The following is a 57,671-nucleotide window of genomic DNA, read 5'->3' as shown; positions in this document are numbered from 1 at the left end:
GATATGCCGTCGCCGGCCCGGTCCGGCGCCCCCTCCCCTTGCACGCTGCTGTGCCTCACGCGTCCCCCATCACGATCACTCTGTGTCGGTAGTGTGCCGGTCCGCCGCGTTCCGGCACGTCATTTCGTGACCGCGGAGAGCCGGTCGGCCCTCCTGTCGGTCACTTGGCGCAGACGGACTTGTCCGCCTCTACCCGCTGGACGCCCTCGGGCGCCTGCTGTGGTGCCGTCATGGAGACCCCCGCCCCCTTGAAGTCCGCACCGAGCGTCAGCTTCATCGGTGTCTTGGGGGCGGCGTCGGCCGTGCCCATCTTCAACGCCGTCGCCGGCAGGCCCATCATGTCCGCCAACGCCCTTGCCTGATCGGCCTGGTTGGGCGCGTACTCCAGCTGCGTGGCATCCACCTTGGCGGGCGCGTTGCCCAGGTTGCTGGACTTGAGCACCCCCTCGGTGTTCTGCAGCCAGGTCAGCGTGCCGGACGCGGACCCGGCGGGCCCGCCGCCGTTGAGGATGTCCACCCGGACGTCCTTGGCCGCCGCTCGGGGGCCCTGCACGAGGGCGTCCAGCTTGGCCTTCGCGTCGGCGTTCGCCGCGTCCTTGGCGGCCTGTTCCTTCTTCTCGACCTCGGTCAGCGAGACGTCGCCCCGGATCATCTGGAGCAGGGGCTCCGCCTCCGCCTGCTTGACCACCACGGTGGCCTTCGCGTGCGGCGGCTCCGCCGGATTGTCGATGACCGGGAGGGTGGTGAAGGTGATGTTCTTGAGGTCGATGCTCTTCAACTCACCCGCGAGGTCGGTGAGTTTGCCGATCGACCCTATGCCCGAGTCCACGCTCAGCGATTTGGTGGCCGCCTCGGCGAGGGAGAGGAACTTCTTCGGACTGGTCAGGGTCTCCTTCGACTTCATCTCCCGCATCATCGAACCCAGGAACTGCTGCTGGGTCTTGATGCGGTCGAGGTCGCTGCGCTGGCCGAAGGCGTGCCGGGTCCGCACGAAGGCCAGTGCCTGCTCGCCCTGCAGCCGGTGCTCGCCCGCCGTCAGCTTGAGCTTGGAGTCCTTGTCGTTGACGTCCTTGGCCACGCAGACCGGCACCCCGCCGACCGCCGTGCTCAGGTTCTTCACCGCGTTGAAGTCGGCCATCATGAAGTGGTCGACCTGGATCCCGGTGAGCTCCTTGACCGTGCGCATCGTGCAGCCCGGGTCGCGGCCCGCCTGCCCGAGGCTGGTGTTGAAGCGGGCCCCGCGCTCGCCCGGGATGTCCTTCGTCGAGCCGTCGGGCTGCTTCGTGGGGCAGACCGGCAGGTTGGTGATCAGGTCGCGGGGGATGGACAGCGCCGTGGCGTTGGAGCGGTCCTTCGAGACGTGGAAGAGGATCGTCGTATCGGCGTGGCCGACACTGCCGGCGTCTCCGTACCCCTCGTTGCCCGCGCCGCTGCGCTTGTCCGTGCCGATGACGAGGATGTTGATCGGCTGGTCCTTCTTGAAACCGCCGCTCGTGCCCGCGTCACCGATGTCGGTGACCCTGATGTTGCCGTTCAGGTGCTCGTAATAGAGGTACCCCGCCACCGAGCCGCCGACCAGCAGCACCGCCAGGGTCCCGCCGGTGATGGTCAGGGCCCGTTTGCGGCCCCCGCCGCCGACTTTGCGCGAACGCCCGCCGCGCCGGCCGCCGCCGGGCGGGGGACCGCCACCGCGGCGCGGTCCGGGGACCGCGGGGGACGGGGCCGCGGGGGAGCGGGGGGGAACGGGGGCCCTACGGGGCGCCGCGCGGGGGACGGAACGCTGCGAGGGTGCTTGCGCACCGGCATCTTCCAGTCGCAGCTCGTAGTTGCCGGTGCGGGGGTTGAGTACCCACTGGTCTGCGGGGTCGATCTCGTCGGCCCGTCCACGGCTTTGCGCATCCACGGTTTGCTCGAATCCTCCGTCGGTGCTTCGCGACGCGCCTCCCCCAGGCGCACGGTCAACGATCCGGCTGCTGGCACACGGCCTCTGTACTGGTCGGGCGCCGGATCGCTCACCTTATCCGGACAGGTTCGCCGCAAACCATGCTGGTGATGAATTCCACGCACTTACAACGGGGCAATCGCCTCAACAAGCTCGGTCCGGACTCCGGCTTTTGGGATTGCTTTACCGGCAGTCGGCCACGCCGGCCGTGGTACCGGTGAAAGTGGGGACGGGAGCGGAGGGCTCCGCGGTTCCCGGGTCGTCCGTTCCGGGGCGCCCCCCGTCCTCGGCCGCCGCCTCGTCCCGTTCCCCGTCCGGCCGGGAGACCGGAGCGGGCGTGGCCGTGGTCTTGGGCGCGGGCGGGGCGATGGTGAGCGGCTGGTCCGCCCGCAGCCGCCGGAAGAGCTGGGTCGCGTCCGGCTGGCGCAGTTCGTCCCGGTTCGCGTCGGCGGCGTACGGCCGGCGCGGCACCGTGAGGAACTTGATCTGGTCGGTCGGGATGTCGCGTACGCCCCGGACCAGTTCGTACAGCCCCCGCAGCGAGGCCAGCCCCGGGTCGGTGGTCACCGAGGAGGTCGCCGCGTCCAGCAGCGGGTACAGCCGCGCCGGATTGAGCAGCACGCCATTGCTCTGCACCTTCTTGACGAGCGACCCGAGGAACGCCTGCTGGCGCTCCATCCGCTCGGTGTCACTGCCGTTGCCCAGGCTGTGGCGGGCCCGTACGAAGCCCAGCGCCTGCTCGCCCTGCAGGGTCTGCCGGCCCGCCGGCAGCTTCAGCTTGGCCTCGGTGTCGTCCACCGGCCGCTTCAGGCAGACCTCCACCCCGCCGATGGCGTCCACCATCTTCTTGAAGCCGTTGAAGTCCAGCACCATGTGGTGATCGACCCGGATCCCGGTCATCGCCTCGACCGTACGGATCGTGCAGGCGGTCCCGCCCCACTCGAAAGCCCAGTTGAACTGGGCGAACTGCTCCCTGGTGCGGTTGCCGTCCGGCTCCAGGCAGGCGGGTATCTCCGTCATCAGGTCCCGCGGTATCGACACCGCCGTCGCACTCTTCCGGTCCGCCGGCAGGTGCAGCAGGATCGTGGTGTCCGAGCGCTGGGTGCCCTGGTCCTGTCCGTACGGGGCATTGCCCGCACCGGTGCGCGAGTCGGAGCCGATCAGCAGGATGTTCTGCGCGCCGCCCGCCAGGTGGGCCGGGCGCTCCTTGTCGTAGCGCCGCAGCTCGGCGGCGGCGGAGGTGTCCTCGGCGATGTTCCCGTCGAGCTTGGAGTAGATCCACCAGCCGGTGCCCGCCCCCACGACGGCCAGCACACCGGTTCCGAGCCCGATCCAGCGCAGCAGCCGGCGCCGCCTGCGGCCGTTCGGAGGCTTCCCGCCTCCGGCCGCATCGGTGCCGCCCGGTATGCCCGCGCTGTCCGTCACTCGCGTTCCGTCCCCTCACCCGAACCGGTACGGGCCGTACGGGTGAGTACGGCCTGTGCCGATCCTGCCCCCGGGTGATCGATGCGGCCCGGGGGCGCGGCCCTGTATAGGGCCATGTGGGTGACAAATCGCCCAGATCCGGCATTGGGCGCTGTGGGTGACGGCGGGGTCGGGCCGGATCAGGCCGTGTGGGTGACCCGTTCGCTCTCGATCCGCTGGGCCAGCGCCCCGTCCGCCAGCCCCTCCGCATTGCGGCACAGCACCACGGAGCCGCCCGTGGCCAGGGCCGCGTAGAGCCCGGCCGAAAGCCCCTCCCAGCTGTCGTAGCCCTGCCGGGACAGCACCCGCGCCCCCTCGCCGAAGCCGAGCTTCGCCGCGTCCTCGCGGGCCCGCTCGCAGACCGCCGCGCAGGAGAGCTCCTCGCCGCCGACCACCAGCCCCGGGGCGTCCGCGTCCACGGGCTGGAAGGGCGCGAAGCGGTCGCCCTGCCCCGGCACCTCCACGGCGTAGTCCGCGAACCCGGCCGGCGGCTGCGGGAAGCGCCCGCCCAGCGGCCGCAGCGCGAGCGCCACCCGCTCTCCGGAGCACGCGGAGGCCTCCTCCAGCGTGTCCGGCCCGCTCACGACGAGGTCGGCGTCGCCGGGATCCCCGCCCACCTCCACCACGACCCCGACGGAGGCGCAGGCGAGCAGCCACACGGCGCTCTGCCAGTGCGCGGGGAGCAGCAGGGCGAGCCGGTCGCCGGGCTCGGCGCCCAGGTCGCCCTGGAGCAGATTGGCGGTCTTGGCCACCCAATTGGCGAAGGTGGCGACGGACAATTCGACGCGCTCGCCCGTGGCGTCGTCGTAGAAGGTGACGAGCGGGCGGCCGGGATCGGCGGCGAGCGCGGATCGCAGCAGGTCGGCAGGGGTGCGGTCAGTGGCGTTCACGGACCAGAGCCTACGCGGGGCGGGCCGCGCCCCTGCTCCGTACGGCCGCAGCACGATCCCCCGTACGGAGGAGGGGTATCGGGGTGGTGCCGGACGGTACGTCAGTTCTCGGATGGCGCCCGCCTCCGGGAGTACTCAGCATCCTTTCCATGCGTGCATTCCTTGCTTCCTCCATCGGCGTCGCGACGGCTGCCGCACTGGCCCTGCCGCTCGCGCTCTCCTCTCCGGCCCTCGCCCGCCCGGCCGCGGCGCAGCCATCGGTCGGGGCGGGCCCGGCAGCCCCCGGGGCCCCCGCCGGATCCACCCAGTCCCTGCCGCTCGTCCCCGTGGGGCCCGCCGCGGACCGCACCCCCGGGGTCCCCGGCATGAGCACCTCACCCCGGCTGCCCGAGACACGGGGCCTGTCGGCGCGCGAGGTCAAGACCTTCTCGCTGGTCGGCGTCGTCTGGGACGACGCGAGCACCCAGTTCGACGGCCGCGTCCAGGTCCGCACCCGCTCCGTGGCCACCTCCGCCTGGTCCGAGTGGCAGGACGTCGACACCCACAACAGCGAACACGCCGCCGACCCCGACACGGTCGAACGCGGCTCCGGCCGGGTCCGCGGCAGCACCGCCCCCCTGTGGGTCGGGCAGTCCGACGGCATCGAGGTCCGCGTCCAGGCGGAACCGGGCGGCCGCGTGGTGAGCAGCGGCCTCCCGACGGGCATGCGCATCGAACTGGTGGACCCGGGAGACACGACCGGCCCCCAGTCGGACGCCAAGAACGCCAACACGTCCGACCCGGCCACGCCGGATCACCCCGTTTCCCCGGTCGACGACGACAAGGGGGAGCTGGCCCTCCTCCCCGGCATGACGATGGAGATGGCGGAGTCCTCCTCCGCCAACGTCCCCATGGCGCCCTTGGGCGCCCAGGAGATCCCCGCCCTCAACAAGGCCGACTCCACCGCCGACGCCGTCCTCGCCGACGAGGCGCTCGCGGCCGCCCCGTACATCGGCCCGCGCCCGAAGATCGTCACCCGGCTGGGATGGGGCGCGGACGAGAGCCTGCGCGAGAAGGGCTTCGTCTACACGAACACGGTCAAGGCCGCCTTCGTCCACCACACCGCCTCGGGCAACAACTACGCCTGCAAGGACGCCCCGGCCGTCCTGCGCAGCCTGTACCGCTACCACGTGGTCAGCAGCGGCTGGCGCGACATCGGCTACAACTTCGCCGTCGACAAGTGCGGCACCGTCTACGAGGGCCGGGCGGGCGGAGTCGCCAAGGCGGTGCTCGGCGCGCACACCATGGGCTTCAACACGGACAGCATGGGCGTGGCGGTCATCGGCACCTTCGCCTCCACGGCTCCCCCCAAGGCGGCGGTCGACGCGGTGGCCCGCCTCACGGCCTGGAAGCTGGGCCTCTTCGGAGCGGACCCCCGCGCGAAGACCACCCTCCGCTCGGGCGGCGGCAACCTCTACGCGAAGGGCAGCAACGTCCGCCTGAACGTCATCTCGGGCCACCGCGACGGCTTCGCCACGGAATGCCCCGGCCGCCACCTCTACACCCAACTCCCCCCCACCCGAACCGCCTCAGCCAAACTCCAGGGCCGCCCCTAGCCGCGTTCCTTCTTCGACGCGCCGCACACCTTTTCGACGCGCCGCTCGCGCGGTGCGGCCCTGGCGGGCCTTACCGGCTTCGCGCCGCTGCGCCGGACGCACCTTTTCGACGCGCCGCTCGCGCGGTGCGGCCCTGGCGGGCCTTACCGGCTTCGCGCCGCTGCGCCGGACTCCGTCCGGCGGTGGTGGGTCGGTGGTGCCGCCACTGCCGTCCCGGGGCGGGGTCCGGTGGGCGGGTGCGGGTGGTCCGGCCTGCGGGGCGGGGTCCCCTACCCGCCCTTCGCCCGTTCCCCGGGCTTCGCCCGGACCCGTCTCCGGGGGGCGCCGGCCCCCGGACCCCGAAGCCTCAAACGCCGGCGATGCCGGGGGATCGCGGCGGGGACAACGAACCGTGTTGCAGCGCGCCGCGCAGGCCGTGCCGCGCAAGCCGTGCTGCGCACGCGTGCAATCCGGCGTCGCCCAAAATCCAGCCCCGCCGGCGTTTGAGGCGCGGGGTCTGGGGCGGAGCCCCAGGGGGTCCGGGCGGAGCCCGGGGAACGGTGGAAGGGCGGGTAGGGGACGGCCCCGCAGGGCTACGCTCAAAGACATGGCCGGCCGCTACGACCCACTCACCCGCACCGCGATCCGCGGCGGCCGCACCCAGGTGCCCCCACCGCCCCCGGCCCCCGCCCGAACGGGCCAGGCACCTGCCCCGGCCCCCGGCCAAGACACAGGCGAGGCCGCCGACCAGCCTCCCGGCCAGGTTTCAGGCGAGGGCGCAGGGCAAGGCGCAAGCAGGCCCCTAGGCCAAGACACAGCCGAGGGCGCAGGCCGGCCCCCCGGCCACGGCACACCCACACCCACGGCCCCGGCCCGGGACACCCGCCAGGGCGCAGCCCAAGCCCACCCCACCCACCAGAAGACCCGCACCTGGACCCCATCCGCCCCCGTGGACCTGGGCCTCACCCTCGGCCCCCTCCGGCGGGGCCCCGCGGACCCCACCTTCCGCATCACCCCGGGAGCGGTCTGGCGGGCGACCCGGACCCCCGCCGGGCCGGCCACGCTCCGCGTCACGCGGGACGGGGCCGAGGTGGTCGCCACCGCCTGGGGACCCGGCGCCGACTGGATCCTCGACGGCCTGCCCGAACTGCTCGGCTCCGCCGACGACCCGGCCGCCTTCGTCCCCCGCCACAGGCTCCTGCACGCCAGCCACCGCCGCCGCCCAGGCCTGCGCCTGACCCGCACCGGCCTGGTCCTGGAGTCCCTGATCCCCACGGTCCTGGAGCAGAAGGTCACCGCCGACGAGGCGTACCGCGCCTGGCGCCGCCTCGTACGCCAGTACGGCGAACCGGCTCCGGGCCCGGGCCCGGGTCCGCTCCCGGACGCAGGCGGCAGCGGCCACGGCCACGGCCACGGCCTCTACGTCATGCCCGACCCCCGCACCTGGACCCTCATCCCCTCCTGGGACTGGCACAAGGCCGGGGTCGACTCCAAGCGTTCCGCGACCATCGTCCGCGCGGCCCGCCGCGCCGCCCGCCTCGAAGAGGCCGCCCTCATGGACCTGCCGGAGGCCACCGCCCGGCTGGAGGCGATCCCCGGCGTCGGCCCGTGGACCTCAGCCGAAACGCTCCAGCGCAGCAACGGCGCCGCGGACGCCGTCACCACCGGTGACCTCCACCTGCCCGGCATCATCGGCTACGCCCTGGCCGGAGACCGGGACGCCGACGACGCCGCCATGCTGGAGCTCCTCGCCCCCTACGCCGGCCAGCGCCACCGCGCGGCACGGCTGGTCCTCCTGGCCGGCGCCGCCCCGCCCCGCCGGGCCCCCCGGATGCCCCGGGGCGACATCGGCAAGCTCTGAGGCCTGTCACCCGGCCGACCCCGGAGGGTCACCGCACCTCGATGAACTCCTCCGCCGACCGCCCGGCCCGCTCCGCCGGAGCGACCGCGGCGTGGCCCACGGCCACCGCCCCCATCGGATCCCAGTCCTCCGGAAGCCCGAGCACCTTGCGCACCACGTCCCGGCAGAACATCGTCGAGGACACCCACGCCGAGCCCAGCCGCTCCCCGGCCAGCGCGACCAGGAAGTTCTGTACGCCCGCGCCCATCGCGACGACGAACATCTCCCGCTCCGCCGCGTCCCGCCGGGCGTGCCCGTAGTCGTGCGCGCCGTCCATGACCAGGCAGGGCACCACCAGGTAGGGCGCGGCCCGCAGGACCTCGCCCCGCCGGACCCGCTTCGCGATGGACTCCTCGGACTTCCCGTCCCGCCGCAGGTCCTCGATCCAGGCGTCCCGCATCGCGTCCAGCAGCTCCAGCCGCGCGCCCGCCGACTCCAGCAGGACGAACCGCCACGGCGTCGTGTGGTGCGGGGCCGGGGCCGTCACGGCCGCCGCCACTGCGCGCCGGACCGCGCCCGGGTCCACGGGCTCGGCCGTGAAGGCCCGTACGGTACGCCGCTGCGTCACGGCTTCCCGTACCGCCTCCGAGGTGCCCAGCCGGAACATGTCGTCGGCCGGCGAGCGCACCAGGTCCGCGGCCGAGGAGCCCTCGCCCAGGACGTGCGCCAGACCGCGCACCACCGCCACCGGCAGGCCCTCCGCCTTGCCCTTGACCAGGTCGCCCGCGGCGGCCAATTCGTCGGCGGTCGCGACGATCGTCGCGCTCAGCGGGTTCCCGTGGGCATCGGTGCCCCCGCGCAGGTCGTCCAGGACCCGTACGCCCGCGGCGCCGATCGCCACGTCGGTGAGCCCGGTGCGCCACGGCCGCCCGAAGGTGTCCGTCACGATCACGCCCACGTCCACGGAGAGCAGTTCCCGCAGCCCGGCCCGGATCGCGGCGGCCGAGGCGTCGGGGTCCTCGGGCAGCAGCAGGACGGTGCCGGCCTCGGTGTTCGAGGCGTCGACCCCGGCCGCCGCCATGACCAGCCCCTGCCGGTTCTCCACGATCCGCAGGGTCCCCCGGCGCGCGACGACCCGTACGGTCTCGGCGTCTATCGCCGCCTCGCGTGAATCGGCGCGGACGATCCGGCCCTCCGCTTTGGAGACGACCTTCGAGGTGACGAGCAGGACGTCGCCGTCCCGCAGCTCCGGCCCGGCGGCAGCGATCAGCGCCGCCAGGTCGTCGCCGGACCGCACCTCGGGGATCCCGCCGAGGGCCCGGACCTCGTACGAGGGCCCGTGCGGGGCGGTCACCGGGAGGCCTCCGCCAGTTCCAGCGCGGCCCGCGCCATCTCCGCCGTGGCGGCCAGGTCGGTCATCATCAGCGGTACCGCGCGGCAGGTGATGCCGGCGGCCTCCACCTCGGCGACGGCGTCCGCGTCGGCGGTGTCGACGAGCCAGCCGTCGAGCAGCCCGGTGCCGTAGTGCAGGGCGACGGCGGCGGCGGTGGACTCGACGCCGACGGCGGCCAGCACCTTGTCGGCCATCCCGCGCACGGGAGCGCCCCCGACGATGGGGGAGAGGCCCACCACGGGGGCCGTGGCGGCGGCCACGGCCTCGCGGATGCCGGGTACGGCGAGGATGGTCCCCACCGACACCACCGGGTTCGACGGCGGGAAGAGGATCACGTCGGCGGCCGCGATGGCCTCCAGGACGCCGGGCGCGGGCTTGGCCTGTTCGGCACCCACGGGGACGACGGCCTCGGCGTCCACCGCGGCACGCATCCGGACCCAGTACTCCTGGAAGTGGATGACCCGGCGCTCGCCGGTCTGGGAGTCGGTGATCGCCACGTGGGTCTCGACGCGGTCGTCGGACATGGGGAGCAGCCGGACCCCGGGCTGCCAGCGGTCGCAGAGGGCCTCGGTGACGGCGCTGAGCGGGTAGCCCGCACCGAGCATCTGCGTACGGACGATGTGGGTGGCGAAATCGCGGTCACCGAGGCCGAACCAGGTCGGTCCGACCCCGTACGCGGCGAGTTCCTCCTTGACGGTGAAGGACTCGTCGGTGCGGCCCCAGCCCTGGTCCTCGTTGATGCCACCGCCGAGGGTGTACATCACGGTGTCCAGATCGGGGCAGACCTTGAGCCCGAACAGGTGAATGTCGTCACCGGTGTTGCCGATGACCGTGATGTCCGCGTCGGGAACCGCGGACTGGAGACCTCGGAGGAAACGGGCGCCGCCGATGCCGCCGGCCAGAACAACAATGCGCATGCGGGACAGTCTGTCAGCCGCGGGCCGGCCGCCGAGGGGCGGTGGTCGGGTGACGGGTGGGACGGGCCGGGCGTCGTGAGGCAGACGGGAGTTTGACGACAGGCGCTAGACGGAGAGGGCCTCGGGCCGGGCCGGAGAGCAGCTGTGCATCGGCATCCGGGTCAGGCCGGGGAAGTACACGTGCAGGCTGACAGCCCCGTCGAGGCTGTCGTTCTGCACCTCGTGGGCGTAGCCGGGGGCGAAGACGCGCTGGGAGCCGGCGCCGAGGGTGAGCCGGCCACGGGCGGTGTGCTCGGTCAGCTCGCCGTCCAGGACGGTCAGCACGCCGGAGGAGGCGCCGTGGTCGTGCAGGCCGCTGCCCTGGCCGGGGACCCAGCTGAGCAGCCAGACCTCGTAGCCGGGGCCGGTGCGCAGCCGGTGGTACCAGCGGGTCGTGGCGTCGTACCGGACCAGGTGCTCCCACTCGGAGCGGTCGGCGGCGATGGAACGCGCGAGGCCCACGAACTCGGCGACGGTGGCCGGGTGCTCGCGGGCGGGCTGCAGGAGGTGCTGGACGGAGAGGATGTCGCCGGCGATCTGGAGGTCGCTCTCGACACGCGCCGGGGCGATGGCTGCGGCGGTGGTGGCGTTCAGGGTGCTGGTGCTGTTCATCGGGGGGTTCCTCGACGGATGTCAGTCGTGCGGCGGCTGCTGTGGGGGCGAGCTGGAGCTCAGGGGAGCCGGAGCTCCCGAGGCATCAACAGCTGCAACAGCAACAGCGAACCTGGGCAGCGCACAGGAACCCACGAATGGGGGTCCAGGTGGCGGCTGAGGGCGCTGACATGGCTACAAGAAGACCGGGTGAGGGGCCGGACTGTCAACCCAATGTCCGATTTGGTGGAAAAGTTTCACCTCATCCGGTTACCGTGCCCGGAGAAAGGTTTGTGCAGTCCGTGTCAGGGGATGTGGCGCTTCGAGTCGTGCCGCATCCCGCTGTTGCGGCTCTCAAACCCGCAAAACCGTGCGATGTCTCTCTGTGGCTGAAATGTGATCTGCGCCGCTTCTTCGGCTGGATCGGAACCCCACCACAGAGTGACGCGTCGGCTACGGGGGAGGGGGCCCCGCGGATGAGGCCTGTGGCATGTGTCACGATTTTTGGCGATATGAACACTTTCTGCATAGGCTTGGTTCCGCAGAGTGAATAAGGGGCCCAATAGCAGATCTCGGCTTGACTGCGCTGGAGCCCCGCACTTGTAATTTCACTCGTGTCGTTACGTAGCGATGAGTGACGGCATGACCACGGGGACGCACAGACAGAGCGAGGGGCGCACATGACCGAGCTGGTTCAGGAACTGCTGGTCGAGGAGGCGGACGAAGAGCTCGGATGGCAGGAGCGAGCTCTCTGCGCCCAGACCGACCCCGAGTCCTTCTTTCCCGAGAAGGGCGGCTCGACCCGCGAGGCCAAGAAGGTCTGCCTCGCCTGCGAGGTCCGCTCCGAATGCCTTGAGTACGCCCTCGCCAACGACGAGCGATTCGGCATCTGGGGCGGCCTGTCCGAGCGCGAGCGACGACGCCTGAAGAAGGCCGCCGTCTGAAGCGCCCACGGCGCGCACCGAACGGCGCCCACGGCAGGGCCCGCGGTACGGCCCGCGGTACGGCCCACGACATATCCGGCGACATATCCGGCGTCCTGTCCGGCGGTACACCCGACGGCATAGCCGCCTGTACACCCGGCCTCACGCACGGCAGCGGCCACAGTGCACGCATCGGCACAAAACGCAGTACAGCGAACGGCACGAACAGCACGGCATCGAGCAGAGCAAACGGTCCGCCTCCCGCACCTTCCCCGCAGGAGGCGGACCGCTGTGTTCCCAGCCGTTAGGGTGGGGCGCTGTCCAGCAGCCTCCGAGGGCACACCACCCCCGGACCCCCGGCCGGAGGGCCCGTACCGCGATGTCCCTGCACAGCCAGTCGAGCGCCTCCTATCAGGCTGCCGCCGCACCAGAGTTCCCCCGGCACGTCGTCACCGCGGTCCTCGTCGCCCACGACGGCGCCCGCTGGCTGCCCCGGACCCTCGCCGGACTCCTCGGCCAGGAACGCCCCGCCCAGAGCCACATCGCCGCCGACACCGGCAGCGCCGACGACTCCGCGCGCCTGCTCGGCGAGGCCTTCGGCGAGGACCGCGTCCTGCACCTCGCCCGCCGCACCGGCTTCGGCGCGGCCGTCGACGAAGCGGCCCGCACCGCCGGCACCCTGACCCCCGAGGAACTCCCGTACCTCAAGCGCCCCTCCGGCTGGGATCCCGTCAGCCGCACCTGGCGCGACGACACGTACGACCTCCCCGACCTGCCCCACGGCGAACCCGTCCAGTGGCTCTGGCTGCTCCACGACGACTGCGCACCCGAGCCCGACGCCCTCGCCGAACTGCTGCGCGTCGCCGACGAGAACCCCGAAGCCGCCGTCATCGGCCCCAAACTGCGCGGCTGGTACGACAAGAAGCAGCTCCTCGAAGTCGGCGTCACCATCGCCCGCAGCGGCCGCCGCTGGACCGGCCTCGACCGGCGCGAACAGGACCAGGGCCAGCACGACCAGATCCAGCCCGTCCTGTCCGTGTCCAGCGCCGGCATGCTGATCCGCCGCGACGTCTACGACGCCCTCGGCGGCTTCGACCGCCGCCTGCCCCTGATGCGCGACGACGTCGACCTGTGCTGGCGCGTCCAGAGCGCCGGCCACACCGTCCTCATCGCCCCCGACGCCGTCCTGCGGCACGCCGAGGCCTCAGCCCGCGAACGCCGCACCGTCGACTGCGTCGGCCGCTCCGCCGCCAGCCCGCACCGCGTCGACAAAGCCGGCGCCGTCTACACGATGCTGGCCAACAGCCCCGGCCGCGCCCTCCCGTACGTCCTGCTGCGGATCCTCTTCGGCACCGTCCTGCGCACCCTCGCCTACCTCGTCGGCAAGGCCCCCGGACAGGCCGTCGACGAGATCACCGGCCTCCTCGCCACCCTGCTCCGCCCCGGCCGGATCCTCGGAGCCCGCCGGCGCAGAGGCCGCGCCGCCGTCTCCGCCAAGGAACTGCGCCCCCTCTTCCCGCCGCCCGGCGCCAGCCTGCGCGCCAACGCCGAACAGATCGCCGGCTACTTCGGCGCCGACGGCGACACCGAGAGCAGCGCCGCCGGCCGGCACGGCGGAGCCGTCGAATCGGGACCCGGCGGAGACGACGCCGACTACCTGGAGATCGAACAGTTCGCGCGCCTCAAGCGGATCGCCCGCAAGCCCGCGCCCGTCCTCTTCGCCCTCCTCCTGCTCGTCTCCGTCATCGCCTGCCGCTCCCTCCTCGGCAGCGGATCCCTCATGGGCGGAGCCCTGCTCCCCGCCCCCGACGGCGGACTCGACCTCTGGCGCGTCCACGCCGACGACTGGCAGCCCGTCGGCATCGGCACCACCGCAGGAGCACCGCCCTACCTCGCCGTCCTCGGCGCCCTCTCCACCCTGCTCCTCGGCTCCACCAACGCCGCCCTGACCCTGCTGCTCGTCTGCTCGGTCCCGCTCGCCGGCCTCACCGCCTACTTCGCCTCCCGGCCGCTGGTGGAATCCCGGCTGCTGCGCGCCTGGGCCGCCGTCGCCTACGCCTTCCTCCCCGCCATCACCGGAGCCCTCGCCGGCGGCCGCATCGGCACCGCCGTCCTCGCGATCCTGCTCCCGCTCATCGCCCGCTCCGCCGTCACCGCCTTCGGCTTCGGCGAGGGAGAGGGCAGCTGGCGCTCCGCCTGGACCCACACCCTCCTGCTGACCCTGGCCACCGCCTTCACCCCCGTCGTCTGGCCGCTCGCCGCCGTCCTCGGAGTCGCCGCGCTGGTCCTGCGCCGCGCGCACTGGAAGACGTACGGCCCCCGCCTCCTCGCGACGCTCGGCGTCCCCCTCCTCGTCCTCGCCCCCTGGTCGCTGAGCCTGCTCACCCACCCCGCGGGCTTCCTGCGCGAGGCCGGACTGCCCTACGGAGCCGGCTCGGCCACCGCCCTGGACCTGCTCGGCATCAGCCCCGGCGGCCCCCGCACCGCCGGCGGCCTGATCCTCCTCGGCGTCGTCCTCGCCGCCCTGGCCGCCCTGCTGCGCGCCGACCGGCAGTTCGCCGTACGCGCCGCCTGGGTCACCGCGCTCGCCGCGCTCGTGCTGGCCGTCCTCGTCAACCGCACCACCTGGGCCGGCCCCGCCACCCTCGTCTACGGACTCGCCCTGCTGGCCGCCGCCGTCATCGGCGCCGACGGGGCCAAGGAGCGGGTCGCCGCCCGCAGCTTCGGCTGGCGCCAGCCCCTCGCCGCCCTGATCGCGCTCGCCGCCGCCGTCGGCCCGCTCGTCGGCGCGGCCGGCTGGATGCTCAGCGGAGCCGCCGGACCGCTGGAGCGCCGCGACCCCGTCCAGGTCCCCGCCTTCGTCGCCGAAGAGAGCGGCACCCGCGACCAGGCCCGCACCCTCGTCATCGGCGCGGACTCCCCGGCCGCCCTCTCCTACAGCCTGGTCCGCGGCTCGGGCGGCCGCCTCGGCGACGCCGAACTCGCCGACCGGGCGGGCAGCGACGCCCGCCTCGACAAGGTCGTCTCCAGCCTCGTCGCCGGCTCCGGCGCCGACCAGACCGACCAGCTCGGCGGCTTCGCCATCCGCTACGTCCTGGTCCGCGACGGCGCCCCGCAGGAGATCGGCCGCGTCCTCGACGCCACCCCCGGCCTCAGCCGCCTCAGCAAGCTCGAAGGCAGCGCCCTGTGGCGCGTCGACCGGCAGGTCGCCCGCGCCGTCATCGTCTCCGGCAAGCCCGGCGAGGCACCCATCCCCGTCGCCTCCGGCCCCGTCGAGGCCCGCACCAAGATCCCGGCGGGCGAGGCCGGACGCGTCCTGCGCCTCGCCGACCGGGCCGACGCCGGCTGGCGGGCCACCCTCGACGGCAAGCCGCTCCAGGCCAAGACGCTCGACGGCTGGGCGCAGGGCTTCGAACTCCCCGCCGCCGCGGGCGAGCTCGACCTCGTCCACGAAGACGCCCTCACCCGGACCGCCTGGCACTGGGCCCAGGGCCTGCTCGCCCTGGTGCTCCTGGTGATGGCCCTGCCGGGCCGCCGCGCCCGCCTGGACGACGACCTGCCCGAGGAGGAGGCCCCCGCCGCCGAGGAGCCCGGCGAAGGCCGCCGGGCCCGCCGCCTGCGCGAGCAGTCCGAGCCGGAACCCCAGCCCGAGTCGGCCGCCGAGGCGGCCGTCGCGGCCGACCCGTACGCGCAGATCCCCGCGCAGCCGGTGTACGGCGAGGACGCGTACGCCTACCAGCAGCAGGCGTACACAGACCAGGGCGGCTACGCCTACGGGGGCCAGGAGCAGCAGCCGCAGCAGCAGCAGCAGTACGACCAGTACCCGTACGAGCAGCCGCAGCAGCAGTACACCGGCCACCCGGGCACGCAGTACGAGCAGCCGTACCCGCCCCAGCAGCCGTACGAGCAGCCGTACCCGCCCTACGAGCAGCAGCCCGGGCCCTACAACGGCTCCGACAGCCACGACAGCACCGACGGCTACGACCCCTACGGCCAGCACGACGGACAGCACGCCCCGCGTCCGGACGGGAGCCCCCAGCAGTGAAGCAGCGCGTACCCCTCACGCTCGCCGCCGTCACGGCCGCCCTGGCCGCCGTCACCGGCCTCGCCACCCTCACCGCGCCGGCCGCCGACGGGGCCCCCACGGCCGCGGCGGGCAAGCCGGCGGCCCGGATGCCGGTCGAGCGGTCCCTGCTGGTGTGCCCCGCGCCCAGCACCTCCGACATCGCCGAGACCCTCTACACGGCGATCACCCCGGGCGCGGCCGCCGCGGGAGGCAAGGGCACGGCCCGGCTGCTGGGAGCGACCAAGGAAGCCAAGCCCGTCCTGGAGCTGAAGGAGCCCGGCAAGCCCGTGGGCGCCAAGGCCTCCGGAGCCGAGGCCCCCGCGCTCAGCGGCGTGGCCGACGGGTTCCTCGCCCCCGGCTGGAGCGCGCAGCAGACCACCGTGGTCTCGGTCGGCCGTACGCGCGGCCTGCTCGGCGTCGGCTGCACCCGGCCCGGCACCGACTTCTGGTTCCCCGGCGTGAGCACCGCCAAGGGCCGCGAGGACTACGTCCACCTCACCAACCCCGACGACACCGCGGCCGTGGTGGACATCAAGCTGTTCGGCCCGGACGGCACGGTCAAGGCCGAAGCGGGCACCAGCGAGAACATCCGCATCGACCCGAAGTCCAGCAAGGCCATCTCCCTGGCCTCCCTCGCCCCCGGCGCACAGCTCGCGGACGTCACCGCCCACGTGACCACCCGCGCGGGCCGGGTCGGAGCCACCGCCCAGGCCGGCGAGGAAGGCATCGGCGCCGACTGGCTGCCCGCCTCCGTGGACCCGGCGGGGACCCTGGTCCTGCCCGGCATCCCGGCGGACGCCACCTCCGTACGGCTGGTCGCCTTCGCCCCCGGCGAGGAGGACGCGGACCTCAACGTGAAGCTGGCCGGGCCGGGCGGCTCGATCAGCCCGGCGGGCAGCGAGCAGCTCCACCTCAAGGCCGGCATGACCGCGAGCCTCGACCTCAAGGACGTCACCCGCGGCGAACCGGGCTCCCTCCTCCTGTCCCCGGCGGACGCCAAGAAGCCCGTCCCGGTGGTCGCGGCGCTGCGGGTGGTCCGCGGCAGCGGTGCCAAACAGGAGACCGGCTTCATCCAGGCCTCCGCCCCCGTCGGCCCGCGGGCGACCGTCGCCGACAACCGCCCCGAGGCGAACGCCACCCTGCTGTCGCTGACGGCCCTGCCCGGAGCCGACGCGACGGTCAAGGTGACGGCCTCGCCGGGCACGGACGGCGGCGAACCCGCCTCCAAGGAGGTCACGGTCAAGGGGGGCACCACGCAGACCCTGGCCCTCGCCCCGGCGGGTGGCAAGGGCGCGTACGCCCTCACGGTGGAAACCGTCTCCGGCGGCCCCGTCCACGCGTCCCGCACCCTGACGATCCCGCGCGACGGCATCCCGATGTTCACGGTCCAGACCCTCTCGGACGACCGCTCCACGGTCTCGGTCCCCAAGGCGACCCAGGACCTCAGCGTCCTGACCCGGTAGCCGTTTCAGCCGTCCGGCGTTTGAGGACCGGGGTCTGGGGCGGAGCCCCAGGGTCCCTTCAGCCCGTCCGGCGTTTGAGGACCGGGTCCGGGCAGAGCCCGGGGAACGGTGGAAGGGCGGGTAGGGGACAGCCCCGCAGGGCCACCTCCCACACCGCCGACGCGGCCCGGAACCCGGCCCGGCCCGGCCGGAACCTGACCCGGCCGGGGCCCTAGTCGGACCCGTACCGCGGATCCACCGTCTCGGGCGACAGCCCCAACAGCTCCGCGACCTGCTCCACCACGATCTCGTGCACCAGCATCGCCCGCTCGTCCCGCGACTTCGCCCGAATCTCCACCGGCCGCCGGAACACCACGATCCGCGCCGGCCGCCCGCCCCCGGCCTCCGCGAGCGCACCCAGCGGCACCGCCTCGTCGTTCCAGCCGGCCTCCGCGCCGCCCGGCGGCCCCGGCACGTCGCCGATCATGAACTCCACGTCCGCCAGCTGCGGCCACCGCCGCTCCAGCCGCTCCACGGAGTCCCGTACGAGGTCCCCGAAGAGCTCCCCGCGGCTCGCCGACAGCGGCACCTGCGGAGGGGCCACCGGCCCCCGCATCCCGCGCCCGTGCCGGTCGCGCCGCCGTACCCGCGGCTCACCGGCGGGGGAGCCGCCGGGCAGGGAGGCGGCCGGGGGCACGGGAGGGGGAGGCAGAGTGCTGTCCGTCACCCCCGCAGGGTAGCCCGCAGATCCACAGCGGGGCGGGGGAGATCGGACGACACGGGGGAGCGGCCGGGGGAGAGTCGTCGCGGCCCGGTCAAGAGTGCGGTACCGTCCAACGTCGTGAGCCTTGTACGTCGCTGTTCGCGCACCGCGTGCGGCCGCCCTGCCGTCGCGACTCTGACGTACGTCTACGCCGATTCGACCGCAGTTCTCGGCCCGCTCGCCACCTACGCCGAACCCCACTGCTACGACCTCTGCGCCGAGCACTCGGAGCGCCTGACCGCCCCGCGCGGCTGGGACGTCGTACGCCTCACCGATGGTTCGGCGCCCTCGCGTCCCACCGGTGACGACCTGGAAGCCCTCGCCAACGCCGTTCGCGAGGCGGCCCGTCCGCCGGAGCGTGCGGCCGGGGCCGGCGGCAGCGGTCAGGGCGGTCCCTCCACCGGGGAGACCCGTCGCGGACACCTGCGCGTCCTGCGTTCGCCGGATTCCTGACATTCCGTTGATCTGAAAAGCCGCACTGTGTCCACGGTAGGTTTGCTTCACCGCACATCACCTTCAGGAGGGCACGCAGTGGCCACCGATCTTTCGAACATCGTCAAGGCGTACGACGTACGAGGCGTTGTGCCGGACGAGTGGGACGAGCACCTGGCGGAACTGTTCGGTGCCGCCTTCGTCGAGGTGACCGGCGCCCGGGCCATCGTCATCGGCCACGACATGCGGCCCTCCTCCCCGGCCCTGTCGGGTGCCTTCGCCCGCGGCGCGGCTGCCCGCGGCGTCGACGTCACCCTCATCGGGCTGTGCTCCACCGACCAGCTCTACTACGCCTCCGGCAAGCTGAACCTGCCCGGCGCGATGTTCACGGCCTCGCACAACCCGGCGCAGTACAACGGCATCAAGCTCTGCCGGGCCGGCGCCGCCCCGGTCGGCCAGGACACCGGCCTCTCCACCGTCCGCGAGCTCGCCGAGAAGTGGAGCGACGAGGGCGCCCCGGCGATCCCCGCGGGCACCGTCCCCGGCACCGTCACCGAGCAGGACACCCTCACCGGCTACGCCGACCACCTGAAGGGCCTGGTCGACCTCACCGCCATCCGCCCGCTCAAGGTCGTCGTCGACGCGGGCAACGGCATGGGCGGGCACACCGTCCCCACCGTCTTCACGGGCCTCCCGCTGGACGTGGTCCCCATGTACTTCGAACTGGACGGGACCTTCCCGAACCACGAGGCCAACCCCCTCGACCCGAAGAACATCGTCGACCTCCAGGCCCGCGTACTGGCCGAGGGCGCCGACCTCGGCATCGCCTTCGACGGCGACGCCGACCGCTGCTTCATCGTCGACGAGCGCGGCGAGGGCGTCTCCCCGTCCGCCATCACCGCCCTGGTCGCCGCCCGCGAACTGGCCCGCAACGGCGGCACCGGCACCGTGATCCACAACCTGATCACCTCCTGGTCCGTACCCGAGGTAGTCCGCGAGAACGGCGGCACCCCCGTCCGCACCCGCGTCGGCCACTCCTTCATCAAGGAGGAGATGGCCAAGTCCGGCGCCATCTTCGGCGGCGAGCACTCGGCGCACTACTACTTCAAGGACTTCTGGAACGCGGACACCGGCATGCTCGCCGCGCTCCACGTCCTGGCGGCCCTCGGCGGCCAGGACGGCCCGCTCTCGGCCCTGGTCTCCTCCTACGACCGCTACGCGGGCTCCGGCGAGATCAACTCGACCGTCGCCGACCAGGCCGGCCGCCTCGCCGCCGTCAAGGAGACCTACGGAGCGGTCGAGGGCGTCACCCTGGACGAACTGGACGGCCTCACCGTGACCGCGGCCGACTGGTGGTTCAACGTCCGCGCCTCGAACACCGAGCCCCTCCTCCGCCTGAACGTGGAAGCCCGCGACGAGCCCACCCTCGCCAAGATCCGCGACGAGGCCCTGGCCCTCATCCGCAGCTGAACCAGCCCCAACCGCGCGCCCGAGCCCGGGCGGCCAAAACCCGCCCAGCCCACGCTCCTGGGCCTGGGCGGCCAAAGTCGGCTCCCGCCCACGCTTCCAGACCCGGGCGGCCAAAATCCACCCCGCCCACGCTTCCAGGCACCGACGGTCCAAAATCCGCCCCGCCCCGCACTTCCAGACGCCGCCGGCCAAATTCAGCCCCGCCGGCGTTTGAGGCGCGGGGCCCGGGGCGGAGCCCCGGCAACGGACCCGCACCCGCTCCACACGGCCACCGCCGAGCCCCCCTCCAGTGCCCAGTGGAGCACCAGCTCCACCCCGCACCAGAGGTCCTCCTCCACCCCGCACCAGAGGTGACCTGGCGGTAGGCTGACCTGGCCCGATCCACATCCCCGAAGGGAACCGCACATGCCGCTCGAAGCCGGCCTCCTGGAGATCCTCGCCTGCCCCGCCTGCCACTCGCCCCTGGAGGACAAGTCGGCCGACGCGCAGACCCCCGAGCTGATCTGTACCGGAGGCCAGGACTGCGGTCTCGCCTACCCGGTCCGCGACGGCATCCCGGTCCTCCTCGTCGACGAGGCACGCCGCCCCGCCTGAGCCTCCTACCGCCACCCCGCGCAAACGCTGAGACTGGTTCCGTCACACACAGGGTTTCGTCACCGCTGGACACGTCACAGAATGAGCCGGAGGCCGCCATGCTCGACGAGTCACTCCTCGACGCACCTGACGATCTCGCCCGCGCCGACCGCCGCGGCCTGCTCCGCGGCGCCGCCGACGCCGGCGCACGGGTACGCACCGCGGCCCGGCACGCCGCCGAGGCCGGTCTCGCCGACCTGCGCCCCGACGGCCGCCCCCGCGCGGTCCTCATCGCCGGGCCCGGCACCGCCGCCACCGGGGTCGCCGATCTGCTCGGCGCGCTCGCCGGCGCCTCCGCGCCCGTCATCCGGCTGCACCCGACCGGCGTCGCGCACGCCGCCGGGGCCCTGCGCTGGACCCTGCCCGGCTGGGCCGGCCCCGTCGACCTGCTGCTCATCGCGACCACCGACGGAACCGAGCCCGGCCTCGCCGTGCTCGCCGAGCAGGCCTACCGGCGCGGCTCCACCGTCGTCGCCGTCGCCCCCGAGCGCTCGCCGCTGAGCGAAGCGGTGGACGGCGCGCACGGGCTCCTCGTACCGATGGCCAAAGCCCCGTACCAGGAGTACGACGAGTCGGCCGCGGCCGGCCCCGGCGCCCTCTGGGCCCTGCTGACCCCGCTGCTGGTGCTCCTCGACCGGGTCGGCCTGATCACCGCCGCCCCGCACACTCTGCAGCTCGTCGCCGACCGGCTCGACCGCACGGCCGAACGCTGCGGCCCCGCCATCGTCACCTACTCCAACCCGGCCAAGACCCTCGCGTCCGAGCTCGCCGACTCCCTCCCGCTCATCTGGAGCGAGGGCGCCGCCGCGGGACCCGCCGGACGCCGCTTCGCCGCCACCCTCGCCGAACTCGCCGGCCGACCCGCACTCGCCGCCGACCTTCCCGAGGCCCTCCCGGCCCACGGGGTCCTGCTCGCCGGCGATTTCGCCGCCGGCGCCGACCCCGACGACTTCTTCCGCGACCGAGTGGAAGAACCGCAGGCCCTGCGCGCACGCATCGTCCTGTTGCGCGACAGGCCCGCAGGCGGACTGACAGCCGCCCCTGCCGCACGAGAACTCGCCCTCAGCCACGACACGGCCATCAGCGAGCTCGAACCGGAGGAGGGCACCGAGCTGGAACAGCTCGCCGAACTCCTCGCCGTCACGGATTTCGCCACCGCCTACCTGGCGTTGGCCTCCGGGGGACACAGCTGAGGCGCACGCACGCGCGCCTCTCACCCAGGAAGACGACCGATGGACCGCCTCACTAACACGATCCGCCCCTACGCCTGGGGATCGGCCACCGCGATCCCCGAACTCATCGGAGTCCCGCCCACCGGCGAACCCCAGGCCGAGTTGTGGATGGGCGCCCACCCCGGCGCACCCTCACGCCTCGACCGCGGAGCAGGGGAGAGCGCCCTCTCGGACGTCATCGCGGCCGACCCCGAAGGTGAACTGGGAGTCGAGGCCGTCCGCAAGTTCGGCCCCGAGCTCCCCTTCCTCTTCAAGCTCCTCGCCGCAGGCGCCCCGCTCTCCCTCCAGGTCCACCCCGACCTCGCCCAGGCGAAGGCCGGGTTCGAGGACGAGGAGCGCCGCGGCGTCCCGATCGACGCACCGCACCGCAACTACAAGGACGCCAACCACAAGCCCGAGCTGGTCTGCGCCCTCACCCCCTTCGAGGGCCTGTCCGGATTCCGCCCGCCGCTGGAGGCCGCCGCCCTGCTGGAGGGCCTCGGCGTCAACTCCCTGAAGCCCTACGCCGACCTCCTGCGGGCACACCCCGAGGAGGCGGCCCTGCGCGAGGTGCTCACCGCCGTCTTGACCGCCGACCGCGCCGAGACGGCCCGTACGGTCACCGAGGCCGCGGCCGCCGCCGAGCGGCTCGGGGGCCCGTACGCCCCGTACGCCGGACTCGTCCACCACTACCCGGGCGACCCCGGCGTCATCGCCGCGATGCTCCTCAACCACGTGCGACTCCAGCCCGGCGAAGCCATGTTCCTCGGCGCCGGCATTCCGCACGCCTACCTCGACGGCCTCGGCGTCGAGCTCATGGCCAACTCCGACAACGTCCTGCGCTGCGGGCTCACCCCCAAGCACGTCGACGTGCCGGAGCTGCTGAAGGTCACCGTCTTCGAGCCCGGCGACCCCGGCATCCTGCGCCCGGAGGGCAACGGCGAGGAGGTCTACGAGACCCCCATCGACGAATTCCGGCTCTCCCGCTTCGTCCTGGCCCCCGGCGGCGCCCCCCGGGTGGTCCCCGACACCACCGCTCAGATCCTGCTCTGCACGGCGGGCTCCCCGAAGGCGGGCTCCCCGAAGTCCGGCGAACTGACCCTGGCCCCCGGCGAATCGGTCTTCGTACCGGCCGGCGAAAAGGTCGAACTGTCCGGAACCGGCACCGTCTTCCGCGCCACTGTGGTGGTCTGACGTACCGTCCCTCTCGGTGGCTGTGACAATCTGCGGCCGTAGCGCGGCGTCCCGGCCCGGGGCGCCGCACCGAGGAAGGGATACATCGCAACCATGAGCGCGTCGGGCGGTACCAAGGCGATCGTGGCGGCACTCGCCGCCAATCTGGCCATCGCGGTAGCCAAGTTCGTGGCCTTCGTCTTCAGTGGCTCGTCGTCGATGCTCGCGGAAAGCGTCCACTCACTGGCGGACTCCGGCAACCAGGGCCTGCTCCTCCTGGGCGGCAAGAAGGCCCAGCGCGAGGCGACTCCGGAACACCCCTTCGGGTACGGGCGCGAGCGTTACATCTACGCCTTCCTCGTCTCCATCGTGCTGTTCACCGTCGGTGGCATGTTCGCCATCTACGAGGGCTACGAGAAGATCCACGAGCCGCACGCCATCTCGCACTGGTACTGGCCGGTCGGCGTCCTCGTGTTCGCGATCATCGCGGAGTCCTTCTCCTTCCGCACCGCGATCAAGGAGTCGAACGAGATCCGCGGCAGCCTCACCTGGGGCCAGTTCATCAAGCGGGCCAAGGCCCCCGAGCTCCCCGTGGTCCTCCTCGAAGACCTCGGCGCCCTCATCGGCCTGGTCCTCGCCCTCGCGGGCGTCGGCATCGCCCTGCTCACCGGCAACGGCGTCTGGGACGGCATCGGCACCCTGTGCATCGGCGTCCTGCTGATCATCATCGCCATCGTGCTCGCGGCCGAGACCAAGTCCCTGCTGCTCGGCGAGGCCGCCGGCACCGAGGACGTCGAGAAGATCAAGGCCGCCGTGGTCGACGGTGACGTGGTGACCGGCGTCATCCACATGCGCACCCTGCACCTCGGCCCCGAGGAGCTCCTGGTCGCCGCGAAGATCTCCGTCCAGAGCGACGACACCGCGACCGAGGTGGCCAACGCCATCAACGCCGCCGAGGCCCGCATCCGCGCGGCGGTCCCGATCGCCCGCGTCATCTACCTCGAGCCGGACATCTTCAACGCCGAGGCCGCGGCCAAGGGCACCAACCCGGGCCACTGACCCCGCACCGACACGGAGAGGCCCCCCTGCGACGCACGCAGGGGGGCCTCTCCGTGTCCCGGGGTTACCGGATCTCGCGCAGCACGTCCAGGATCGCGGCCTTGCCGGGCGCGGCCTGCAGCCGCTCCCGGAAGCCGGTGTCCATCAGCTTGCGCGACAGCAGTGCCAGGATCCGCAGGTGCTCGTCCCCGGCGGCCGCCTCCGGCACGGAGATCATGAAGACCAGCCGGGCCTTCGTCCCGTCCAGCGCGCCCCACTCGATGCCCTCGCCGGACCGGGCGAAGCCCACCGTCGGGCGGGTCACCGCGTCCGTCTTGGCGTGCGGGATGGCGATGGACTCGCCGAGACCCGTCGTGCCCTGCGCCTCCCGGGCCAGGGCCACCCGTACGAGCTCGTCCACGTCGGTGACGTTGCCGGTCGTGGCCAGCATCTCCGCCATCTCGCGGATCGCCGCCTCCTTGGAACCGGAGGCCAGCTCCGTCTTCACGGTCTGCTCGGTGAGGTACCCGGACAGCACCTCCGGCGGCCCGCCCGCGGCCACCGGAGCCGCGGCCGCGGGCTGCTGAGCCCGTACGGCCGTACCGGCTGCTCCCGCACCCGCGGCGGCAGTAGCACCGCCACCACCGCCGACGCCCACGGGGGCACCCGCTCCGACCAGGGCCGGCTCGGGCGCGAGACCCGCGGACCCGCCGCCGGTCACGCCCTCCCGGCGCAGCTTGAACTCGATCAGCGCGTTCGTCGTCAGCGCGGTCACGACCGCACCGGCGGCGATGGCCACGAAGAACATCGCGACGCCGCTGATCGCACCGAACAGCGAGACGATCGGACCGCCGTGGGGCACCGAGTCCTGGACCCCGGCCACACCGGCGATCGCACCGGCCACCGCGCCGCCGAGCATGTTCGCGGGGATGACCTGGGCGGGCCGGGCCGCGGCGAAGGGGATCGCTCCTTCGGAGATGCCGAAGAAGCCCATGAACAGGGCGGCGAGGCCGGTTTCCTTCTCCTCGTCGCTGTAGAGCTTGCGGCGCAGCAGCGTGGCCAGGCCCTGGCCGAGCGGCATGACGGGGATGGCGGCGGCGGCCATGCCCATCACGTGGTTGTTGGTGCCGATGAGGCCGACGGCGACGAGGAAGGCGGTCTTGTTGACCGGACCGCCCATGTCGAAGGCGATCATCAGACCGATCAGGGTGCCCAGCACGATCGCGCTGGAGCCGGTCATCCCGTTCAGCCAGTTGGTCAGGTTGGTGAAGACCCAGGAGATCGGCTTCCCGATCACGTAGATGTAGAACAGGCCCAGGGCCACGGTCGACACGATCGGGATCACGATGATCGGCATGATCGGCTGGATGACCTTGGGGACCTTGACCTTCTTGATCCACATGACCAGATAGCCCGCGAGGAAGCCCGTCGCGATGGCACCCAGGAAGCCGGCGTTCGCATCGGCCCCGTAGATGTGCACGGCGTCCGCGGCGAGGAAGCCGCCGATCATGCCGGGTACGAGGGCCGGCCGGTCGCCCAGCGCGTAGGCGATGTAGCCGGAGAAGATCGGCAGCATCAGCGAGAAGCCGGTCACGCCGAGCTTGTTGACGTAGAACCAGAAGGTCCCGTCGGGAATGACCAGCCCGCCCTTGGCGTCCGCGTGCCCGCCGAGGGACAGGGACACGGCCAGCAGCAGACCGCCCACGACCACGAACGGGATCATGTGCGAGACGCCGTTCATCAGCGCCTTGTACGCCTGACTGCGCTGGTGGCCGCCGCCACCACCGCCGCCGCCCGCCGCCGCGGAGGTCCCGGACTGCACCGGAGCGCTCTGCGCGCGCTGGATCAGTTCCTCCGGCTTGTGGATGCCGTCCGCGACACCGGTCGACAGCACCCGCTTGCCCGCGAACCGGTCGAGGTCGACTTCCTTGTCGGCGGCGATGATGACGGCGTCCGCCTGCCTGACATCGTTGTCAGAGAGCACGTTCTCGGCCCCGATGGAACCCTGGGTCTCCACCTTGATCGAGACGCCGAGGCGGTCGGCGGCCTGCTGGAGCTTCTCCGCGGCCATGTACGTGTGCGCGATACCGGTGGGGCACGCGGTAACGGCGACGATCCTCACGGGCTTCCGCCCGCTCACGTCCCCGCCTTCGGGAGGGCCTGCCGGACTGGTCACTGGAATCTCCTCACGACACATGCGTTGTCCTGCGGGATCGCGCGTACAACCCGACCCAACCGCATCCTCGTCCATGTAAGGGGGTGATCAAAAGTCCGAAAGGCCCCCAATCTTCCGCCGTAGGCCCTGAACCTCGGCCGAGACTTGCCCAGCGCGGCCTCAAGTCGCCTGGGCCGCGCTCCGCCGATCGGTGTAGATTCGTCATCAGTGTCAGGCGTCGCTGCTGATGGCGGTCGGGCGGTCTTCGGACCGGCCGAGGGGAGAGAGGACCCCCGACGGACTGAGCGCCATGTGCGCCGTCTTGACGACGGTGCGCGGCTCAGCCGTACCCACCTCTCCACATCACGAGGAGCAGCACCCACATGACTGCCGCTTTCACCGACTTCAAGGTCGCGGACCTCTCCCTCGCCGTCTTCGGACGCAAGGAGATCACCCTCGCCGAGCACGAGATGCCCGGTCTCATGTCGATCCGCCGGGAGTTCGCGGCCACCCAGCCGCTCGCAGGCGCCCGCGTCACCGGCTCCCTGCACATGACCGTGCAGACCGCCGTCCTCATCGAGACCCTCGTCGCCCTCGGCGCCGACGTCCGCTGGGCCTCCTGCAACATCTTCTCCACCCAGGACCACGCGGCCGCCGCCATCGCGGTGGGCCCGAACGGCACCGCGGAGAACCCGCAGGGCGTCCCCGTCTTCGCCTGGAAGGGCGAGACGCTGGAAGAGTACTGGTGGTGCACGGAGCAGGCGCTGACCTGGCCGAACACCCCCACCGGCGGCCCGAACATGATCCTCGACGACGGTGGCGACGCCACCCTCCTCGTCCACAAGGGCGTCGAGTTCGAGAAGGCCGGCGCCGCTCCGGACCCGTCGACGGCGGACTCCGAGGAGTACGCCCACATCCTGACCGTCCTCAACCGCACCCTGGGCGAGGCCCCGCAGAAGTGGACGCAGCTCGCGTCCGAGATCCGCGGCGTCACCGAGGAGACCACCACCGGCGTCCACCGCCTCTACGAGATGATGGCCGAAGGCACCCTGCTCTTCCCGGCGATCAACGTGAACGACGCCGTCACCAAGTCGAAGTTCGACAACAAGTACGGCTGCCGCCACTCCCTCATCGACGGCATCAACCGCGCCACCGACGTCCTCATCGGCGGCAAGACCGCCGTGGTCTTCGGCTACGGCGACGTCGGCAAGGGCTGCGCCGAGTCGCTGCGCGGCCAGGGCGCACGCGTCATCGTCACCGAGATCGACCCGATCTGCGCCCTGCAGGCGGCGATGGACGGATACCAGGTCGCGACCCTGGACGACGTCGTCGCGACGGCCGACATCTTCATCACGACCACGGGCAACAAGGACATCATCATGGCCGCCGACATGGCCAAGATGAAGCACCAGGCCATCGTGGGCAACATCGGCCACTTCGACAACGAGATCGACATGGCCGGCCTCGCGAAGATCGAGGGCATCGTCAAGGACGAGGTCAAGCCCCAGGTCCACACCTGGAAGTTCCCCGACGGCAAGGTCCTCATCGTCCTGTCCGAGGGCCGCCTGCTGAACCTGGGCAACGCCACCGGCCACCCGTCCTTCGTGATGTCGAACTCCTTCGCGGACCAGACCCTGGCCCAGATCGAGCTCTTCACCAAGCCGGCCGAGTACCCCACCGACGTCTACGTGCTCCCCAAGCACCTCGACGAGAAGGTGGCCCGCCTCCACCTCGACGCCCTCGGCGTCCGCCTGACCACCCTGCGCCCGGAGCAGGCCGCCTACATCGGCGTGGACGTGGCGGGCCCGTACAAGCCGGACCACTACCGCTACTGATCCCCACGGATCCGCAGCACCCACGCAGCACCACGCGTCAGGCCCCCGGCATCCGTGCCGGGGGCCTGCCCCGTACCCGCCCGAACCCAGGAAGACGCCCATGCCCCGAGGCCGCTACGCGCTCTACGACCCGCACGACCGCACCCCCCTCGGCGAGGAGCACTTCCACTGCGCCCCGGGCCCTTCCGGCTGGCGCTACGTCTCCCAGCTCACCGCACCCGACGGTGCGCACCGAGGCTCCGTCGACCTGGCCGTCGACGAACTGGGCCGCCCCATCCGCCTCGAGGTCAACGCCTCCAGCTGGCAGGTCCGCGGCGCCGCCATCGACGGGATCACCTGGGTCCGCACGGACCCCGCCGGAGCCGAAGCCACCGAGGGCAACGTCCCCGGGGCCGCCGGCTTCACCGGCACCTCACCGGCCTTCCTCGTCGCCACGGCCCGGCTGCTGCGCCCGGCCCCCGGCGCCCCCGCCACCCGCGTCCGCCTCGTCGCCCTGACCGACCCCGTCCTGGCGGCCCGTACGACCGACCAGGCCTGGGCCCTCCTGAACCGCGCGGAGCACCCCACGGACAGCGGCCCGCTGCTGGTCGACGAGTACCGCGTCACCGCCCTGGACACCGGCGAGGTCCATACGGTCCACATCGCCGGGGACGTGGTCCTCTCGGCCCCCGGCATCGAACTCGAACACCTGGAAACCCCGCCCTCCGTCTTCACCGACTAGCCAGGCGGGGCGAACCCGGTCGCCTTCGGCGGCTGTACGGACACGGGCGCCACCGGCGCGACCGGAGCCGCGGGCACCACCGCCGGAGCGACGGGCGCCACGGCCGGCATCACCACGGGCGCGGGCTGCCCGTACGGAACCGGAGCCACCCCGGGAGCGGGCTGCGGCTGCCGGAAGGCCCGCGCGGCGTCCCGTGACTGCCGCTCGTGCACCACGGCCATCAGGAACGCGGCGGCAGGCACCCCGACCGGCGGCAGAGCCCCCGTACGGGCCACCAGATCGTCCGCGAGCCGGGCCGCCAACGCGCCGCCCACCTGAGGATCGAGCTGGTCCATGCGCGTCAGGTACTGCCGGATCGCCAGCCACAGCCCGTCGGGCACCGCGGACAGGTCCAGCCCGCCGAACCTGCCGGCCAGCCACGGAGGCGGCGGGGGCACCGGCATCACCCGTGCCCCAGGCACCCGCTCCCGGACGACCAGCGTCCCCGCGAACACGTCCCCGAGCCGGCGGCCCCGCTCGGAGAACAGCGAGGCGATGCACGCCACGGACCCGAAGGTCAGCAGCAGTTCGAAGACCCCGAAGGCCCCGCGCACCAGCGCGTGCCGGAAACGGACCGGCCCGCCGTCGTCGCGCACCACGCGCAGCCCGCACGCGAGCTTGCCCAGCGACCGTCCGTGGCTCAGCGTCTCCACCGCGATCGGCACGCCGACAAGGACGAGGACGAACGAGGCCACCGACACGGCCGCCCGGGCCGCCCCGTCCATCGAAGCGGTGGCCAGCACGAGCCCGACGGAAATGAGCAGGTACCCGGCGACGTACACGACCAGGTCGAGCAGGATCGCCAGCGCCCGGCTCGGCAGCCTCGCCGGCCGCAGCCCCAGGACGACCGCGTCCCCCGTCACCAGATCGCTCACCGATACACACCCTTCGCATGACCTGCCCCGCCCCATCTGCCTCCAGTCTGCCAAGCTGACGAAGCAAGCAGTAGGAGAAACCAGAGGGACCAGGGGCAGGGGAGCGCCAACCGCATGGATCTCGACGTCTTCGTTGCGGCCCACCAGGCCGAGTGGGCCCGCCTGGAACAGCTGCTGGGCCGGGGCCGGCGACTCACGGGAGCCGAGGCGGACGAGCTCGTCGCGCTCTACCAGCGCACGGCCACGCACCTCTCCCTCGTCCAGTCCAGCGCCCCCGACCCGATGCTCACGGGCCGCCTGACCCAGCTCGTCGCCCGCGCCCGTGCCACGGTGACGGGCACCCGGCGGTCCGGCTGGCGCGACGCGGCCCGCTTCTTCACCTCGGGCTTCCCGGCCGCCGTCTACCTCAGCCGCCGCTGGTGGATACCCACGGCACTGATCTCCACGGCCGTCGGCGTACTCGTCGGCTGGTGGATAGCAACCCACCCGGAGATCCAGAACGCCATCGGGGCTCCGGAAGACCTGAAGGCGATGACGAAGCCGGGCGGCGGGTACGAGACGTACTACTCCAGCCACCCCGCGGCCTCCTTCGCGGCCCAGGTCTGGACGAACAACGCCCAGGCGGCCGCGATCTGCCTGGTCCTGGGCGGTTTCCTGGGCCTGCCGGTCCTGTACATCCTGTGGCAGAACATGCTGAACCTGGGCGTCGGCATCGGTCTGATGTCCTCCGCCGACCGCCTCGACGTCTTCCTCGGCCTGATCCTCCCGCACGGCCTGCTCGAACTGACCGCCGTCTTCGTGGCCGCCGGTACGGGCCTGCGCCTGGGCTGGACGGTCATCGACCCCGGCCACCGCACCCGCCGTGTCGCCCTCGCCGAACAGGGCCGCGCGGCCCTCGGCATGGCCATCGGCCTGGCAGTGGTCCTCTTCCTCTCGGGCCTGATCGAAGGCTTCGTCACCCCTTCCGGCCTGCCCACCTGGGCCCGCATCAGCATCGGCGTGGCCGCCGAGGCGGCGTTCCTGCTCTACGTCTACGTCCTGGGCGGCCGCGCGGCCCGAGCCGGCGACACGGGCGACGTGGAGCAGGCCGACCAGACGGCGACGCTCCCCACCGCGGCCTGATGTGCGTACGACCCTGCTGAGCTGCTAGTCTCCTCGTCGTCCCGCAAACACCGTTGACACGGCGGCTGCGGGGAGGTAGATTCGAACGGTTGCCTCGAACTGGACAAGTTCGGCAGCGATGGTTTAAAGTCTTTCTCGCCCCCAGGAATTGAATTCCAAGCGGGCACACCCAACTCTTCATTCAGGAAACCGAAGCCGGGAAATCCGGTGGAAACCTTCTGATAGAGTCGGACTCGCCGGAAAGGGAAAACGCGAAAGCGGATGACCTGGAAGGCGGAAAACAAGCGAGACAGACTCTGATAGAGTCTGAAACGCAAGAACAGAACAGAACGAAAGCCCGGAGGAAAGCCCCAGTAATTGTTACTGAGGGTGAGTACAAAGGAAGCGTCCGTTCCTTGAGAACTCAACAGCGTGCCAAAAATCAACGCCAAAAAGTTGATACCCCGTCCATTTCGGTGGATGAGGTTCCTTTGAAAAAGACCTGTGAGGTCACGGCTTCGGCTGGGATGCTTGCAGGCAATTACACAGCGAGGATGCAGTGGACGGTCGGTCTTATTCCGACATGACTGTCCCGCTCTAAGTGCGTGTGCACCGGATTACCGGTAAACATTCATGGAGAGTTTGATCCTGGCTCAGGACGAACGCTGGCGGCGTGCTTAACACATGCAAGTCGAACGATGAAGCCCTTCGGGGTGGATTAGTGGCGAACGGGTGAGTAACACGTGGGCAATCTGCCCTTCACTCTGGGACAAGCCCTGGAAACGGGGTCTAATACCGGATAACACTCCTGCCTGCATGGGCGGGGGTTAAAAGCTCCGGCGGTGAAGGATGAGCCCGCGGCCTATCAGCTTGTTGGTGGGGTAATGGCCCACCAAGGCGACGACGGGTAGCCGGCCTGAGAGGGCGACCGGCCACACTGGGACTGAGACACGGCCCAGACTCCTACGGGAGGCAGCAGTGGGGAATATTGCACAATGGGCGAAAGCCTGATGCAGCGACGCCGCGTGAGGGATGACGGCCTTCGGGTTGTAAACCTCTTTCAGCAGGGAAGAAGCGAAAGTGACGGTACCTGCAGAAGAAGCGCCGGCTAACTACGTGCCAGCAGCCGCGGTAATACGTAGGGCGCAAGCGTTGTCCGGAATTATTGGGCGTAAAGAGCTCGTAGGCGGCTTGTCACGTCGGATGTGAAAGCCCGAGGCTTAACCTCGGGTCTGCATTCGATACGGGCTAGCTAGAGTGTGGTAGGGGAGATCGGAATTCCTGGTGTAGCGGTGAAATGCGCAGATATCAGGAGGAACACCGGTGGCGAAGGCGGATCTCTGGGCCATTACTGACGCTGAGGAGCGAAAGCGTGGGGAGCGAACAGGATTAGATACCCTGGTAGTCCACGCCGTAAACGTTGGGAACTAGGTGTTGGCGACATTCCACGTCGTCGGTGCCGCAGCTAACGCATTAAGTTCCCCGCCTGGGGAGTACGGCCGCAAGGCTAAAACTCAAAGGAATTGACGGGGGCCCGCACAAGCAGCGGAGCATGTGGCTTAATTCGACGCAACGCGAAGAACCTTACCAAGGCTTGACATATACCGGAAAGCATTAGAGATAGTGCCCCCCTTGTGGTCGGTATACAGGTGGTGCATGGCTGTCGTCAGCTCGTGTCGTGAGATGTTGGGTTAAGTCCCGCAACGAGCGCAACCCTTGTCCTGTGTTGCCAGCATGCCCTTCGGGGTGATGGGGACTCACAGGAGACCGCCGGGGTCAACTCGGAGGAAGGTGGGGACGACGTCAAGTCATCATGCCCCTTATGTCTTGGGCTGCACACGTGCTACAATGGCCGGTACAATGAGCTGCGATACCGTGAGGTGGAGCGAATCTCAAAAAGCCGGTCTCAGTTCGGATTGGGGTCTGCAACTCGACCCCATGAAGTCGGAGTTGCTAGTAATCGCAGATCAGCATTGCTGCGGTGAATACGTTCCCGGGCCTTGTACACACCGCCCGTCACGTCACGAAAGTCGGTAACACCCGAAGCCGGTGGCCCAACCCGTAAGGGAGGGAGCTGTCGAAGGTGGGACTGGCGATTGGGACGAAGTCGTAACAAGGTAGCCGTACCGGAAGGTGCGGCTGGATCACCTCCTTTCTAAGGAGCACAGTACCGATTGCAGACAAACGTTCTGCACGGTCAGCTCAGGGTGGAACGTTGATTAGTTGGCACCAGATGATCTGATGATTCTCAAGTACTGCTTCGGCGTGGAAAGAGGATTCGGAAGAGGTCTGGTGCTTGGCACGTTGTTGGGTATCTGAGGGTACGGCCGAAAGGCTTTATCTTCGCGATGCCGGCCCCAGTGAACTTCATCTCCGGATGAGGGTGATGGGTGACTGGTCGTTGCTTGAGAACTACACAGTGGACGCGAGCATCTGTAGGCCAAGTTTTTAAGGGCGCACGGTGGATGCCTTGGCACCAGGAACCGATGAAGGACGTGAGAGGCCGCGATAGGCCCCGGGGAGCTGCCAACTGAGCTTTGATCCGGGGGTGTCCGAATGGGGAAACCCGGCAGTCGTCATGGGCTGTCACCCACTGCTGAACACATAGGCAGTGTGGAGGGAACGCGGGGAAGTGAAACATCTCAGTACCCGCAGGAAGAGAAAACAACCGTGATTCCGGGAGTAGTGGCGAGCGAAACCGGATGAGGCCAAACCGTATGCGTGTGATACCCGGCAGGGGTTGCGCATGCGGGGTTGTGGGAATTCTTTTGATCGGTCTGCCGGCCGGTCGGCGAGTCAGAAACCGTTGATGTAGTCGAAGGACATGCGAAAGGTCCGGCGTAGAGGGTAAGACCCCCGTAGACGAAACATCAGCGGCTTGCTTAAGAATCTCCCAAGTAGCACGGGGCCCGAGAAATCCCGTGTGAATCTGGCGGGACCACCCGCTAAGCCTAAATATTCCCTGGTGACCGATAGCGGATAGTACCGTGAGGGAATGGTGAAAAGTACCGCGGGAGCGGAGTGAAATAGTACCTGAAACCGTGTGCCTACAAGCCGTGGGAGCGTCGCTGTATGTGCTTGCACATACAGTCGTGACTGCGTGCCTTTTGAAGAATGAGCCTGCGAGTTAGCGGTGTGTAGCGAGGTTAACCCGTGTGGGGAAGCCGTAGCGAAAGCGAGTCCGAATAGGGCGATTGAGTTGCACGCTCTAGACCCGAAGCGGAGTGATCTAGCCATGGGCAGGTTGAAGCGGAGGTAAGACTTCGTGGAGGACCGAACCCACCAGGGTTGAAAACCTGGGGGATGACCTGTGGTTAGGGGTGAAAGGCCAATCAAACTCCGTGATAGCTGGTTCTCCCCGAAATGCATTTAGGTGCAGCGTCACGTGTTTCTTGCCGGAGGTAGAGCACTGGATAGGCGATGGGCCCTACCGGGTTACTGACCTTAGCCAAACTCCGAATGCCGGTAAGTGAGAGCGTGGCAGTGAGACTGTGGGGGATAAGCTCCATGGTCGAGAGGGAAACAGCCCAGAGCATCGACTAAGGCCCCTAAGCGTACGCTAAGTGGGAAAGGATGTGGAGTCGCAGAGACAACCAGGAGGTTGGCTTAGAAGCAGCCACCCTTGAAAGAGTGCGTAATAGCTCACTGGTCAAGTGATTCCGCGCCGACAATGTAGCGGGGCTCAAGCGTACCGCCGAAGTCGTGTCATTGCAGCAATAGGGCCAACGCCCGCTGTGATGGGTAGGGGAGCGTCGTGTGCCGGGTGAAGCAGCAGCGGAAGCTAGTTGTGGACGGTTCACGAGTGAGAATGCAGGCATGAGTAGCGATACACACGTGAGAAACGTGTGCGCCGATTGACTAAGGGTTCCTGGGTCAAGCTGATCTGCCCAGGGTAAGTCGGGACCTAAGGCGAGGCCGACAGGCGTAGTCGATGGACAACCGGTTGATATTCCGGTACCCGCTTTGAAACGCCCAATATCGAATCAGGCGATGCTAAGCCCGTGAAGCCGTTCCGGACCCTTCGGGGAAAGGAAAGTGGTGGAGCCGGCGAACCAGACTTGTAGTAGGTAAGCGATGGGGTGACGCAGGAAGGTAGTCCAGCCCGGGCGGTGGTAGTCCCGGGGTAAGGGTGTAGGCCGAGGGGTAGGCAAATCCGTCCCTCATATAAGGCTGAGACCTGATGCCGAGCCGATTGTGGTGAAGTGGATGATCCTATGCTGTCGAGAAAAGCCTCTAGCGAGTTTCATGGCGGCCCGTACCCTAAACCGACTCAGGTGGTCAGGTAGAGAATACCGAGGCGTTCGGGTGAACTATGGTTAAGGAACTCGGCAAAATGCCCCCGTAACTTCGGGAGAAGGGGGGCCATCACTGGTGATCGGATTTACTCCGTGAGCTGGGGGTGGCCGCAGAGACCAGCGAGAAGCGACTGTTTACTAAAAACACAGGTCCGTGCGAAGCCGTAAGGCGATGTATACGGACTGACGCCTGCCCGGTGCTGGAACGTTAAGGGGACCGGTTAGTCACATTTCGGTGTGGCGAAGCTGAGAACTTAAGCGCCAGTAAACGGCGGTGGTAACTATAACCATCCTAAGGTAGCGAAATTCCTTGTCGGGTAAGTTCCGACCTGCACGAATGGCGTAACGACTTCTCGACTGTCTCAACCATAGGCCCGGTGAAATTGCACTACGAGTAAAGATGCTCGTTTCGCGCAGCAGGACGGAAAGACCCCGGGACCTTTACTATAGTTTGATATTGGTGTTCGGTTCGGCTTGTGTAGGATAGGTGGGAGACTTTGAAGCGGCCACGCCAGTGGTTGTGGAGTCGTCGTTGAAATACCACTCTGGTCGTGCTGGATGTCTAACCTCGGTCCGTGATCCGGATCAGGGACAGTGTCTGATGGGTAGTTTAACTGGGGCGGTTGCCTCCCAAAAAGTAACGGAGGCGCCCAAAGGTTCCCTCAGCCTGGTTGGCAATCAGGTGTTGAGTGTAAGTGCACAAGGGAGCTTGACTGTGAGACCGACGGGTCGAGCAGGGACGAAAGTCGGGACTAGTGATCCGGCGGTGGCTTGTGGAAGCGCCGTCGCTCAACGGATAAAAGGTACCCCGGGGATAACAGGCTGATCTTCCCCAAGAGTCCATATCGACGGGATGGTTTGGCACCTCGATGTCGGCTCGTCGCATCCTGGGGCTGGAGTCGGTCCCAAGGGTTGGGCTGTTCGCCCATTAAAGCGGTACGCGAGCTGGGTTTAGAACGTCGTGAGACAGTTCGGTCCCTATCCGCTGTGCGCGTAGGAATATTGAGAAGGGCTGTCCCTAGTACGAGAGGACCGGGACGGACGAACCTCTGGTGTGCCAGTTGTCCTGCCAAGGGCATGGCTGGTTGGCTACGTTCGGGAGGGATAACCGCTGAAAGCATCTAAGCGGGAAGCCTGCTTCAAGATGAGTATTCCCACCTCCTTGAGAGGGTAAGGCTCCCAGTAGACGACTGGGTTGATAGGCCAGATGTGGAAGCCCGGTAACGGGTGGAGCTGACTGGTACTAATAGGCCGAGGGCTTGTCCTCAGTTGCTCGCGTCCACTGTGTTAGTTCTGAAGTAACGAACTGTGTCATATCCGGTTTGGTTAACTTCATAGTGTTTCGGTGGTCATAGCGTTAGGGAAACGCCCGGTTTACATTCCGAACCCGGAAGCTAAGCCTTTCAGCGCCGATGGTACTGCAGGGGGGACCCTGTGGGAGAGTAGGACGCCGCCGAACAATCATTGTAGAAAGCCCCGTACCGGGTAACCGGTACGGGGCTTTTCTGCGTTTGCGGGCCTTTTGAGAGTCCGGTGCGTGGGGGGTTGGCCGGTGGCTTACCAGTCGGCGGGGTAGCTCTTGAGGCTGCTCGTGTCGAGTGTCCAGCGGCCGGCGATGGCGGTGTCACCGAAGGCGTATGGGACTTTCTTTCGGTAGCGCAGGCCGTCAGGGCCGTCCGAGGGGTCGCTGTGCACCGTGGCGGTCTTCTTGTCCTTGCGGGGGTCCACCACGACGTACAGCGGGACCCCCATCCTCGGATAGTCGTGGAGCTTGTCACGGATGTCGGTGAGGGAGTTCGTGCGTGAGACGACCTCGACCACCATCAGGACATCGCGGGAGTTCACGACCCTGGCCGTGTCGTCGGTGTCTTCCTCGGCGATGACCATGAGGTCGGGGACCTTGGTCAGGCCCGTCACCGGATCGCCCATGTTCGTGTCGTTGAGAGCCATGACCTCGGGTGTCTGGGCCTCGATCTGACGGCGCAGCCGCACCACGTTCAGCCCGTGGGGGGCTGTGGGGCTCATCATCGTGAGGGAGATCTGACCGTCGGTGCTCTGCACCTTCCACTGGTCTTCCTGGTGCTCGGCCAGCTCCGAGAGTTGCTCCGCGAAGTCGTGCATGCGGCGCATCTGCTCCGGGGTGAAGTCGGCCATGGTGTCCTCCTGGTGGGTACCCGACCAGCGTATCCAGTCGGTCACCGCTCAGAGGCGGCCTGCGGCCTTCAGGGCGAGGTAGGCGTCGGCCAGGGCCGGGGCCAGGGTGTCCGGGGTGGCGTCGACCACGTGGACGCCGTGGCGGGTGAGCTGTTCGGCGGTGCGACGGCGGGCCGACTGGGACTGGGTGCCCGCGGCTGCCTCGTAGACGGCCTCCACCGTGCCGCGGGACTTCGTCATCTCCGCCACGTGGGGGTCCGAGACCGAGGCCAGCAGGACCGTGTGGCGCTGGGTGAGGCGGGGGAGGAGGGGGAGCAGGCCCTCTTCGACGGGGGCGGCGTCCAGGCTGGTCAGGAGGACCACCAGGGAGCGGCGCGGGGCGCTGCGCAGGATGGTGGAGACCAGGGTGCGGGAGTCGGTTTCGACCAGTTCCGGTTCGAGCGTGGACATCGCGTTCACGAAGGCGGGGAGGGTGTCTGCGGCGCTGCGGGCCTGGACCTGGGCGCGGGGGCGGCGGTCGTGGGCCAGGAGGTCCACGCGGTCGCCCGCGCGGGTGGCCAGGGCGGTGAGGAGCAGGGCCGCGTCCATCGCCGAGTCGAGACGCGGGGCGTCGCCGACGCGGCCGGCCGCGGTGCGGCCGGTGTCGAGGCAGATCAGGATGTGGCGGTCGCGTTCCGGGCGCCAGGTGCGGACGGCGACCTTGTTCTGGCGGGCGGTGGCCCGCCAGTCGATGGAACGGGTGTCGTCGCCGGGCACGTAGTCGCGCAGGCTGTCGAACTCCGTGCCCTCACCGCGGGTCAGGACGCTGGTGCGGCCGTCGAGTTCGCGCAGGCGGGCGAGGCGGGAGGGGAGGTGTTTGCGGCTCGCGAAGGGCGGCAGGACGCGGACCGTCCACGGCACGGTGTGGTGGCCCTGGCGGGCCAGCAGGCCGAGCGGGCCGTACGAGCGGATCGTGACGCGGGCCGCCTGGCGGTCGCCGCGGCGGGTGGGGCGCAGGCGGGTGGTCAGGCGGCGGCGTTCGCCGGGGGGAACCGTCAACGCGTGCCGGGAGCCGGTGACTTCCGTTCCCGGGAGCCAACTGCTCGGGGGCCAGGCGTCGCGGATCCGGGCGCGCAGCGTGCGCGGGGAGGGGTTCGTGATCGTGAGGTGGACGTCGGCGGCTTCGCCGAGGCGCACCGATGTGTCGCCGGAGCGGGCCAGTTGGAGCGTGCGGACCGGGGCTGCGAGGGCGTAGTCGACGGCGCAGGCCAGGGCGATGGGGGCGTTGACCGCCAGCATGCCCGCCCAGCTGGGTCCGAGGATGCCGACGGGGATGCTGCCGAGGGCCGCGAGCAGGGCGGCGCGTCCGGTGAACGCCATCAGCGCGGGACGGGGACGTGGGTGAGGATCGCGGTGATGACCGCGTCGGCCGTGACGCCCTCCATCTCGGCCTCGGGGCGCAGTTGGACGCGGTGGCGCAGGGTCGGCAGGGCGAGGGCCTTCACGTCGTCGGGGGTGACGTAGTCGCGGCCCACGAGCCAGGCCCAGGCGCGGGCCGTGGCCAGCAGCGCGGTGGCGCCGCGCGGGGAGACGCCGAGGGTGAGGGAGGGGGATTCGCGGGTGGCGCGGCAGATGTCGACGACGTACGCGGTGATCTCCGGAGAGACGCTGGTGGCCTCGACGGCCTTGCGGGCGGCGTCGAGCTCGGCGGGGCCGGCGACCGGGCGGATGCCGGCGGAGTGCAGGTCGCGGGGGTTGAAGCCGGCCGCGTGGCGGGTCAGTACGCCGATCTCGTCCTCGCGGGAGGGGAGCGGGACGGTGAGCTTCAGGAGGAAGCGGTCGAGCTGGGCCTCGGGCAGGGGGTACGTGCCCTCGTACTCGACCGGGTTCATGGTGGCGGCGACGAGGAACGGCTCCGGGAGCTTGCGGGGGGTGCCGTCGACGGTGACCTGGCGCTCCTCCATCGCTTCGAGGAGGGAGGACTGGGTCTTGGGAGGCGTGCGGTTGATCTCGTCGGCGAGCAGCAGGTTGGTGAAGACCGGGCCGTTCTGGAACGAGAACTCCGCGGTGCGGGCGTCGTAGACGAGGGAGCCGGTGACGTCGCTCGGCATCAGGTCGGGGGTGAACTGGACGCGCTTGGTGTCGAGTTCGAGGGAGGCGGCCAGCGCCCGTACGAGGAGGGTCTTCGCGACGCCGGGGACGCCTTCGAGGAGGACGTGGCCGCGGCAGAGGAGGGCTACGACGAGACCGGTGACGGCGGAGTCCTGGCCGACCACGGCCTTTCCGATCTCGGTGCGGAGCGCCTCCAGGGCGGAGCGGGCGCTGTCCGTGGTGGCCGTCATGAGGTGCGGACCTCTCTTTCGAGGGCGTCGAGGTGGTCGGCGAGCGCGATGAGCGCCGCGTCGGTGGTGGGGGTCGTGCCGAAGAGCAGGGTGTCCGGGTCCTGCGGGGGCCGTCCGGCGGTGAGGCGGGCCGCGACGGCGGGGACCAGGGAGGCGGGGTCGTGGGCCTGGGCCGCCGGTACGCCGACCAGCGCGGCCAGGCGTTCGCGGGCGGCGGCGCGCAGCACGGTGGCGGCGCGGTCGCGGGCGCCGGCCTTGCGGTACAGGCGGGCGCGGCCCTCGGTGGCCTCGGAGGCGCGGACGAGGACGGGCAGGCGTTCGGTGACGAGCGGGCCGAGGCGGCGGGCGCGCCAGAGGGCGGCGACGGCGGCGGCGAGGAAGAGCTGGAGCAGGGCCCAGCTCCAGCCGGCGGGGATCAGGTCGAGGAAGCTCCGCTCCTCGCCGGTGCCTTCGCCGTTGTCGGAGGTGCCGTCGGCGAGGGACGGCAGGTACCAGACGAGGGTCGGGCGGGAGCCGAGGAGCTGGAGCGCGAGGGAGGCGTTGCCCTCCTTGGCGAGGGTCTTGTTGAGGAGGATGCCCTCGGAGCCGAGGAGGACGGTGTCGCCGCCGTGGGTGCCGGTGGGCAGGACGAGGAGGGTGGGGTGGCCGGCGCTGGGGTAGCAGCCGGTGGCTCCGGGGGTGCCGGTCGTGTAGCGCAGGCCGCCGCCGGTCGCGGCGCGGCCCGCGGTGGTGGCGGCGGGGAGGGTGCAGGCGCTACCCGGGTCGAGGTTCGTGTCCGGGGCGGGGGAGTCGCCGTGGGTGCGGGTGCCGGGGGCCAGGGCGGGGAGGCTGAGGGGGTCGCTCGGCGCGAGCAGGACGGTCCGGCCGCCGGAGAGGTCGATCGCGGAACGGATGTCGCGGAGCTGCGTCTCCCCGAGCAGGTCGGGGTCGGTGACCAGCAGGGTCGTGTCGGGGCCGGAGGCGTCGGCGGCCTGCTCGGCGGTGGTGACGACCCGGACGGTGACACCGCCGTCCCTGAGCAGCTCGGCCACGGCCCGGCTGCCGTAGGGGTCGGCGGAGCGGGGGTCGAGGTAGCCGTGCCGGGCACCGGAGTTCAGGGCGGCGAGGGCCAGCGCGGCGGCGAGGAGCACCGCGAGCGCGACGAGGAACCCGCGGGCGCGGGTCCAGAGATCCCGGGGCGATGCGCCTCCGGCGGTTGTAGGGGGAAGGGCGGCGGCCGTGGCGGGGGCTCCGGCGGGTGCGGGGGCTGCGCCGGCGGTGGGGTGTGCCGGGCTCGGGGCTGCGTCCCGGGTGGGGTGTACCGGGTCCGGGGCTGCGTCCCCGGTGGGGTGCTGGGGGTCTGGGGTGGTGTGGGTCATGGGGTGGGGCCTGTCAGGAGGGGCTTGGTGCGGGACAGGGCCTGGTCCAGGGTGGTGAGGGTCGCGTACATCTCGGGGGTGGCCGGGTGGGCGCCGTAGGTGACGTCGTCGAAGGTGCGGGCGGCCGCGCGCAGGGCCGTGGCGTGGGACGGGAGGGAGACGGCGGCCTCGGCCGCGGCCTCGTCGGCGGTGCGGCCGGGGCGGGGGTCGAGGAGGGTGCGCTCCTCCAGGGAGCGGACGACGGCGCGCATGCGCTCCTGGACGGCTTCGCTCCAGCGGCCCTCGCCGGCCAGTGCCCCGGCGGCGGCGCGGTGGTCGGCCGCGCTGCGGACGCCGTCGTCGAAGAGGGTGCCGGGCGCGCGGGAGGCCGTACGGCGGGGGGCGCCCAGGCGCCACCACAGGGCGGCGATGACGAGGAGGGCGAAGACGGCGACGGCCAGCAGGCCGAGGGCTCCGCCCGGGGTGGCGCCGGAGGCGCGGTCGAAGAGGTCCCCGACCCACTCCCAGAAGCGGTTCAGGGCCCTTTGGATCAGCCCGGGGTCGTTCTGGTGGTACGCGGGCTTGGACAGCTCGTGGCGGGCCGCCTCGCGGGCCGCCTCACGGCCGATGGTGATCTGTGGTGTGGGTGGTGCTGTGTGGGTGAGCAGGCCCCCCGTGCTCCTCATTCCCGCGTCAGCCTCCGGTCGGCGGCGTGGTGGTGCCGTAGTTCTCGATGCCCGCCGCCCGGGCGAGCTCCAGGTCGAGGGCCTCGCGGCGGATGCGCTGGTCGACGTAGAGCAGGACGGTGACGCCGGCCTGGATGGGCAGGGTGATCGCCAGCGCGATGATCCCGCCGATCGCCGTCGTGATCAGGTATCCCCAGCTCGTGGCGCCGGAGCCGTCGGCCAAGCCTTCGAGGCCGCCGCCGAACATCAGGCCGCCGACGAGGGTGAGGGGGAAGACGATGACGCCCGAGACGATGAACGTGATGACGGCCGTCAGGACGGTGATGCCGAAGATCCGCCACCAGGAGCCCTTGACCAGCTTCGAGGAGCGGGCGAGGGCCTTGCGCACCGTTGTCTTCTCCAGCATCAGGGCGGGAGAGGCCAGGGAGAACCTGATCCAGAGCCAGAGGATCAGGCCCAGGGCGACGAAACCGCCGAGGACGGCGAGGCCGGCCTGGCCGGCGAGGGCGCCGGGCAGGACCAGTACGGCGAAGAGGAGGGACGCGCCGATCCCCAGGAGGAGGGTCAGGCCGAACAGCCGTGCGAGCTGGGTGCGGGCCTCGCGCCAGGCGGCGCCGACGGAGGAGCCGTGGCCGAGGACGGCCCGGCTGTAGACCATGGTGAGCATCGCGGTGGCGACGATGGTGCCGATGAACAGGATGAACTGATCCGCGGCCATCAGTCCCACCATGGAGCCGAGGGCGTCGAGCTGCTCGTCCAGGGGCGCGGTGCTCGACTGGGTCACCGGGAACTCTTCGAGCGCGTACTTCTGCACGAACACGCTGACGAGCTGTACGAGGACGGCCACGACCAGGGTGATCGGCAGCACCGTGCGCCAGTGCTTGCGCATGGTGCTGACGGCACCGTCGAGGATCTCGCCCAGGCCGAGCGGCCGCAGCGGGATCACGCCGGGCTTCGCCGCCTGGGTGTGCCGGCCCCAGCCGCCCTGGCCGCCGTTCTGGCCGCCGTTCTGGGGGCCGCTGCCGTACGAACCCCAGCCCGCGCCCGGCTGCGGAGCCGCGGGCGGCTGCTGCTGCGGGTTCGGCGGGGTCTGGCCCGGGGTCGGGCTCGACCACTGGCCGGGGGGCGGCTGCTCGGCGGACCACTTTGAGTCGCCGGCTCCGCCCGCGGGTGGCTGCGTACCGTGGGAGCCCTCACCGTCGGACGGGGAGGATCCGGGCGTAGCCCAGCCCGGAGAGTCGTTCATCGTCGCTCCTTCACGTGCACTGCGGGGTGCGGGGCGCTTGGTCCGGCTGCCATCGTGCCATGTGACAACCTCAAACGGACCAGCCGTCCCCAACGGGCCGGCCGCCCTCTGGATCCCGGTCCGTTCGCGCCTTCGTATGGCGCGCGGATCCGGGGCACACTGGGCGCCCTGATCTCCACGCAGGTCCGAGGGACTATTTCCAGCCCCTTTGGCTGTGGGACAGCTCACCGCCGGGTAACGATTAGCTAATGGGATGATGTCAACCATGAAGGGACGCGTCCTTGTCGTCGACGACGACACCGCGCTGGCCGAGATGCTCGGCATTGTGCTGCGTGGAGAAGGTTTTGAGCCGTCGTTCGTAGCGGACGGCGACAAGGCACTGGCTGCCTTCCGGGAGGCGAAGCCGGATCTCGTGCTGCTCGACCTCATGCTGCCCGGTAGGGACGGCATAGAGGTGTGCAGACTGATCCGCGCCGAGTCGGGCGTACCGATCGTCATGCTCACCGCCAAGAGCGACACCGTTGACGTGGTCGTGGGCCTGGAGTCCGGGGCCGACGACTACATCGTCAAGCCGTTCAAGCCGAAGGAGCTGGTGGCCCGCATCCGGGCCCGCCTGCGCCGCTCGGAGGAGCCGGCGCCCGAGCAGCTGACCATCGGTGACCTGGTCATCGACGTGGCCGGGCACTCGGTCAAGCGGGAAGGCGCCTCGATCGCCCTGACCCCGCTGGAGTTCGACCTGCTGGTCGCGCTCGCCCGCAAGCCCTGGCAGGTCTTCACCCGCGAGGTGCTGCTGGAGCAGGTCTGGGGCTACCGCCACGCGGCCGACACCCGCCTGGTCAACGTGCACGTCCAGCGGCTGCGCTCCAAGGTCGAGAAGGACCCGGAGCGCCCCGAGATCGTCGTGACGGTGCGCGGGGTCGGCTACAAGGCCGGACCGAGCTGACATGACACCCGGCAAGCCCCGTGGCCGCTCCCGCTGGGGAGCGCTGCGGGGCGGTCGGCCGCTCCGTCTCGACGCGGTCGGAGCACCCGGCGGCCCCGTGCTGCGGCTGTTCGTACGCCTCGTGCGCCGGCCGCTGCTTCCGGCTGTCCGGCTGTGGCGGCGCAACATCCAGCTCCGGGTGGTCGCCGCGACCCTGCTGATCTCCCTCGCCGTGGTCCTCGCCCTCGGGTTCGTGGTCATCGCACAGGTCAGCAAGGGCCTCCTCGACGCCAAGGAGGAGGCAGCGCAGAGCCAGGCCGCCGGCGGCTTCGCGGTCGCACAGGAGAAGGCCAACACGCCCTATACGGCGGACGGGCCCGACGCCTCGGACAACAAGGTCGGCCGGGACGCCAGCACCTGGATGAACTCCCTGGTCAAACAGCTCGCCAGTGGCGGGCAGAGCGCCTTCGAGGTGGCGGCGCTGGGTGCCGGCACCGGAACCGGCGAGGAACAGCCGGCCCGCGGAGCCCTCGGCGGCGTCCGCGGAGCCCGCGCCTCCGGCAACGTGGACCCGACGGCCAGCGTCCCCCTGGGGCTGCGCCGCAACGTCAACCACGCGACCGGCGCCTTCAAGACCTTCTCGCAGATCCGCTACACCGACGCCGGGGACAAGCTGCCCGAGCCCGCGCTCGTCATCGGCAAGCGGCTCACCGACATCAACGGCGAGCCGTACGACCTGTACTACCTCTTCCCGCTCACCCAGGAGGAGGAGTCCCTCAACCTGGTCAAGGTCACCATCGCCACCGCCGGGCTCTTCGTCGTCGTGCTCCTCGGCGGGATCGCCTGGCTCGTCGTGCGTCAGGTCGTCACCCCCGTCCGGATGGCCGCGGGGATCGCCGAGCGACTCTCGGCGGGTCGGCTCCAGGAGCGGATGAAGGTCACCGGCGAGGACGACATCGCCCGTCTGGGCGAGGCCTTCAACAAGATGGCCCAGACCCTCCAGAACAAGATCCAGCAGCTGGAGGACCTCTCCCGGCTGCAGCGCCGCTTCGTCTCGGACGTCTCCCACGAGCTGCGCACGCCGCTCACGACGGTACGGATGGCAGCGGACGTCATCCACGACGCCCGCGCCGACTTCGACCCCATCACCGCGCGCTCCGCCGAGCTCCTCGCCGGACAGCTCGACCGCTTCGAGTCCCTCCTCGCCGACCTGCTGGAGATCAGCCGGTTCGACGCGGGCGCCGCCGCCCTGGAAGCGGAGCCGATCGACCTGCGGGACGTCGTACACCGGGTCATCGACGCGGCCGAGCCGCTCGCCGAGCACAAGAACACCAGGATCCGCGTCCTCGGAGACACCCAGCCGGTGATAGCCGAGGCCGACGCCCGACGCGTGGAGCGGGTCCTGCGCAACCTGGTCGTCAACGCCGTCGAGCACGGCGAGGGCCGCGACGTGGTGGTCCGGCTCGCCTCGGCGGGAGGGGCCGTCGCCGTGGCCGTACGGGACTACGGAGTCGGGCTCAAGCCCGGCGAGGCCACCCGCGTCTTCAACCGCTTCTGGCGGGCGGACCCGGCGCGGGCGCGCACGACCGGCGGTACCGGCCTCGGCCTGTCCATCGCCGTCGAGGACGCCCGGCTGCACGGCGGCTGGCTCCAGGCGTGGGGCGAGCCCGGCGGCGGCTCGCAGTTCCGCCTGACGCTGCCGCGCACCGCCGACGAGCCGCTGCGCGGATCGCCGATCCCGCTGGAGCCCGAGGATTCCCGGGCCAACCGGGCCAGGGCCGCCGCGGAGGGCTCCGCGGCCGCCGGGCAGCGGGCGCAGCAGGCACAGCAGGCGGGGCGCGGCGACCGGTCGCCGATGCCGCCGAGGTCCCCCGTCGCGGGTGCGGTGCCGGTACCGGCCGACCCGACGGCACTGCCGGGCAACGGGGCGCGGGTCGTGACCCGGCCGGGGCCGGCGGAGGAGGGACACGGTTCCGGGGGCGGGGCGCCGACCACCCGGTCCGGCGGGACGGCGGGAGCAACCGACCGAGAGGGTGGAAGCGGTGGAGCGGGCGGAACCGGTGCGGCGGGTGGAGCGGGTGCGGCAGGCGGAGCGGGCGGATCGCATGGGCGCTGAGCCGGGCCGGTCGCGCCGGCGTACGCCGCACGCCCGTAGCGCCGCAAGGGCCCTCGTCTTCGGTGCGGCCGGGCTGCTGCTCGCCGGCTGCGCCTCCATGCCCGACCACGGCGAGGTCCGCCCCGTGGAGGCCTCCCAGGGGGTCGACTCCCAGGTCCGCGTCTTCGGTGTGCCGCCGTCCGACAAGGCCAGCCCGCAGGAGATCGTCGACGGCTTCCTGGAGGCCATGACCAGCGACGACCCGCAGCTCCAGACCGCCCGCAAGTACCTCACCGAGGAAGCGGCGAAGAACTGGAAGCCCGGAGCGGCGGTCACCGTGCTCTCCGCCGGCCTCGACCGGTTCTCCGTACCGGGCGAGAAGGACCCGGCGGCCCCCCGGTTCAAGATCGCGGGCAAGATGCTGGCCACGGTGGACGAGCGCAGCGCGTACCAGCCGGAGACCGGCGACCGGCGCTACGAGCAGTTCCTCCAGCTCACGCAGAAGGACGGCCAGTGGCGGATCGCGACCCCGCCCAGCAGCCTGGTCCTGAGCGAATCCGACTTCCAGCGCATCTACAGGCCGGTCAACAAGTACTACTTCGCGGGCGCCACGCTCGTCGCCGACCCCGTCTACGTGCGTCAGCGCAGTGACCCGGATTCCCGGATGGATCCCACCACCCAGACCGTCACCTCGCTGCTGGCCGGCCCTTCCAAGTGGCTCGGCCCGGTGGTCACTTCCAGTTTTCCGACCGGTACGGAACTGCGCGAGGGCACCAAGTCCCTTTCGATCGACGGTCAGAACACGCTGCGCGTGCCCCTGAACAAGAACGCGGACGACGTCGACGAGCCGCAGTGCCAGCGGATGGCGACCCAGCTCCTTTACACGGTCAAGGACCTGACGGGTTCCCGGGTCGACCGGGTCGACGTCCTGCGCTCCGACGGCACCCCGCGCTGCCAGGTGTCCGAGGCGGCCGCGGCCGTGCTCGCCAACCGGCCGCCCTCGCCCGGCCATCAGTACTACGTCGACGCCGAGAGCCGGCTCCAGCGGTTGAACCTGGACCCCAACCGCGAGGACCAGCAGGACCCGCCGACACCGGCCCCCGGGCCGCTGGCCGGGAACCCGGCCTTCAAGGTGGGCTCCGCCGCCGTGTCCTACGACGAGAAGCGTGCCGCGGTCGTCTCCGAGGACGGGCACGGGCTGTACGTGGTCAACCTGACCACCGCCGGAGCGATGCCGAAGCCGCTGCTGACCGGCAAGGGGGCCAAGCCCAACGGGCTCGCCACCCCGACCTGGGACGCGGCCGGCGACCTGTGGGTCGCGGACCCCGACTTGCAGGACCCGACGCTGTGGCGGCTGCCCGGCGGCACCGGGACCCCCGAACGGGTCGAGGTGTCCGGGCTGGCCGGCGGGCGGATCACGGGGCTGAAGGCCTCCCCCGACGGGGTGCGGATCGCGCTGCTGGTGCAGCGGGAGAGCCGCAAGTACCTGTACATCGGGCGGATCGAGCGGCCCGACGCGAAGGGCGACGTCTCCGCGGTCTCGGTGCGCGAGCTGCGCCCGGCCGCCCCGCAACTGGCGGACGTGGCGGCGATGAGCTGGGCGCCGCGGGGCCGGCTGCTGGTGGTGGGCCGGGAGAGCGGCATGGTCGTCCAGGCCCGCTACATGCTGGCCGACGGCTCGATGGTCGGGGCCGGGCTGCCCGGGGCGACCGGGCTGATGGCGGTCGCCGCGAGCGAGGACGAGAAGACGCCGGTGGTCGCCGAGTCGCTGGAGGACGGCATCGTGTGGCTGCCGCCGGGGGCGCAGTGGCGCACGGTGGTGGCCGGCGGACGGGCTCCGGTCTACCCGGGCTGACCTGGTGCGACCTGCCCTTTTCCGTGGTTGTCCACAGGGGTGGTGGAGTGCTGTCCCCGCCCGGCAGAGTGGGCGTCATGCGGGAGTGGTGGCGGGGGCTGGCCGGTGAGCTCGCCGGGCTGGTGCTGCCGGTCGGGTGCGCCGGCTGCGGGGCCGGCCGTACGGTGCTGTGCGCGGGCTGCCGGTCGGAGCTCAGCGGGGCCGGGGCGGGCCCCGTACGGCCGTCTCCGTGCCCCGACGGGCTGCCCGCGGTGTATGCGGCCACCGTGTACCGGGAGGCCGTACGGGCCGTCGTACTGGCCCACAAGGAGCGCGGGGCGCTGCCGCTGGCCGGAGCCCTCGGCGCCGCCCTGGCGGCTGCCGTCCGCGCGGGCGGGGCGGGGGGCGGGGGAGTGGCCCTGGTTCCCGTGCCCTCGGCGCGGCACCGGGTACGGGCGCGCGGGCACGATCCGGCGCGCAGGATCGCGCTGGCCGCCTCGGCGCGGCTGCGGCGGGAGGGCGTGCCCGCGCGCGTGACGCCCGTACTGCGGCTGCGGCGGGCGGTGGCCGACCAGGCGGGCCTGGGGGCGGCGCGGCGCCGGGAGAACCTCGCGGGGGCCCTTCAGGCACGGCCCGGCGCCGGGCGGGCGATGGCGGGGGCGGCCCGGATCGTGCTCGTGGACGACCTCGTCACCACCGGATCCACCCTGGTGGAGGCGGCGCGGGCGCTGCGCGCGGCCGGGATCGGGGTACCGGGCGGGGCGGCCGGGACGGTGGCTCTGGCGGCCGCCGTGGTGGCCGCGCCGGAGGACTCCTTCGCGCGTCCCGGCAGGAGCGCAACTCGAACAGAGCAAAAAACTGGGGAATAGATTTGGAACTGGAAGGGAAGGCGCATCGTTGCAGGTAGTAAGAGGGAACGGCCACCTGAACGGAGGTACGTTCCGGTAGCGGGTGCCGACAACCGGCATAGAGGGATATGTTCGGTTGTAAGGAATTGGCGAACCTTGGGCCCCACGCATCGGAGCGCAGGTTTCGAGCGTCGTGACGTTTGTGAAACTTCGTGTCAGAGGTTGTCCCTCGACTCCGAAGTCGGTGGGGTGTAGATCTTGCCGATGGGGGAGGAGGAGGTGGAAGTCGCCAAGTCCGAGGCTCCGGTGTTCACCGGGGTCTGGTGCGAAAGGGAGACGCTTCGCCCCTGGGGCGGAGCAATCCGGGAACGGAGTTCTGCGTGGACATCGTCGTCAAGGGCCGTAAGACCGAGGTGCCCGACCGGTTCCGCAAGCACGTGGCCGAGAAGCTGAATCCGGAGCGGATCCAGAAGCTCGACGCCAAGGTGATCAGCTTGGACGTCGAGGTGTCCAAGGAGCACAACCCGCGCCAGGCCGACCGTTCCGACCGCGTGGAGATCACCCTGCGTTCGCGGGGCCCGGTGATTCGTGCCGAGGCTTCCGCCGCCGACGCGTACGCGGCGCTCGACCTCGCTCAGGACAAGCTGGAGGCCCGGCTGCGCAAGCAGCACGACAAGCGCCACACCCGTCGTGGTTCCGGACGGCTCTCGGCGGCCGAGGTCGCCGACGTTGTTCCGAACGCCGCGACACTGAACGGCAACGGCGAGCCGGTCAACGGGGAGAAGACGGCCGCGGACGCGATTCCGACCACCCGGATCGGATCGCTGGAAGTGCAGGGCGACGGCCCGCTCATCGTCCGCGAGAAGACGCACTCGGCCGCACCCATGTCGCTCGACCAGGCCCTGTACGAGATGGAACTGGTCGGTCACGACTTCTACCTGTTCGTCGATTCCGACACCAAGATGCCGAGCGTCGTCTACCGGCGCCACGGTTACGACTACGGCGTGATCCACCTCAATGCCTCCGACGCCGCCTCCAGCTCGGGTGAGCTCGACGGCGCGGGCGCGGGTGGAGCGCTCGGAGGCTGAGCCGCTGATTCCGGACTGATTCCGGGCTGGATCCGGATGTCCGTGCGGTGCCAGTGTGGTGCCCCCGCGTTCGCCCAGGCGGGCGCGGGGGCACTGGCATGAGGTGATGGCCGCGAAACGGTGGCCTGTATGGGTCGGCCTGTAATCGCCGGACTCCGTTCGGCCACGTGGGCATGGAATCATGTCGGGCAGTCAGCCGGCGGCCGCTCTCGTCGGATTGACCCAGCAGCTCAGCACACGTGGTGCAGGGGGAGGAACGATGGCGGACAGCTTCGGGCCGGTGCGTGATGACAACGGTGCGGGCTGCCGTGAGGAGGACCGGGTGGCAGAGCCCATCCGGGTGCTCGTGGTCGACGACCATGCGCTGTTCCGGCGCGGGCTGGAGATCGTCCTCGCGCAGGAGGAGGACATCCAGGTCGTCGGCGAGGCGGGTGACGGGGCGGAGGCCGTGGACAAGGCGGCGGATCTGCTGCCGGACATCGTGCTGATGGATGTGCGGATGCCGCGGCGCGGCGGGATCGAGGCCTGCACCTCGATCAAGGAGGTGGCACCCTCCGCGAAGATCATCATGCTGACGATCAGCGACGAGGAGGCGGACCTCTACGACGCGATCAAGGCGGGGGCGACCGGGTACCTGCTGAAGGAGATCTCGACGGACGAGGTCGCGACGGCGATCCGGGCGGTGGCGGACGGCCAGTCGCAGATCAGCCCGTCGATGGCGTCGAAGCTGCTGACGGAGTTCAAGTCGATGATCCAGCGGACGGACGAGCGGCGGTTGGTGCCGGCGCCGCGGCTGACGGATCGGGAGCTCGAGGTCCTGAAACTGGTGGCCACCGGGATGAACAACCGCGATATCGCGAAGGAGTTGTTCATCTCCGAGAACACCGTGAAGAACCACGTGCGGAACATTCTGGAGAAGCTGCAGTTGCACTCCAGGATGGAGGCGGTGGTGTACGCGATGCGGGAGAAGATCCTCGAGATCCGGTAGCGCCGGGCTCGGGCCCCGGGCCCCGGGCCCCGGTCCTCAAACGCCGGACGGCTGAAAAGAACCCGGGGTGGCTGAAATGGCTGCGGGGCTTCAGAGGGCGGCGAGTTCCGCCGTGACCGCTTCCGCTTCCGCGGGCGAGCTCGCGCGGTCGATGCGGATCGTGTCGCAGCCGACCCAGGTGGCGGCCTCGCGGAGGGCTTCGGCCATGGGGCGGGCTGCCTTCGGGGTGGTCAGGGAGAGCTGGCGGGCCACGAGGGTGGTGCCCTCGCGGGCCGGGTCCACGCGGCCCTGGAGGTGGCCTCCGGCCAGCAGCGGCATCGCGAAGTAGCCGTGGATCCGCCGGGACTTGGGGACGTACGCCTCCAGGCGGTGGGTGAAGCCGAAGATCCGCTCCGTGCGCGGGCGTTCCCAGACCAGGGAGTCGAACGGGGAGAGGAGGGTCGTGCGGTGGCGGCCGCGGGGGAGGGTGGCCAGGGCCGACGGGTCCGCCCAGGCCGGTTTGGACCAGCCTTCCACTTCCACCGGGACCAGGCCCGCGTCCTCGACCACCGCGTCGAAGTCGGGGCCCTTGAGCCGGTGGTAGTCCGCGATGTCGGAGCGGGTGCCCACGCCCAGGGACTGCCCCGCGAGGGCCACCAGGCGGCGCTTGCACTCGCGGTCGTCCAGGGCGTCGTGGAGCAGCGCCTCGGGGACGGCCCGCCCGGGGAGGTCGTAGACCCTCTTCCAGCCGCGCCGCTCGGTGCAGACGACCTCGCCGATGTCGAGGAGCCACTCCACCGCGATCTTCGTCTCGGACCACTCGAACCATTCGCCGCCGTTCTTGGCGCCGCCCAGTTCGGTCGAGGTCAGGGGGCCTTCGGCGGCGAGGCGGTCCAGGACCGTCTTCGTCGAGCGGTGCTGGTCCTTCAGGACGTGCCAGCGGTGGCCGCGGGCCTTGTTGGCCCGGCGGCGGAAGGCGAAGTGCGGCCACTCCTCCATCGGCAGGATGCAGGCCGCGTGCGACCAGTACTCGAAGGCGTGGTTCTGCGACCAGTACGAGGCTTCGACGGCGGAGCGCCCGACCGCGCCGAGGCGCGCGTACGGCACGAGCTCGTGCGAGCGGGCCAGTACGGAGATCGTGTCGAGCTGGACGGCGCCCAGGTGGCGCAGGACGCCGCGGACACCGCCGCGCCGGTCCGGAGCACCCAGGAATCCCTGGGCGCGCAGCGCGATGCGGCGGGCCTCGTCTGCGGAGAGGGACAGGGCGGGCGGGGGCGCGGTCGTCATGGCGGAACCCTAGAGCTTGGCACTGACAGTGGTCCTCGGTGCGGGCGAGGGTAGGTACGGGAGGCGGGAGGGCAGGCCCAGGTCCGAGGGGAGCATGGCGCCGGTCCAGCAGTCCCGCAGGGTTCCGTGGTGTTCCATGCCCGCGCGCGCGACGCCCTCGATGGCGAAGCCGGCCTTCTCGGCGACCCGGCGCGAGGCGTCGTTGCCGACGCCCGCGCGCCAGATCATCCGTACGCAGCCGAGCTCGGTGAAGGCCCAGCGCAGCACGGCGGGCAGGGCCTCGGGCAGGTAGCCGCGGCCCCGGTGGCCGGCGACGGTCCAGTAGCCGACCTCGTGGGCGTTGTCGCCCTGCGGGCCGAGCCCGACGCAGGCGACCAGCGGGCCGTCGGCGCCCAGCCGGACCCCGAAGTTGTACTCGGAGCCGTTCTGCCCGCCCGGGACCCGGGTCACGAAGGACTCGGCGTGCGTGCGCTCGTACGGGACGGAGACCGGGATCCAGCGTTGGATCGCGGGATCCTGCAGCGCCGCGTACACCTCGTCCGCGTCCGGGGCGCCGAGGGGGCGCAGGACGAGGCGCTCGGTGGTCAGGGTGATCGGTTCCATGGACGGATTCTGCTGTGGGAGGACGGCGACGGCGAAGCGGATTTATCGAAGAGGGTCCGCCCATACCGGCACCTTCGGTGCCCCTCACACGTTCTCATTTCCGGGCAGTCCAGCCCCGCGGCAGTGCGGACCTCCCGACGCGACCGCGTCCTCGCTTACGATGGCCGTTGCGGTGGGGCCCACCCTCCGTGCCCGTGCACGAACCAGTGCCAGGCCCGACCGGCAAGGAGACAAACCTCGGTGTCCGTCTTCAACAAGCTCATGCGTGCAGGCGAAGGCAAGATCCTCAAAAAACTGCACCGCATCGCGGACCAGGTCAACTCCATCGAAGAGGACTTTGTCAACCTCTCCGACGCCGACTTGCGTGCGCTCACGGACGAGTACAAGCAGCGCTTCCAGGACGGCGAGAGCCTGGACGACCTGCTGCCCGAGGCCTTCGCGACGGTCCGCGAGGCCGCCAAGCGCGTCCTCGGCCAGCGTCACTACGACGTACAGATGATGGGTGGCGCGGCGCTGCACCTCGGCTACGTGGCCGAGATGAAGACCGGTGAGGGCAAGACCCTCGTCGGCACGCTGCCCGCGTACCTGAACGCGCTGTCCGGCAAGGGCGTCCACCTGATCACGGTGAACGACTACCTCGCCGAGCGCGACTCCGAGATGATGGGCCGGGTGCACAAGTTCCTCGGCCTGGAGGTCGGGTGCATCCTGGCGAACATGTCTCCGGCGCAGCGCCGTGAGCAGTACGCCGCCGACATCACGTACGGCACGAACAACGAGTTCGGCTTCGACTACCTCCGCGACAACATGGCGTGGTCGCAGGACGAGCTCGTCCAGCGCGGCCACAACTTCGCCGTGGTCGACGAGGTCGACTCGATCCTCGTCGACGAGGCCCGTACCCCGCTGATCATCTCGGGCCCGGCCGACCAGGCCACCAAGTGGTACGCGGACTTCGCGAAGCTGGTCACCCGCCTGACCAAGGGCGAGCCCGGCCAGCCCCTCAAGGGCATCGAGGAGACCGGTGACTACGAGGTCGACGAGAAGAAGCGCACCGTCGCCATCCACGAGACCGGTGTCGCGAAGGTCGAGGACTGGCTCGGCATCGAGAACCTCTACGAGTCGGTGAACACGCCGCTCGTCGGTTACCTGAACAACGCCATCAAGGCCAAGGAGCTCTTCAAGAACGACAAGGACTACGTCGTCATCGACGGCGAAGTCATGATCGTCGACGAGCACACCGGCCGTATCCTCGCCGGCCGCCGCTACAACGAGGGCATGCACCAGGCGATCGAGGCGAAGGAAGGGGTGGACATCAAGGACGAGAACCAGACCCTCGCCACGATCACGCTCCAGAACTTCTTCCGCCTGTACGGGAAGCTGTCGGGCATGACCGGTACGGCCATGACCGAGGCCGCCGAGTTCCACCAGATCTACAAGCTCGGTGTCGTCCCGATCCCGACCAACCGCGACATGGTCCGCAAGGACCAGGCGGACCTGATCTACCGCACCGAGGTCGCGAAGTTCGCCGCCGTCGTCGACGACATCGCGGAGAAGCACGAAAAGGGTCAGCCGATCCTCGTCGGTACGACGTCGGTCGAGAAGTCCGAGTACCTCTCGCAGCAGCTCTCCAAGCGGGGCATCCCGCACGAGGTGCTGAACGCCAAGCAGCACGACCGCGAGGCGACGATCGTCGCCCAGGCGGGCCGTCGCGGCGCCGTCACGGTCGCCACGAACATGGCCGGCCGTGGTACCGACATCAAGCTCGGCGGCAACCCGGACGACCTCGCCGAAGCCGAGCTGCGCCAGCGCGGTCTGGACCCGGAGGAGCACATCGAGGAGTGGGCGCACGCCCTTCCCGAGGCGCTCACGCGGGCCGAGGCGGCCGTGAAGGCGGAGTTCGAGGAGGTCAAGGACCTCGGCGGGCTGTACGTGCTGGGCACCGAGCGGCACGAGTCGCGCCGCATCGACAACCAGCTGCGCGGCCGCTCCGGCCGACAGGGCGACCCGGGCGAGTCCCGCTTCTACCTGTCGCTCGGCGACGACCTGATGCGCCTGTTCAAGGCACAGATGGTCGAGCGCGTCATGTCGATGGCGAACGTGCCGGACGACGTGCCGATCGAGAACAAGATGGTCACGCGGGCCATCGCGTCGGCCCAGTCGCAGGTCGAGACCCAGAACTTCGAGACGCGCAAGAACGTCCTGAAGTACGACGAGGTCCTCAACAACCAGCGCACGGTGATCTACAAGGAGCGCCGTCGCGTCCTGGAGGGCGAGGACCTCCAGGAGCAGATCCGTCACATGATGGACGACACGATCGACGCGTACATCACGGCCGAGACGGTCGAGGGGTTCGCGGAGGAGTGGGACCTGGACCGGCTGTGGAACGCCTTCGGGCAGCTCTACCCGATCAAGGTCACGGTCGAGGAGCTGGAGGACGCCGCGGGCGACCGCGCCGGCATCACGGCCGAGTTCATCGCGGAGTCCGTCAAGGACGACATCCACGAGCAGTACGAGGCCCGCGAGGCGACGCTCGGCTCCGACATCATGCGCGAGCTGGAGCGGCGCGTGGTGCTGTCGGTGCTGGACCGCAAGTGGCGCGAGCACCTGTACGAGATGGACTACCTGCAGGAGGGCATCGGCCTGCGGGCGATGGCCCAGAAGGACCCGCTGGTCGAGTACCAGCGCGAGGGCTTCGACATGTTCAACGCCATGCAGGAGGGCATCAAGGAGGAGTCCGTCGGCTACCTGTTCAACCTGGAGGTCCAGGTCGAGCAGCAGGTCGAGGAGGTTCCGGTCTCGGACTCCGGTCCGTCGCTGACCAAGCCGGAGATCCGGGCGAAGGGTCTGGACGCCCCGCAGCGGCCGGACCGGCTGCACTTCTCCGCGCCCACCGTGGACGGTGAGGGCGGCGTCGTCGAGGGCGACTTCGCATCGGATTCCGGTGACGACGCCGGGATGACGCGCGCGGAGCGCCGTAAGGCCGCGAAGGCCACGGGCGGCCGTCGCCGCAAGAAGTAACCCGCGCCGTTCGCGGGATCACCGCCGGGGCCGGACACCACGCTGTGCGTGGAGTCCGGCCCCGGCGGCGTTCGCGGGCGGGGGCCGGGGCGCGGGCGCGGGGCCGGGGCCGGGGTCACGGACGGGGGCCGTGGAGTTCTACGGCTGCGCAGCGCCAGCGCAGGTCGGGGCCCTGTTCCAGACGGAAGGCCAGCGCGGTGAGGCGGTCGCCGGTGGCGATGCGGGCGAAGGCCTCGATGACCCCCGGACCGGGGGTGAACCGGCCGCATCCGTGGATGACGGGGCTGAGCCGGCGGGCCTCGTACGCGCGCTCCTGCGGGGGGTCGGCGGGGGCGAGGGTGATCAGCTGGTCGTAGGCCGGGCCGATGGTGTGGCCGATCAGGGAGTGCACGGGGCGGCGGCCGCTGAGGACGGCGAGCAGCCGTTCGGCGAACCAGTCGTGGGGGCCGCGGCGGATACCGGCGGACGGCCGGCGCCGGTCGTGGCGGCCGCCGGGCCTCGCGCTGCCGGGGCCGGTGCTCGCGGGCCTGGCGGTGCCGCGGCCGGGGCCGGTGCCGGCCGCGGCGCTGCCGGCCGTTCGGGGGGTCCCGCTCCCGGTGGTTCCGGGGCGCCGGGTGCTTCCGGTGGTTCCGGCGATTCCGGTGGTTTCCGTGGTGCGGGGGGTGCTCGTGGTCATGGTGGTCGTCCCCGGGGGGTCGGGCCCGGCGTGAGTACCGGGCAGTAACTTGGTAGGGGACTTCTACGGGGCTGCGAACACGCTCCGCAACGGCGCCGCGGGGCCGCCCCGGACCCGGCCCGCCTTCACCTATCCGGGTCGCTCCCCGGCGGCCCCGGGCCCCCGGCGCCGTCCCGGCGGGAGCGAAGTGGACGCCGCCGGGCCCTGCGGCGGCACCCCGAAGGGGGACGCGGGCCGTCACGGACGGAGTCCGGGCCCGGGGCGGCGCCCGCGTCACGGCTCCGGGCCGGGCCTTGCCCCCGGGTCGGTTCCCCGTCCTCCGGTCCGGGCCGGAGGTGACGGATCGGGCCGTCACCTGACGGAGTCCGGGGCGGTCTGCCGAAGCCGCGGAGGCCCTGGGAGGCCCCCGGAGGCCACAGGAGGCCGACGCGGGCGAGGGAGGCGTCACGAAGGGGAGCGGCGGGGTCGGGCGCCGGTCGTATCCTGGGGGCGTTTCCGACCTACCGAAAGCAGCCGGCCATGCGCGTGTACGTCCCCCTGACCCTCCCCGGGCTCGCCGAGGCGCACCAGGCGGGTGAGCTGGGCCCGGCTCCGCTGCGGGCGTACGCCGTCACGCCCGGGCTGCGCGAGTGGTACGTGTCGGACGACATCGAGGAGCTGGAGTACGCCGCCCTGACCAGGGCCGCAGCCGCCTCGCTGCGGATGATCGCCGAGGACGGGGCCGCGCCCCGCAAGCGGGTCGTGGTGGCCGTCGACGTGGACGACAAGGCCGCCACCGCCACCCCCGGGGTCGACGAGGCCACGCTGGGCCAGGTGGCCCTCGCCGGGGCCGTACGGCTCTCGGTGGCGGCCGCGGTGCACGTGGACGCGGAAGAGGCCCTGGAGGACGTGAGCGCCGCCGTGGCCGCCGTACCGGCCGCCGACGGGGGCGATGAGGCTGCCCGGTCCACCGTCGACGGCGCCGAGGACCACGAGCTGCTGTGGTTCGGGGTCCAGGAGATTCCGGGGCTGCTGAAATGAGTTCCGTGAACGAGATCCCCGCACCCGAGATCCCCGCACCGATCCCCGCGCCCGCGGCCCCGCACATCGTCTGGGACTGGAACGGCACGCTGCTCCACGACATCGACGCGGTGATAGCCGCCACCAACGCCTCCTTCGCGGAGCTCGGCCTGGCGCCGATCACCCTGGAGCGGTACCGCGAGCTGTACGTCGTACCGGTGCCGAAGTTCTACGAGCGCCTCATGGGCCGGCTCCCCACGGACGCCGAGTGGCTGGTCATGGACGAGGCCTTCCACCGCCACTACTGGGCGGCCGCCGAGGACGCCGGGCTCGCCGAGGGGGCCCGCGAGCTCCTGCGGGACTGGCAGGCGGAAGGGCTGACGCAGTCGCTGCTGTCCCTCGCGCCCCACGAACAGCTCGTGCCGCTCGTCCGGGCGCACGGGATCGACGGGCACTTCCTGCGCGTCGACGGGCGTACCGGGCCCTCCCATACCACCAAGGCGGGGCACCTCGTACGTCACATGGCGGCCCTGGACGGGACGGGAGTGACCGCCGGCCGTACGGTCCTCATCGGAGACGCCGTGGACGACGCGCTGGCCGCCGCGCACGTGGGCGCGCGGGCCGTCCTCTATACGGGCGGTTCGCACAGCCGCGGCAGTCTGGAATCAGCCGGTGTCCCCGTCGTGGACAGCCTGGCGGAGGCCGTACGCACTGCTCGCGTGCTGGCCGGATAGTGAGCGGTCGCATGAGCGGAGAGCGACCGCGCGCCCG

The 57,671-nt window shown here is 70.9% G+C and carries 43 protein-coding genes and 3 rRNA genes (1 of these 46 only partly in view); 26 read left to right on the top strand and 20 right to left on the bottom strand.

Going from position 1 to position 57,671, the window contains the following annotated elements; translation table 11 throughout:
* The 4 genes from OG247_RS16960 to OG247_RS16945 all read right to left on the bottom strand — a co-directional run.
* On the bottom strand, window positions 1-59 hold the 5' end (the start) of the coding sequence (locus tag OG247_RS16960; protein WP_327253041.1) for an LCP family protein. The gene continues 1,639 nt to the left of window position 1, outside the view; the window shows 59 of its 1,698 coding nt (coding positions 1-59); it begins with the start codon at window positions 57-59; the stop codon falls past the left edge of the window.
* 101 nt (window positions 60-160) lie between these two features.
* Entirely contained in the window at window positions 161-1,903 is a 1,743-nt protein-coding gene (locus OG247_RS16955; RefSeq protein WP_327253040.1) for an LCP family protein, read from the bottom strand.
* 222 nt (window positions 1,904-2,125) lie between these two features.
* Window positions 2,126-3,367 (bottom strand): LCP family protein, encoded by a 1,242-nt coding sequence (locus OG247_RS16950; RefSeq protein ID WP_327253039.1) that lies wholly within the window; start codon window positions 3,365-3,367, stop codon window positions 2,126-2,128.
* A 179-nt stretch (window positions 3,368-3,546) separates the two neighbouring features.
* Window positions 3,547-4,296, bottom strand: a complete 750-nt coding sequence (locus OG247_RS16945; RefSeq protein ID WP_327253038.1) for a TIGR03089 family protein — start codon at window positions 4,294-4,296, stop codon at window positions 3,547-3,549.
* 149 nt (window positions 4,297-4,445) lie between these two features.
* On the opposite strand from OG247_RS16945, the gene OG247_RS16940 reads away from it, so the two are divergent.
* Together OG247_RS16940 and OG247_RS16935 are read left to right on the top strand one after the other, a co-directional pair.
* The gene (locus OG247_RS16940; RefSeq protein WP_327253037.1) at window positions 4,446-5,891 is read left to right on the top strand and encodes a peptidoglycan recognition protein family protein; all 1,446 of its coding nucleotides are present in this window, start codon (window positions 4,446-4,448) and stop codon (window positions 5,889-5,891) included.
* Window positions 5,892-6,819: 928 nt separating this feature from the next.
* Window positions 6,820-7,731 (top strand): DNA-3-methyladenine glycosylase family protein, encoded by a 912-nt coding sequence (locus OG247_RS16935; RefSeq protein ID WP_327253036.1) that lies wholly within the window; start codon window positions 6,820-6,822, stop codon window positions 7,729-7,731.
* Between the two features lie 28 nt (window positions 7,732-7,759).
* Here the strand turns inward: OG247_RS16935 and OG247_RS16930 are convergent, their stop codons facing one another.
* The 3 genes from OG247_RS16930 to OG247_RS16920 form a co-directional block, all read right to left on the bottom strand.
* Window positions 7,760-9,064 (bottom strand): coenzyme F420-0:L-glutamate ligase, encoded by a 1,305-nt coding sequence (locus OG247_RS16930; RefSeq protein WP_327253035.1) that lies wholly within the window; start codon window positions 9,062-9,064, stop codon window positions 7,760-7,762.
* Window positions 9,061-10,020: a 2-phospho-L-lactate transferase gene (gene cofD, locus OG247_RS16925; RefSeq protein ID WP_327253034.1), complete on the bottom strand. Its 960-nt coding sequence runs from the start codon at window positions 10,018-10,020 to the stop codon at window positions 9,061-9,063. Before cofD ends, OG247_RS16930 begins: the two co-directional genes overlap by 4 nt.
* Window positions 10,021-10,125: 105 nt before the next feature.
* Window positions 10,126-10,671, bottom strand: coding sequence for a cysteine dioxygenase (locus tag OG247_RS16920; protein ID WP_327253033.1), 546 nt, complete (start codon window positions 10,669-10,671; stop codon window positions 10,126-10,128).
* 659 nt (window positions 10,672-11,330) lie between these two features.
* Here OG247_RS16920 and OG247_RS16915 point away from each other — a divergent pair.
* From OG247_RS16915 to OG247_RS16905, 3 genes are all read left to right on the top strand, one after another.
* A complete protein-coding gene (locus OG247_RS16915; RefSeq protein ID WP_112450237.1) occupies window positions 11,331-11,594 on the top strand; it encodes a WhiB family transcriptional regulator in 264 nt (87 codons plus the stop codon).
* A gap of 358 nt (window positions 11,595-11,952) precedes the next feature.
* Window positions 11,953-15,618, top strand: coding sequence for a glycosyltransferase (locus OG247_RS16910; RefSeq protein ID WP_327253032.1), 3,666 nt, complete (start codon window positions 11,953-11,955; stop codon window positions 15,616-15,618).
* A complete protein-coding gene (locus OG247_RS16905; RefSeq protein WP_327253031.1) occupies window positions 15,615-17,102 on the top strand; it encodes a DUF5719 family protein in 1,488 nt (495 codons plus the stop codon). The genes OG247_RS16910 and OG247_RS16905 overlap by 4 nt, the downstream gene beginning before the upstream one ends.
* Before the next feature lie 211 nt (window positions 17,103-17,313).
* Here OG247_RS16905 and OG247_RS16900 read toward each other — a convergent pair whose 3' ends face one another.
* Window positions 17,314-17,808 carry a metallopeptidase family protein gene (locus tag OG247_RS16900; RefSeq protein ID WP_442813309.1) on the bottom strand — a complete coding sequence of 165 codons (495 nt, stop codon included), beginning with the start codon at window positions 17,806-17,808 and terminating at the stop codon, window positions 17,314-17,316.
* Between the two features lie 114 nt (window positions 17,809-17,922).
* Between OG247_RS16900 and OG247_RS16895 the strand changes: the two genes are divergently transcribed.
* The 6 genes from OG247_RS16895 (at window position 17,923) to OG247_RS16870 (ending at window position 23,822) form a co-directional block, all read left to right on the top strand.
* A complete protein-coding gene (locus OG247_RS16895; protein WP_327253030.1) occupies window positions 17,923-18,297 on the top strand; it encodes a DUF3499 domain-containing protein in 375 nt (124 codons plus the stop codon).
* A 78-nt stretch (window positions 18,298-18,375) separates the two neighbouring features.
* Entirely contained in the window at window positions 18,376-19,746 is a 1,371-nt protein-coding gene (locus tag OG247_RS16890; protein ID WP_327253029.1) for a phosphomannomutase/phosphoglucomutase, read from the top strand.
* A 405-nt stretch (window positions 19,747-20,151) separates the two neighbouring features.
* The gene (locus OG247_RS16885; RefSeq protein WP_327253028.1) at window positions 20,152-20,340 is read left to right on the top strand and encodes a Trm112 family protein; all 189 of its coding nucleotides are present in this window, start codon (window positions 20,152-20,154) and stop codon (window positions 20,338-20,340) included.
* A gap of 98 nt (window positions 20,341-20,438) precedes the next feature.
* Window positions 20,439-21,572 (top strand): SIS domain-containing protein, encoded by a 1,134-nt coding sequence (locus OG247_RS16880; RefSeq protein ID WP_243342092.1) that lies wholly within the window; start codon window positions 20,439-20,441, stop codon window positions 21,570-21,572.
* Window positions 21,573-21,611: 39 nt separating this feature from the next.
* Window positions 21,612-22,784: a mannose-6-phosphate isomerase, class I gene (manA, locus tag OG247_RS16875; protein WP_327253027.1), complete on the top strand. Its 1,173-nt coding sequence runs from the start codon at window positions 21,612-21,614 to the stop codon at window positions 22,782-22,784.
* 93 nt (window positions 22,785-22,877) lie between these two features.
* A complete protein-coding gene (locus tag OG247_RS16870; protein WP_327253026.1) occupies window positions 22,878-23,822 on the top strand; it encodes a cation diffusion facilitator family transporter in 945 nt (314 codons plus the stop codon).
* Between the two features lie 64 nt (window positions 23,823-23,886).
* Here OG247_RS16870 and OG247_RS16865 read toward each other — a convergent pair whose 3' ends face one another.
* Both OG247_RS16865 and OG247_RS16860 read right to left on the bottom strand, forming a co-directional pair.
* Window positions 23,887-25,977: a fructose-specific PTS transporter subunit EIIC gene (locus OG247_RS16865; protein WP_327253025.1), complete on the bottom strand. Its 2,091-nt coding sequence runs from the start codon at window positions 25,975-25,977 to the stop codon at window positions 23,887-23,889.
* Between the two features lie 210 nt (window positions 25,978-26,187).
* Entirely contained in the window at window positions 26,188-26,310 is a 123-nt protein-coding gene (locus OG247_RS16860; protein WP_327253024.1) for a hypothetical protein, read from the bottom strand.
* 29 nt (window positions 26,311-26,339) lie between these two features.
* On the opposite strand from OG247_RS16860, the gene ahcY reads away from it, so the two are divergent.
* Together ahcY and OG247_RS16850 are read left to right on the top strand one after the other, a co-directional pair.
* Entirely contained in the window at window positions 26,340-27,791 is a 1,452-nt protein-coding gene (ahcY, locus tag OG247_RS16855) for an adenosylhomocysteinase (RefSeq protein ID WP_327253023.1), read from the top strand.
* A 100-nt stretch (window positions 27,792-27,891) separates the two neighbouring features.
* Window positions 27,892-28,512 carry a hypothetical protein gene (locus tag OG247_RS16850; RefSeq protein ID WP_327253022.1) on the top strand — a complete coding sequence of 207 codons (621 nt, stop codon included), beginning with the start codon at window positions 27,892-27,894 and terminating at the stop codon, window positions 28,510-28,512.
* Here the strand turns inward: OG247_RS16850 and OG247_RS16845 are convergent.
* Window positions 28,509-29,426, bottom strand: coding sequence for an RDD family protein (locus OG247_RS16845; RefSeq protein ID WP_327253021.1), 918 nt, complete (start codon window positions 29,424-29,426; stop codon window positions 28,509-28,511). The genes OG247_RS16850 and OG247_RS16845 overlap by 4 nt on opposite strands.
* 114 nt (window positions 29,427-29,540) lie before the next feature.
* Here OG247_RS16845 and OG247_RS16840 point away from each other — a divergent pair, with 114 nt between their 5' ends.
* The 4 genes from OG247_RS16840 (at window position 29,541) to rrf (ending at window position 36,281) form a co-directional block, all read left to right on the top strand.
* Window positions 29,541-30,548: a stage II sporulation protein M gene (locus OG247_RS16840; RefSeq protein ID WP_327253020.1), complete on the top strand. Its 1,008-nt coding sequence runs from the start codon at window positions 29,541-29,543 to the stop codon at window positions 30,546-30,548.
* 609 nt (window positions 30,549-31,157) lie between these two features.
* Window positions 31,158-32,682: ribosomal RNA gene (locus OG247_RS16835) — 16S ribosomal RNA — on the top strand.
* Between the two features lie 283 nt (window positions 32,683-32,965).
* Window positions 32,966-36,089, top strand: a 23S ribosomal RNA gene (locus tag OG247_RS16830).
* 74 nt (window positions 36,090-36,163) lie between these two features.
* Window positions 36,164-36,281, top strand: a 5S ribosomal RNA gene (gene rrf, locus OG247_RS16825).
* The 16S, 23S and 5S rRNA genes sit together here, the layout of an rRNA operon.
* A 98-nt stretch (window positions 36,282-36,379) precedes the next feature.
* Here rrf and OG247_RS16820 read toward each other — a convergent pair.
* The 6 genes from OG247_RS16820 to OG247_RS16795 are packed head-to-tail and all read right to left on the bottom strand — an operon-like array spanning window position 36,380 to window position 42,566.
* Complete coding sequence (locus OG247_RS16820; protein WP_327253019.1) at window positions 36,380-37,021, bottom strand: Uma2 family endonuclease; 642 nt, start codon at window positions 37,019-37,021, stop codon at window positions 36,380-36,382.
* A gap of 3 nt (window positions 37,022-37,024) precedes the next feature.
* A complete protein-coding gene (locus OG247_RS16815; protein WP_327253018.1) occupies window positions 37,025-38,335 on the bottom strand; it encodes a DUF58 domain-containing protein in 1,311 nt (436 codons plus the stop codon).
* Window positions 38,335-39,297, bottom strand: coding sequence for an AAA family ATPase (locus tag OG247_RS16810; protein WP_243337432.1), 963 nt, complete (start codon window positions 39,295-39,297; stop codon window positions 38,335-38,337). The genes OG247_RS16815 and OG247_RS16810 overlap by 1 nt, the downstream gene beginning before the upstream one ends.
* A complete protein-coding gene (locus OG247_RS16805) occupies window positions 39,294-40,655 on the bottom strand; it encodes a DUF4350 domain-containing protein (protein WP_327253017.1) in 1,362 nt (453 codons plus the stop codon). Before OG247_RS16805 ends, OG247_RS16810 begins: the two co-directional genes overlap by 4 nt.
* Window positions 40,652-41,320 (bottom strand): DUF4129 domain-containing protein, encoded by a 669-nt coding sequence (locus OG247_RS16800; protein ID WP_327253016.1) that lies wholly within the window; start codon window positions 41,318-41,320, stop codon window positions 40,652-40,654. Before OG247_RS16800 ends, OG247_RS16805 begins: the two co-directional genes overlap by 4 nt.
* 7 nt (window positions 41,321-41,327) lie before the next feature.
* Window positions 41,328-42,566, bottom strand: coding sequence for a glycerophosphoryl diester phosphodiesterase membrane domain-containing protein (locus OG247_RS16795; RefSeq protein ID WP_327253015.1), 1,239 nt, complete (start codon window positions 42,564-42,566; stop codon window positions 41,328-41,330).
* Window positions 42,567-42,819: 253 nt separating this feature from the next.
* On the opposite strand from OG247_RS16795, the gene mtrA reads away from it, so the two are divergent.
* The 6 genes from mtrA to OG247_RS16765 all read left to right on the top strand — a co-directional run bounded on the left by mtrA (window position 42,820) and on the right by OG247_RS16765 (window position 50,341).
* The gene (gene mtrA / locus OG247_RS16790) at window positions 42,820-43,509 is read left to right on the top strand and encodes a two-component system response regulator MtrA (protein ID WP_274552971.1); all 690 of its coding nucleotides are present in this window, start codon (window positions 42,820-42,822) and stop codon (window positions 43,507-43,509) included.
* A 1-nt stretch (window position 43,510) separates the two neighbouring features.
* A complete protein-coding gene (gene mtrB / locus OG247_RS16785) occupies window positions 43,511-45,604 on the top strand; it encodes an MtrAB system histidine kinase MtrB (RefSeq protein WP_327253014.1) in 2,094 nt (697 codons plus the stop codon).
* A complete protein-coding gene (locus OG247_RS16780; RefSeq protein WP_327253013.1) occupies window positions 45,594-47,438 on the top strand; it encodes an LpqB family beta-propeller domain-containing protein in 1,845 nt (614 codons plus the stop codon). Before mtrB ends, OG247_RS16780 begins: the two co-directional genes overlap by 11 nt.
* 77 nt (window positions 47,439-47,515) lie before the next feature.
* On the top strand, window positions 47,516-48,286 hold the full coding sequence (locus tag OG247_RS16775; RefSeq protein WP_327253012.1) for a ComF family protein: 771 nt from the start codon (window positions 47,516-47,518) through the stop codon (window positions 48,284-48,286).
* A gap of 359 nt (window positions 48,287-48,645) precedes the next feature.
* The gene (hpf, locus tag OG247_RS16770) at window positions 48,646-49,353 is read left to right on the top strand and encodes a ribosome hibernation-promoting factor, HPF/YfiA family (protein WP_442813308.1); all 708 of its coding nucleotides are present in this window, start codon (window positions 48,646-48,648) and stop codon (window positions 49,351-49,353) included.
* 259 nt (window positions 49,354-49,612) lie between these two features.
* On the top strand, window positions 49,613-50,341 hold the full coding sequence (locus tag OG247_RS16765; protein WP_250751046.1) for a response regulator: 729 nt from the start codon (window positions 49,613-49,615) through the stop codon (window positions 50,339-50,341).
* Window positions 50,342-50,431: 90 nt separating this feature from the next.
* Here OG247_RS16765 and OG247_RS16760 read toward each other — a convergent pair whose 3' ends face one another.
* Window positions 50,432-51,607, bottom strand: a complete 1,176-nt coding sequence (locus OG247_RS16760; protein WP_327253010.1) for a winged helix-turn-helix domain-containing protein — start codon at window positions 51,605-51,607, stop codon at window positions 50,432-50,434.
* A gap of 9 nt (window positions 51,608-51,616) precedes the next feature.
* The gene (locus OG247_RS16755; protein WP_327253009.1) at window positions 51,617-52,210 is read right to left on the bottom strand and encodes a GNAT family N-acetyltransferase; all 594 of its coding nucleotides are present in this window, start codon (window positions 52,208-52,210) and stop codon (window positions 51,617-51,619) included.
* A gap of 240 nt (window positions 52,211-52,450) precedes the next feature.
* Here OG247_RS16755 and secA point away from each other — a divergent pair, with 240 nt between their 5' ends.
* Window positions 52,451-55,225 (top strand): preprotein translocase subunit SecA, encoded by a 2,775-nt coding sequence (gene secA / locus OG247_RS16750; protein ID WP_327253008.1) that lies wholly within the window; start codon window positions 52,451-52,453, stop codon window positions 55,223-55,225.
* Window positions 55,226-55,340: 115 nt separating this feature from the next.
* Here the strand turns inward: secA and OG247_RS16745 are convergent, their stop codons facing one another.
* Window positions 55,341-55,901, bottom strand: a complete 561-nt coding sequence (locus OG247_RS16745) for an Rv3235 family protein (protein WP_327253007.1) — start codon at window positions 55,899-55,901, stop codon at window positions 55,341-55,343.
* A 519-nt stretch (window positions 55,902-56,420) separates the two neighbouring features.
* Here OG247_RS16745 and OG247_RS16740 point away from each other — a divergent pair.
* A complete protein-coding gene (locus tag OG247_RS16740; RefSeq protein ID WP_327253006.1) occupies window positions 56,421-56,921 on the top strand; it encodes a DUF6912 family protein in 501 nt (166 codons plus the stop codon).
* A 5-nt stretch (window positions 56,922-56,926) separates the two neighbouring features.
* Complete coding sequence (locus tag OG247_RS16735; RefSeq protein WP_327253005.1) at window positions 56,927-57,634, top strand: HAD family hydrolase; 708 nt, start codon at window positions 56,927-56,929, stop codon at window positions 57,632-57,634.
* Window positions 57,635-57,671 lie beyond the last annotated feature (37 nt).

The organism is Streptomyces sp. NBC_01244 (assembly GCF_035987325.1).
In the GTDB taxonomy this organism is placed as follows: domain Bacteria; phylum Actinomycetota; class Actinomycetes; order Streptomycetales; family Streptomycetaceae; genus Streptomyces.
This window is presented reverse-complemented; position numbering and strand designations above follow the sequence as displayed.

Excerpts from the sequence above, each read along its gene's own strand:
- OG247_RS16940 (WP_327253037.1), top strand. The coding sequence starts at position 4,446 with ATGCGTGCATTCCTTGCTTCCTCCATCGGCGTCGCGACGGCTGCCGCA.
- cofD (WP_327253034.1), bottom strand. The coding sequence starts at position 10,020 with ATGCGCATTGTTGTTCTGGCCGGCGGCATCGGCGGCGCCCGTTTCCTC.
- OG247_RS16920 (WP_327253033.1), bottom strand. The coding sequence starts at position 10,671 with ATGAACAGCACCAGCACCCTGAACGCCACCACCGCCGCAGCCATCGCC.
- OG247_RS16915 (WP_112450237.1), top strand. The coding sequence starts at position 11,331 with ATGACCGAGCTGGTTCAGGAACTGCTGGTCGAGGAGGCGGACGAAGAG.
- OG247_RS16910 (WP_327253032.1), top strand. The coding sequence starts at position 11,953 with ATGTCCCTGCACAGCCAGTCGAGCGCCTCCTATCAGGCTGCCGCCGCA.
- OG247_RS16885 (WP_327253028.1), top strand. The coding sequence starts at position 20,152 with ATGCCGCTCGAAGCCGGCCTCCTGGAGATCCTCGCCTGCCCCGCCTGC.
- OG247_RS16880 (WP_243342092.1), top strand. The coding sequence starts at position 20,439 with ATGCTCGACGAGTCACTCCTCGACGCACCTGACGATCTCGCCCGCGCC.
- manA (WP_327253027.1), top strand. The coding sequence starts at position 21,612 with ATGGACCGCCTCACTAACACGATCCGCCCCTACGCCTGGGGATCGGCC.
- OG247_RS16870 (WP_327253026.1), top strand. The coding sequence starts at position 22,878 with ATGAGCGCGTCGGGCGGTACCAAGGCGATCGTGGCGGCACTCGCCGCC.
- ahcY (WP_327253023.1), top strand. The coding sequence starts at position 26,340 with ATGACTGCCGCTTTCACCGACTTCAAGGTCGCGGACCTCTCCCTCGCC.
- OG247_RS16850 (WP_327253022.1), top strand. The coding sequence starts at position 27,892 with ATGCCCCGAGGCCGCTACGCGCTCTACGACCCGCACGACCGCACCCCC.
- OG247_RS16840 (WP_327253020.1), top strand. The coding sequence starts at position 29,541 with ATGGATCTCGACGTCTTCGTTGCGGCCCACCAGGCCGAGTGGGCCCGC.
- OG247_RS16815 (WP_327253018.1), bottom strand. The coding sequence starts at position 38,335 with ATGGCGTTCACCGGACGCGCCGCCCTGCTCGCGGCCCTCGGCAGCATC.
- OG247_RS16810 (WP_243337432.1), bottom strand. The coding sequence starts at position 39,297 with ATGACGGCCACCACGGACAGCGCCCGCTCCGCCCTGGAGGCGCTCCGC.
- OG247_RS16805 (WP_327253017.1), bottom strand. The coding sequence starts at position 40,655 with ATGACCCACACCACCCCAGACCCCCAGCACCCCACCGGGGACGCAGCC.
- OG247_RS16800 (WP_327253016.1), bottom strand. The coding sequence starts at position 41,320 with ATGAGGAGCACGGGGGGCCTGCTCACCCACACAGCACCACCCACACCA.
- OG247_RS16795 (WP_327253015.1), bottom strand. The coding sequence starts at position 42,566 with ATGAACGACTCTCCGGGCTGGGCTACGCCCGGATCCTCCCCGTCCGAC.
- mtrA (WP_274552971.1), top strand. The coding sequence starts at position 42,820 with ATGATGTCAACCATGAAGGGACGCGTCCTTGTCGTCGACGACGACACC.
- mtrB (WP_327253014.1), top strand. The coding sequence starts at position 43,511 with ATGACACCCGGCAAGCCCCGTGGCCGCTCCCGCTGGGGAGCGCTGCGG.
- OG247_RS16780 (WP_327253013.1), top strand. The coding sequence starts at position 45,594 with ATGGGCGCTGAGCCGGGCCGGTCGCGCCGGCGTACGCCGCACGCCCGT.
- OG247_RS16775 (WP_327253012.1), top strand. The coding sequence starts at position 47,516 with ATGCGGGAGTGGTGGCGGGGGCTGGCCGGTGAGCTCGCCGGGCTGGTG.
- OG247_RS16765 (WP_250751046.1), top strand. The coding sequence starts at position 49,613 with ATGGCGGACAGCTTCGGGCCGGTGCGTGATGACAACGGTGCGGGCTGC.
- OG247_RS16760 (WP_327253010.1), bottom strand. The coding sequence starts at position 51,607 with ATGACGACCGCGCCCCCGCCCGCCCTGTCCCTCTCCGCAGACGAGGCC.
- OG247_RS16755 (WP_327253009.1), bottom strand. The coding sequence starts at position 52,210 with ATGGAACCGATCACCCTGACCACCGAGCGCCTCGTCCTGCGCCCCCTC.
- OG247_RS16745 (WP_327253007.1), bottom strand. The coding sequence starts at position 55,901 with ATGACCACGAGCACCCCCCGCACCACGGAAACCACCGGAATCGCCGGA.
- OG247_RS16740 (WP_327253006.1), top strand. The coding sequence starts at position 56,421 with ATGCGCGTGTACGTCCCCCTGACCCTCCCCGGGCTCGCCGAGGCGCAC.